The sequence below is a fragment of the Candidatus Chordibacter forsetii genome (assembly GCF_964187505.1).
Lineage (GTDB): Bacteria > Verrucomicrobiota > Verrucomicrobiia > Opitutales > Seribacteraceae > Chordibacter > Chordibacter forsetii.
The window spans coordinates 1-57,671 of sequence record NZ_CAXLML010000179.1 but is presented as its reverse complement, the minus strand read 5'-3'; the positions used below and the strand labels follow the sequence as shown (position 1 = coordinate 57,671).

At 39.2% G+C, this 57,671-nt stretch carries 32 protein-coding genes, 1 tRNA gene and 1 pseudogene (1 of these 34 running past the window's edge); 18 read left to right on the top strand and 16 right to left on the bottom strand.

From position 1 onward, the window contains the following. A protein-coding gene (locus ACKPQ4_RS07800) for an SLC13 family permease (protein WP_407680625.1) crosses the window boundary here: on the bottom strand, positions 1 to 1,273 show its 5' portion. The gene continues 581 nt to the left of window position 1, outside the view; 1,273 of the gene's 1,854 nt are visible here — the first part of the coding sequence; its start codon is at positions 1,271 to 1,273; the stop codon falls past the left edge of the window. Between the two features lie 101 nt (positions 1,274 to 1,374). On the opposite strand from ACKPQ4_RS07800, the gene hemB reads away from it, so the two are divergent. After that, a complete protein-coding gene (gene hemB, locus ACKPQ4_RS07795) occupies positions 1,375 to 2,358 on the top strand; it encodes a porphobilinogen synthase (protein ID WP_407680624.1) in 984 nt (327 codons plus the stop codon). 22 nt (positions 2,359 to 2,380) lie between these two features. On the opposite strand, the gene ACKPQ4_RS07790 is transcribed toward hemB, so the two are convergent. Beyond that, a complete protein-coding gene (locus ACKPQ4_RS07790) occupies positions 2,381 to 3,124 on the bottom strand; it encodes a hypothetical protein (protein ID WP_407680623.1) in 744 nt (247 codons plus the stop codon). Positions 3,125 to 3,247: 123 nt separating this feature from the next. On the opposite strand from ACKPQ4_RS07790, the gene ACKPQ4_RS07785 reads away from it, so the two are divergent. Both ACKPQ4_RS07785 and ACKPQ4_RS07780 read left to right on the top strand, forming a co-directional pair. Next, the gene (locus ACKPQ4_RS07785) at positions 3,248 to 4,300 is read left to right on the top strand and encodes a quinone-dependent dihydroorotate dehydrogenase (RefSeq protein WP_407680622.1); all 1,053 of its coding nucleotides are present in this window, start codon (positions 3,248 to 3,250) and stop codon (positions 4,298 to 4,300) included. 34 nt (positions 4,301 to 4,334) lie between these two features. Beyond that, positions 4,335 to 5,306 carry a toxin-antitoxin system YwqK family antitoxin gene (locus tag ACKPQ4_RS07780; protein ID WP_407680621.1) on the top strand — a complete coding sequence of 324 codons (972 nt, stop codon included), beginning with the start codon at positions 4,335 to 4,337 and terminating at the stop codon, positions 5,304 to 5,306. Here the strand turns inward: ACKPQ4_RS07780 and ACKPQ4_RS07775 are convergent. The 6 genes from ACKPQ4_RS07775 to ACKPQ4_RS07750 form a co-directional block, all read right to left on the bottom strand. Continuing rightward, positions 5,307 to 5,391 (bottom strand) — tRNA-Leu (locus tag ACKPQ4_RS07775). Between the two features lie 76 nt (positions 5,392 to 5,467). After that, on the bottom strand, positions 5,468 to 5,890 hold the full coding sequence (locus ACKPQ4_RS07770; protein WP_407680620.1) for a tRNA (adenosine(37)-N6)-threonylcarbamoyltransferase complex ATPase subunit type 1 TsaE: 423 nt from the start codon (positions 5,888 to 5,890) through the stop codon (positions 5,468 to 5,470). Then, positions 5,887 to 6,459, bottom strand: a complete 573-nt coding sequence (locus ACKPQ4_RS07765) for a CPBP family intramembrane glutamic endopeptidase (RefSeq protein WP_407680619.1) — start codon at positions 6,457 to 6,459, stop codon at positions 5,887 to 5,889. The genes ACKPQ4_RS07770 and ACKPQ4_RS07765 overlap by 4 nt, the downstream gene beginning before the upstream one ends. A gap of 48 nt (positions 6,460 to 6,507) precedes the next feature. Further along, positions 6,508 to 7,809 (bottom strand): dihydroorotase, encoded by a 1,302-nt coding sequence (locus ACKPQ4_RS07760; RefSeq protein WP_407680618.1) that lies wholly within the window; start codon positions 7,807 to 7,809, stop codon positions 6,508 to 6,510. Further along, complete coding sequence (locus ACKPQ4_RS07755) at positions 7,806 to 8,747, bottom strand: aspartate carbamoyltransferase catalytic subunit (protein ID WP_407680617.1); 942 nt, start codon at positions 8,745 to 8,747, stop codon at positions 7,806 to 7,808. The genes ACKPQ4_RS07760 and ACKPQ4_RS07755 overlap by 4 nt, the downstream gene beginning before the upstream one ends. Then, positions 8,738 to 9,763 (bottom strand): haloacid dehalogenase-like hydrolase, encoded by a 1,026-nt coding sequence (locus ACKPQ4_RS07750; RefSeq protein WP_407680616.1) that lies wholly within the window; start codon positions 9,761 to 9,763, stop codon positions 8,738 to 8,740. The genes ACKPQ4_RS07755 and ACKPQ4_RS07750 overlap by 10 nt, the downstream gene beginning before the upstream one ends. A gap of 43 nt (positions 9,764 to 9,806) precedes the next feature. On the opposite strand from ACKPQ4_RS07750, the gene prfA reads away from it, so the two are divergent. Then, positions 9,807 to 10,886 (top strand): peptide chain release factor 1, encoded by a 1,080-nt coding sequence (gene prfA, locus ACKPQ4_RS07745; protein ID WP_407680615.1) that lies wholly within the window; start codon positions 9,807 to 9,809, stop codon positions 10,884 to 10,886. Then, complete coding sequence (gene prmC / locus ACKPQ4_RS07740) at positions 10,873 to 11,733, top strand: peptide chain release factor N(5)-glutamine methyltransferase (RefSeq protein ID WP_407680614.1); 861 nt, start codon at positions 10,873 to 10,875, stop codon at positions 11,731 to 11,733. Before prfA ends, prmC begins: the two co-directional genes overlap by 14 nt. A gap of 11 nt (positions 11,734 to 11,744) precedes the next feature. Here the strand turns inward: prmC and ACKPQ4_RS07735 are convergent, their stop codons facing one another. Further along, entirely contained in the window at positions 11,745 to 13,856 is a 2,112-nt protein-coding gene (locus tag ACKPQ4_RS07735) for a carboxy terminal-processing peptidase (RefSeq protein ID WP_407680613.1), read from the bottom strand. 170 nt (positions 13,857 to 14,026) lie between these two features. After that, a complete protein-coding gene (locus tag ACKPQ4_RS07730; RefSeq protein ID WP_407680612.1) occupies positions 14,027 to 14,953 on the bottom strand; it encodes a rhomboid family intramembrane serine protease in 927 nt (308 codons plus the stop codon). On the opposite strand from ACKPQ4_RS07730, the gene ACKPQ4_RS07725 reads away from it, so the two are divergent. Together ACKPQ4_RS07725 and ACKPQ4_RS07720 are read left to right on the top strand one after the other, a co-directional pair. Continuing rightward, on the top strand, positions 14,952 to 16,430 hold the full coding sequence (locus ACKPQ4_RS07725; RefSeq protein WP_407680611.1) for a ComEC/Rec2 family competence protein: 1,479 nt from the start codon (positions 14,952 to 14,954) through the stop codon (positions 16,428 to 16,430). The genes ACKPQ4_RS07730 and ACKPQ4_RS07725 overlap by 2 nt on opposite strands. A gap of 81 nt (positions 16,431 to 16,511) precedes the next feature. Beyond that, positions 16,512 to 17,642, top strand: coding sequence for a KamA family radical SAM protein (locus tag ACKPQ4_RS07720; protein WP_407680610.1), 1,131 nt, complete (start codon positions 16,512 to 16,514; stop codon positions 17,640 to 17,642). A gap of 15 nt (positions 17,643 to 17,657) precedes the next feature. Here ACKPQ4_RS07720 and dnaN read toward each other — a convergent pair whose 3' ends face one another. Then, the gene (gene dnaN, locus ACKPQ4_RS07715) at positions 17,658 to 18,797 is read right to left on the bottom strand and encodes a DNA polymerase III subunit beta (RefSeq protein WP_407680609.1); all 1,140 of its coding nucleotides are present in this window, start codon (positions 18,795 to 18,797) and stop codon (positions 17,658 to 17,660) included. A gap of 241 nt (positions 18,798 to 19,038) precedes the next feature. Further along, entirely contained in the window at positions 19,039 to 19,392 is a 354-nt protein-coding gene (locus tag ACKPQ4_RS07710) for a cytotoxic translational repressor of toxin-antitoxin stability system (RefSeq protein WP_407680608.1), read from the bottom strand. Positions 19,393 to 19,509: 117 nt separating this feature from the next. Between ACKPQ4_RS07710 and ACKPQ4_RS07705 the strand changes: the two genes are divergently transcribed. Genes ACKPQ4_RS07705 through ACKPQ4_RS07690 form a run of 4 tightly spaced genes read left to right on the top strand, consistent with a single transcriptional unit; the run spans position 19,510 to position 24,217 of the window. Next, positions 19,510 to 20,487 carry a KpsF/GutQ family sugar-phosphate isomerase gene (locus ACKPQ4_RS07705; RefSeq protein WP_407680607.1) on the top strand — a complete coding sequence of 326 codons (978 nt, stop codon included), beginning with the start codon at positions 19,510 to 19,512 and terminating at the stop codon, positions 20,485 to 20,487. 6 nt (positions 20,488 to 20,493) lie between these two features. Next, entirely contained in the window at positions 20,494 to 20,787 is a 294-nt protein-coding gene (locus ACKPQ4_RS07700; RefSeq protein ID WP_407680606.1) for a septum formation initiator family protein, read from the top strand. Positions 20,788 to 20,796: 9 nt separating this feature from the next. Next, entirely contained in the window at positions 20,797 to 22,224 is a 1,428-nt protein-coding gene (locus ACKPQ4_RS07695) for a UTP--glucose-1-phosphate uridylyltransferase (protein WP_407680605.1), read from the top strand. Positions 22,225 to 22,246: 22 nt separating this feature from the next. Then, positions 22,247 to 24,217, top strand: coding sequence for a phospho-sugar mutase (locus ACKPQ4_RS07690; RefSeq protein WP_407680604.1), 1,971 nt, complete (start codon positions 22,247 to 22,249; stop codon positions 24,215 to 24,217). 16 nt (positions 24,218 to 24,233) lie between these two features. Here the strand turns inward: ACKPQ4_RS07690 and ACKPQ4_RS07685 are convergent, their stop codons facing one another. The 4 genes from ACKPQ4_RS07685 to ACKPQ4_RS07670 are packed head-to-tail and all read right to left on the bottom strand — an operon-like array spanning position 24,234 to position 28,182. After that, positions 24,234 to 25,520 carry a dihydrolipoamide acetyltransferase family protein gene (locus ACKPQ4_RS07685; RefSeq protein ID WP_407680603.1) on the bottom strand — a complete coding sequence of 429 codons (1,287 nt, stop codon included), beginning with the start codon at positions 25,518 to 25,520 and terminating at the stop codon, positions 24,234 to 24,236. Positions 25,521 to 25,526: 6 nt separating this feature from the next. After that, positions 25,527 to 26,504, bottom strand: a complete 978-nt coding sequence (locus tag ACKPQ4_RS07680; RefSeq protein ID WP_407680602.1) for an alpha-ketoacid dehydrogenase subunit beta — start codon at positions 26,502 to 26,504, stop codon at positions 25,527 to 25,529. 17 nt (positions 26,505 to 26,521) lie between these two features. Continuing rightward, positions 26,522 to 27,661, bottom strand: coding sequence for a pyruvate dehydrogenase (acetyl-transferring) E1 component subunit alpha (pdhA, locus tag ACKPQ4_RS07675; RefSeq protein ID WP_407680601.1), 1,140 nt, complete (start codon positions 27,659 to 27,661; stop codon positions 26,522 to 26,524). A gap of 14 nt (positions 27,662 to 27,675) precedes the next feature. Then, entirely contained in the window at positions 27,676 to 28,182 is a 507-nt protein-coding gene (locus ACKPQ4_RS07670) for an NUDIX hydrolase (RefSeq protein ID WP_407680600.1), read from the bottom strand. A 70-nt stretch (positions 28,183 to 28,252) separates the two neighbouring features. Between ACKPQ4_RS07670 and ACKPQ4_RS07665 the strand changes: the two genes are divergently transcribed. From ACKPQ4_RS07665 to ACKPQ4_RS07635, 7 genes and pseudogenes are all read left to right on the top strand, one after another. Then, on the top strand, positions 28,253 to 28,915 hold the full coding sequence (locus ACKPQ4_RS07665) for a hypothetical protein (protein WP_407680599.1): 663 nt from the start codon (positions 28,253 to 28,255) through the stop codon (positions 28,913 to 28,915). A gap of 45 nt (positions 28,916 to 28,960) precedes the next feature. After that, on the top strand, positions 28,961 to 30,709 hold the full coding sequence (gene pilM, locus ACKPQ4_RS07660; RefSeq protein WP_407680598.1) for a pilus assembly protein PilM: 1,749 nt from the start codon (positions 28,961 to 28,963) through the stop codon (positions 30,707 to 30,709). Next, the gene (locus tag ACKPQ4_RS07655; RefSeq protein WP_407680597.1) at positions 30,710 to 31,729 is read left to right on the top strand and encodes a hypothetical protein; all 1,020 of its coding nucleotides are present in this window, start codon (positions 30,710 to 30,712) and stop codon (positions 31,727 to 31,729) included. Between the two features lie 6 nt (positions 31,730 to 31,735). Next, positions 31,736 to 32,998, top strand: coding sequence for a hypothetical protein (locus ACKPQ4_RS07650; RefSeq protein WP_407680596.1), 1,263 nt, complete (start codon positions 31,736 to 31,738; stop codon positions 32,996 to 32,998). 211 nt (positions 32,999 to 33,209) lie between these two features. Beyond that, on the top strand, positions 33,210 to 36,611 hold the full coding sequence (locus tag ACKPQ4_RS07645) for a hypothetical protein (protein ID WP_407680595.1): 3,402 nt from the start codon (positions 33,210 to 33,212) through the stop codon (positions 36,609 to 36,611). Between the two features lie 402 nt (positions 36,612 to 37,013). Continuing rightward, complete coding sequence (locus tag ACKPQ4_RS07640; protein ID WP_407680649.1) at positions 37,014 to 51,419, top strand: InlB B-repeat-containing protein; 14,406 nt, start codon at positions 37,014 to 37,016, stop codon at positions 51,417 to 51,419. Next, a pseudogene (locus ACKPQ4_RS07635) lies at positions 51,416 to 57,671 on the top strand (hypothetical protein); the annotation flags it as partial. The gene ACKPQ4_RS07640 and the pseudogene ACKPQ4_RS07635, both read left to right, overlap by 4 nt.

Here is a 57,671-nt window from a genome sequence, read left to right as displayed (position 1 = left end):
TAGCCGCCAAAACTGTAATAGAGAAGATTGTCTTTGTAGTTTTCTTATCAATGTTAATAGGCGGTTTGTCTAACAAGACCGCTTCGCCAGATTCTCTGAGTTCTTCAACCCCAGAGTCTGTTCCGAGCAATAATAGTGTATCACCCACCCTTAATTTAAGGGCATTTAAACTAAGGTGAAGGTTTTTTCCTTTTCGGTGTAATGCAACTACTGATAAGTTGAAACGACCGCGAAAGTTTGCCTCTAATAGTGAACATGACAACAAACTCGACGAAGGTTTAATCATAGCCTCAACCATAATTGCCTCAGAGGTATTGATTGGTTCCATACCGAAGAATGATTGATCAAAGAATTTGAATCCTTCAACTTCCCGAACTTCGATTAATCCCTGGGGCTTGCAAGACAGAATAAGCCTATCTCCTGAATGAAGTACTGTTTCATCTATCGGAGTTGTAAGGCTTTTTCCTCCCCTAACAGTATCTATTAAACGGACTCCCTCGATCATCGAAATCGGTGAGTTTTTAATTGTTTTGCCTATCAGTGGAGAGTCATGGATCAAAATTGCTTCTGTTAAAAACTCTTTTCTTTCTATTTCTGAAAGAATTTTGCTTAATGCCTCGCGTTCGGGTAGCAACCTCCTTCCAAAAACAATCAAAAATGCAAGACCGAATAACATCAATGGAAGCCCAATTTTCGAAAGCTCGAACATATTCATAGGGCTCATATCCGGATAATGACGGGAGTTAGCCATAAAACCGCTTGCTAGGATATTTGTACTTGTTCCAATAAGAGTACAGCATCCCCCAAAAATCGATGCATAAGATAAAGGAATTAACAATTTTGAAGAAGGCACCCCAAGAGAACCGGAAAGACCAATCGCTACGGGTAAAAGAATAACAACGACCGGAGTGTTATTGATAAAAGCAGAAAAGAAAGCTACGGAGAAAAGGAGAATGAGCAGAAAAGGCCGGTAACCCAGACGGGTAAGTTGCTGTAAATTAGTCGTGAGTCTTTCAATGACACCTTGCCTACTGAGTGCCCCGCTGACCATGAACATAGCAATAATAGCCAAAGGTGCTTCACTTGAAAAAACCATAATCAATTCCTGACTCGTGGGCCAATTTTCAAAACCAAATGAGGTAAGCAGCAAAATTATCCCATACAAACACACGGCTGTTACCTCTATCCTAACTTTTTCCATGGCAAACGAGGTAACCGCACAAAGCAAAAGTAAAATAGCGAATATTATTTCGATTTGAAAATAAGTTTCCACGGCGATCACCTTAAGGATTAGTGATTAAGTTTGCGAAAATAATAATTTTTTAAATCATTAGTAACAGTCTTCGTGCTGTCGAACTTTTCCTGATTCATAAAATGACCTATCAGTTTTTACATCGTCCACGCCGTTTGCGGTCTAATCCAATTATAAGATCCTTAGTTGAAGAAAATTACCTCAAGACATCGGATTTTGTTTTGCCCGTTTTTATTAGCGAGGAAGAGAAACCTTCGGAGGTGCTAAGTATGCCAGGCGTCTTTCGCTGGCCAATCTCTAATCTTTGCGAACAAATAAAGGATTGGCATCAAAAAGGTTTAAAAGCTTTTGCTCTATTTCCTAAAATATCTCCTGAATTGAAGAACGAAGGGGGAAACGAAATTCTGAACCCCAACAGCTTGGTTTGTCGTGCTGCCGCTGCCATTAAACAACTTAATTTGGATGTTGTGCTCATTGCAGACCTAGCACTTGACCCCTACACCACTCACGGACAAGACGGCATCGTTGATTCAAAAGGGGAAGTTGATAATGATTCAACAGTGGAAATTCTTGCAAAGGCCTCTATTGTTTATGCTAATGCTGGTATTGATTGGGTTGCCCCATCAGACATGATGGATGGTCGCATCAAAATAATTCGAGAAGCACTGGAAAGAAATTCTTTCCATAATACCGGTATAATTTCTTACTCTGCAAAGTTTTCTTCTTCTTATTATGGCCCCTTTAGGTCAGCTATTGGTTCATCCATGGATTCAGTTATTATTGATAAAAGTACCTACCAACTAAATCCTGCCAATTTGCTTGAGGCACAGAGAGAGTTGGCTCTAGATGCCGAAGAGGGAGCTGACATATTGATGGTCAAACCGGCAGAGCCTTTTCTTGATGTAATCAAGCAAGCTAGATCTCAATCAAATTTACCTATCGCTGCGTACCAAGTCTCCGGGGAATACTCGAGAATTATGGCCGCAAATCAATTGGGTTGGCTTGACTGGAAAAGTTGTGCCTTGGAATCACTTGTTGGAATAAAGCGGGCAGGGGCCAACATCATATTCAGTTATTTTGCTGATCGGCTAGCCAAGGACCTGTAAAGGATAAACTATCTTTTAAATTTTAGGGCTTTTTTTCGTCATCAGGTGCACCCCCCTCGTAAGGAGTAGCCTCTTTCTCTCTGTTTTCGTCCTCATCCCATTTCAAATCTTCATCGGGTAGAAGCTTTTCCTCTTTGTCAGATACTTCCACAAGGTGAGTATCGAGATCAGAATAATCCTCCTCACCTTTCTTGTCTGCATCTTTTTCATCATCGAGATCAGAATCAATTTCAAATCCATCAGGAACAAATTCTAAAATAGAAACTAGTTCGTCGCTAAAGTGACTTCGACGCCCTTCTAAAAAGTCATTGTTTTGTTTTTCAGAAAGAACTTCTTCCATTTCTTCAATAGTATATGGTTCAGCGAATTCAATAAGATCATTTAGCATGGCAACACGAACTTGGGTCACATGGTTCATAAAGTCTGCATAAGGGCCTTTTTCTTCATCTAAAACATCAGGCAAAGCAAACAACATGTCTTCAGCTTTTAATAAAGAGTCTCTAACTCTTTCCAATTTAACTTTCTTACCAGGAACTTCTTCTGAAATTTCAAAAGTAAAAAAAGCTTCATCAACCATTTGAGATTGTAAACCAAATTCAGTCATAGAATCTAAAAGTTCATTCATATGGATGAATTGCTTTGGATCAATGATTCCAAGGTTTTCAATGTCCCAATTTTCCTCATCGCTTATAGAATCTACCCACCATTTGTTGTCTTCATCACAACGAACTATACACCAATCAAGGCTCGGACTTGTTTTTTTCATTCGATTGCCTTAAGAGGAGTTCAAATTATATGTCAACCAATACTGACTTTTTTTTTAATTCTTTTGAAATTTTTTAAAGCAATTTCTTGCTTAATTTACTCAAATTTCTTCTGATTTATCATCATGATCTATAAAAACTTACTAAGGCCAATTCTATTTTCGTTTGAAGCTGAACGGGCTCACGAAATTGGCAGTGCTTCCCTTAGGGTTTTAAGTAAGTTTCCTCCAATTCTTACTTTACTAAGAAATTTGACTCAAGGTACACAAAAACCCGTTGAGGCTTTTGGTCTGCAGTTTCCCAATGCCATAGGACAAGCGGCTGGACTTGATAAAGATGGAATGTTTCCAAATGCATCAGAGGCCTTGGGTTTTGGCCACATCGAAGTTGGAACCGTTACTCCTTTGCCTCAGCCAGGAAACGAAAAACCTAGGCTTTTTCGACTTCCGAATGATTCAGCTTTGATAAATCGGATGGGGTTTAACAACTTTGGTGCGGAAGCTCTTCATCATAAAATTTCTAAATCCTTTCCAAAAAGCAATCGGCATGTTCCACTCGGGATAAACTTAGGAAAAGGCAAACATACTGCCATTGACGATGCTCTTGTTGACTATTGCAAAGGATTTGATGTCCTTGCCGCTGACGCAGACTACATTACCATCAACATTAGCTCTCCTAACACCCCAAATTTGAGAAAGCTTCAAGAATCTGAATACCTTGAACCATTGTTGGCTGGAATAAAGAATCATAGATCAGAATGGTCTAAATTTAATAATTTACCCTCACCACCATGTTTACTAAAAATTTCTCCTGATGAATCCTACAAGTCCCTTGAGACAATTGTCGCTAAAGCGGTTGAAAATAGTTTTGATGGACTAATTGCATGTAACACCTCAATCACTCCACCAGCATCAATGTTATCTCAGTCTCTTCCACAAGGGGGGATTAGTGGGAAGCCAATAGAAAAAAAGTCAAACGATATGATTAAATTCATTAGCAAACTTACTGACAATAAATTTCCCGTAATCGGTTCTGGAGGAATATACGATTACGATAGTGCCCAAAGAAAGCTCGATGCTGGTGCCGTTCTTTTACAAATTTATACCTCTTTTATTTACGAAGGCCCAACTTGGCCATCTCGCCTTGCAAAGCGAATGCCTCTTGCAAAAGGTTGGTAATAAAAAGTAACTTTAAACATCTGGGGCTTTTTTAGTGAAAACATTCTTTTTAATTACCTTTAGTGCTATAGCAGCAACTTTTAGCTTATCATACTTCATTATGTTTGAAGGCAATCCAATGCAGCTTAAGAATTGGTGGCAAGAATTGACCAGAGATAGTGTAAGTCTCCCTTTTGCTCCTTATAAAACGAGAATTATTACAAAACCCTCCATTATTACAAAAGATGCTAACCAGGTAATATTAGAGGACCAGCACCTTTTTTGGAAAGGGTCTGGTGCAGCATTCAAACCAATACTTCAAGAAGATGGTACAGTTAAGAGATTTGTTGTTACATCAAAAGGCCAAAATTATTCTGACTTGGTTTATGCCAAAGTAAGTGGAGCAGGTGCCGATCTTTTTAAACTTGGCAAACCAATCATATCCAAAGGCAGCATCGTTTCTCTTCCCTTGAAGAAAACATCCTTCTGGCATACGGAGCCTGTTGTATACGCTGAAGGCGATAAATACCCGTTTAGCGGAGTTGTGATAAATAAATTCCCAAGTGGGCAAATTATTGAACAAGCCCCTTATTTATCCGGAATGTTACACGGATCCCTCAAGAAATGGAATGAATATGGGATACCGATGTGCTCAGAAGATTACCTTAAAGGTAAAAAACAAGGAACACACATTTATTGGTTTGACCAAGCAAACGATCCAGATGATTACCGACCGACAAAAACAAAAAACGGTGAAATTATTCCTAACCTCTGGATCAAAACCCGGGAAGAAGCAAAAGATAAATTCAAAGAGAATTTTGGCAGCCATGAAGCGAACGAATGGATTATATTTAAGTACCGAAGTCTAGGCGGGGATTTTCCTGTTAGGTTACTAGAACATTGGCAGGACAATGTACGCCATGGTCTGTTTGAAGGATTTGATAAATTCGGAAACAAAACATTTAAAGACGAATATAAAAGGGGCCTTCGTATAAAACATAGAATTTTTGATAAAACAAAAGGCTAGTGGTGCTCAAGGGGGGACTCGAACCCCCACGCCTTACGGCACTAGATCCTTAGTCTAGCGCGTCTACCAATTCCGCCACCTGAGCAATTTACCAAGCATTAAAGAAACTATTAGATAATGCAAGATTGGAGTTAGGCAGATCTTTAGAATGAAATAATGATTTAAAGTTTAGAGACTTGGATAACTCGGTTTTGATCATTGTTAACCATTATATTAATCGATAAATGAACAGCTTCCCGAATAAGTTGTATTGGGCGGACCCACTCCATCATTAAAAGAAACGGAGGATGTAAGAGAGGTAATACCTCCTCGTCGAAAAAATCGTAGCTAAAAGTATTTCTGTAGAAATCAGAATGTATAACAGAACGACTTCCCTGCTTGAAATTAACAAGGCCATAACTAGAACTACAAAGATCAAACACATTAAAAAAATTTCCAAAAGCGTTACATAAAGATGTTTTTCCAGCACCCATATTTCCATTTAAGAAAATGATAAGTTTTTCATTTTCCGAATACTTACTAAAGATATCCCTTACAATAATTGAGTAATCGTCCGTATAATTTATGAATGTAGAACTGTTCATTGCATTGTAATTGTACACAGCATAAAAAAATTAAATAGTACATGAACAATAATGCACAAGATTACAGATTTTGTGATTTGAAAAATAGTTCCAAGAAGAATACCTAAAGCTAACAGGGTGGGGAAGGATAATATATTTAAATGAATTATTGAAAAATATAATGAAGTAGAAAAAATTGACCAAAGAGACCCAATTCGCTTATACAATTCCTCAAGAAGTACCTTTCTGAAATATAATTCTTCGATTACTGGTGAGAATACTAAAATTGAAAAAACTTGAGAATAAGAAATATGGTCTTTTTCAATAATAGAAGTTACAATTTTCTGTTGAGAAAAGTCATTCAAGAGATAAAAGCTCAAAGCATTTATTAATATTATTACTGGTATAAATAATAGAATTAAAAATAAAATATTGTATACTCTATTTATTTTAATTTCAAATTTAAACTTTGTCTTTAAGATAAAGTAAAAAAATAAACAAAATAATAAAGGTCTAAGCTGTGGAACTATAAATAATAAGCCACCTAAATATTTTCCATAACTTATCCAAGCAAACTCATTATTCCTCATTTTACTTACTTTATAAAATGAACTTGAAAATAGAATTAATTAATGAAATTAATCAATCAGGATGGAATCTTCACACCAAGCAATTTTTCCACTGCTAACCGTTAGAATTGCTTTCCCAATAAATTTATGCCCCCCCAGGGGAGAGTTGCTTGAAAGGCTCATTCCGGTATCTGTATTGTAAGTCCATTTTTTTTCAGGGTTGATTACAACAAAATCTGCAATGTTTCCTTCTTTGAATGATGGCGGGGGTAATCCAAGAATTTGATGAGGGTTAGTCGACATTTTTTCGGCTATTTTAGGAAATGGATCATTTTCCCCAAGTGCCTCTACTACAGTCATTAATGCCGTTTCTAGTCCAATGGCACCACTAGGTGCTAAATCAAATTCGACTTGCTTCAAATGTTCCGCATATGGTTCGTGGCTAGAGTTGCAGGAATCAATCGTCCCATCTTTTAGTCCTCCAATTAAAGCCAATCGGTCGATTTCTTCTCTCAATGGTGGGGTTGTTTTTGCTTGTGTCTTATACTCACTGATTGCCTCTTCAGTTAAAAGTAAGTGGTGTGCTGATACATCCGTAGAAATCTTTACACCTAACCTTTTTGCTTCTTTTACTAAGTTCACTGATCCAAAAGATGAAATTGAGCTTATGTGAATTGGCACCTTTAAATGACGAGATAGGGTTATAGCTCGTTGCACAGCCAACTCTTCAGCCATTCGGGGGTTGCCGGTAAGTCCCATTTTTAGACTCAAAGAACTTTCATGAGCCTGACCATCTTCACTCAAAGAAGGATCTTGTGGATACTCTATGATTTTCAGCCCAAACATCTTTGCGTATTTCAAAGCATTTGTAAAAATTTGGTTATCTCTAACGGAGTGGGGACAATCAGTTACTGCAACCACACCTGCCTCCTTAAGTGATCCTAGAGGTGCCAGTGCTTTTCCATTCGAGCCAATTGTTAGACAGCCGGTTAAATGAACTTTTATTTTGGAGGCTTGTTTGATTCGGTCCTGAATATAACGAATTGTACCCGGGTTATCTGAGTGGGGGGTAGTATTTGGCATTGCCAAAATAGAAGAAAATCCGCCTTTTGCGGCCGCTTGTGTAAGCGATTGAACGGTTTCACTTTGTGTATCGCCTGGAACCCGATTGTGTACTCTTAAATCCAGTAAGCCGGGTAATATAATATGTTCTTTTATATTAAAAGTTTGTTCTGCCGGTTTTCCAGCTGGAATGGATGAATAAATAATGCCCTCTCTTACAAACAAGTCTTTTACTCGATCAATTCCCGAACAAGGATCCACCAACCTTCCACCAATTAAGTCGAAGTTACAAAGAGCTTTTCCCTTCATCTTCGAATTTCCCCACAGTTAATGCATAACTGTAAAATTGCCATTCGTACCGCAATACCGTTACTTACCTGCTCTAATATTACAGCCCGATTTGAGTCTGCTAATTCAGATTCGATTTCAACGCCCCTGTTCAAGGGGCCTGGATGAAGTATGATCGCATTGTTTTTCATTTGATTAAATGTACTGCGCCCCAAGCCGAAAACATTTGCATACTCTGATAATGAGGGAAAGTGTGAGGCTTGTTGCCTTTCATGTTGAATTCTTAATAGCATCACAGCATCTGCGCCTTGAAGAGCTTCATTTGGGTCATGTGTTACTCTTGCCCCAAGTTTCTCGAATTCCTTGGGAACTAAGGTTGACGGACCTGCAAGTGTAACTTCTGCACCTAATTTAAGAAGTCCCCATAAATTAGACCTAGCAACTCTACTAAAAAGAATATCACCCAAAATAGTAATTTTTTTACCATTAAGGTTTCCTAACTTTTCACGCATAGTGTAAATATCTAGTAATGCCTGACTTGGGTGCTCGTGGGCTCCATCACCTGCATTAATAATGGGGACATTGACTATTTTAGATAGAAAAAGAGGTGAGCCTGGCGACGAATGCCTGAGTACTATAGCATCCGCACCCAATGCCTGTACATTCATCGCAGTATCTTTTAACGTTTCTCCCTTTGTTAAACTACTTGCTTCTCCAGCAATTGAAATTACATCAGCGCCCAGAGATTTTGCCGCTATTTCAAAAGCCACCCGAGTTCGCGTACTCGGCTCCATAAATAAATTGATAATTCGTTTTCCTCGTAGTGATTCCGTAATCGATCCATCAATAGTTTTTTGTGCTTTTATTGATTGTGCTTCATCCAATAAAAATAATATTTCATCCGAGCTTAAGTCTTCAATTCCTAAAAGGGAATTCTTGGACCATTCTTTTATTGCCATAATGTCTCCTGCTTCCACTCATTTGAATCCTGAATATTTTCAGTTTTTGGCATATGTTTGGGTGCAGCTGTAATATTTTGCCTCAAACTTTCTTCACGCTTGATACGCATGGAGGATAATATTTCGCGGATTTTCTGTTTCATCCAAATCGAGGTGGCTGAACGGAACGAATAATCGGCAGGACCATTATTATGCACTCTCCCACTCTCAACAAGGTCACAAGTTTGAGCAAATTCACTTTCATCATTTGGGTCATAAACCGCGTAAGTCTTTCCTCCCATTTGTTTAACAACCGCAAAGACAGGGACATCACTAGGTCCATCTGCTACATAGATGAGCTGTTCGAACGGTATCCTACGCAACTCATGTGGAATGGAAGAATTTACATCTATTGATGAGCTTTTGTTGCAACCTTTATTAATCTCAAAAATAAACCTCGTCTTGATTGTATTGTCTACTGCGAGACCAATTTGAGAAATTTCAGGATCAATAGGCAGAGATAAATCAGTTTGGCTTAAAAAATTTGGTGGAAGTGCGGATTCGATAAATTCAGATGCAAAAATACCTTGAACATGTGAAGCAATCTTACTACCAAGAATCATTTGAGACAAGCCCGTGCTAATCACATAATGCTCAAGTTTGAAATCGTAATCTTTATATTCATTTTCTGTTGGTATTAAGGCTAATTCATCAAAAAATTGTGGTAGACCAGGATAAAATTCAAGTTCATTACCAAGTTCGTAGAGTTTTTGATTTGTCAAACCTCTCATGGGGCCATTCTTAACATAACTTAAGAGATGATTTAAGTAAATGGTTTCAGCAGATACGGAAAGACCACGATTTGCATAAATTTGTGGAAGCTTATTTACTTCTGACCAAAATATTTTTTCGTTTACCCCAAATTGGTTAAAAAGAGGGGTTTGCATGTACCCAGGGATCAAAGTCTTATCAAAATCCCAAACACAGGCCAATGTATTTTGACTGTGTATTTGGCCCTTTTTAGCAGCTTTACTCAATTTAATCGTTTTCCTCCATGGGATACACTATAAATGAATTTAAATGGAAGTGCTACCAAATATAGATCCTTTTAGGGAACGTTACAATGAAGTTGAATTACAGCTGTCTGAACCTGATGTTTTTAAAGATGCCTTCCGAGCAAGTTCGCTAAATCGCGAGCTCACTAGGTTAAGAAAAATCATCGAGCTTCATGATTCTAGTGCTAACTGTAAGCAAGAAATTGAATCAACAAAAGAGTTAATAGATGATCCAGAATTGGGTTCTTCAGCACTCGAAGAGATTGATCTTCTAAACAAAAAGTTGGAGGAATTGGAGAGTAATTTGATATTGGCAATGCTTCCAGAAGAAGCTGATACAGGAAAGAATACAATCGTTGAGATTCGTGCTGGTGCTGGTGGTGATGAGGCATCTTTATTTGCAGCCGATCTGTTTAGAATGTACTGTAGGTATGGTGAGAATAAAACTTGGGGCTTTGAATGTCTTAGCCAAAGTACTTCTGAAAGTGGAGGCTTTAAAGAAGTGGTCTTTATTTTCAAGGGAGAAGATGCATGGTCACGAATGCGTTTTGAGAGTGGCGTTCATCGCGTGCAACGGATTCCTGTTACAGAAGCGGGCGGTAGAATTCACACTTCTACTGCTACAGTTGCTGTACTACCCGAAGCACAAGAAGTTGAAATTTCCATTGATGCACAGGATTTGGAAATAAGCGTTTGCAGGGCTTCTGGTCCGGGCGGGCAAGGAGTTAATACCACTGACTCTGCTGTACAACTCTTTCACAAACCAAGTGGTATTTCTGTGTATTGTGCAGACGAACGATCTCAGCTTAAAAATAAAAATAAAGCTATGACTGTTCTTCGCTCTCGGCTATTAAAAGCCAAACAGGCTGAGGAAAATGCTAAATATGCAAATGATCGAAAAGCTCAAGTAGGCTCCGGAGACCGCAGTGAACGTATTAGGACCTATAATTTCCCTCAAAGCAGATTGACCGACCACAGAATCAACTACAGTTCTCATGCATTAAATGATTCTATGATGGGAGATTTAGACCACTTGATCGATGCACTGACTGCCCATGACCAAACAGTGAAACTGGAGTCTCTCTTAAAAAATGGATGCAAGTGAGCACTTAACTATTGAAGATGTTCTTTGCAAATCTTCAGATTACCTAGCTCGTCACCAAGTAACTAATTTTAAAACAGATGCAGAGTGGTTAATCGCGCACTCACTTGGTTGGCAAAGGATGCAACTTTATTTGAAATTTAATGAGGTACTTTCTGCTAATTCATTAAATTCTATAAAAAAATTAATTATGCGAAGGGGTAAACGGGAGCCATTACAGCATATTTTAGGTTCGGTACAATTTGCGGGGCTAACATTAAAATGTGACTCAAGGGCTCTTGTACCCCGACATGAAACTGAATTTTTAGTAGATGAACTTTTCAAACGTCTTGGACCTGATTTTGTTGGCAATATCGCGGATCTAGGAAGCGGTAGTGGAGCTATTATTTTAGGCCTTTGTTCGCTTATGCCTAAGGCTCATGGGATTGGGTTGGAAAAATCAGAAGCCGCGCTGTCACTCGCAAGGGAAAACCTAGGTTTATGCAATTTAAGTCAACAGGTCTCATTTAAACAACACGATTGGCAAACTAACTCGAAACCCCAAGAAACTTTTGACATTATTGTTAGTAACCCCCCCTACCTATCTAAAGAAGATTGGGACAAAACTCAGCCTGAAGTTAAAAGCTACGATCCCAAAGAGGCATTAATTGCGGAAAAACAGGGCTTTGGTGATATCGAAAAGATAATTGAATATTCTCACAAAAGATTAAATGACCAAGGTTTTTTAGCTTTAGAATTTGGTATGAATCAGGCTGATACTGTCACTAGTCTCCTTAAGGATTTATTTAAAGTAGAAATTTTATCAGACCAATTTTTAGTGCGCAGGTTTGCAATTGCCCATAAAATTTAAGTCAATTTACACTAAATATTTTTAGAAGTTGAGCTTTGAGATTGGGTAACTTGGGCTACAGAAATATAATTTACCCAATCTTTTAAGATTCTGAGTCCTTCATGTAAGCGGATGTCGAGATTCTTAGGAATTTCAAATTTTTCTGTGTCAGGAGAGGTGGCGTTTTCATCGGCCATTATTCCTCGAACTAACAATGATTTTTCCTTTTGGTCTTTAACAACTTGAAGTTCGAGTTCTTTGGAAGGAAAAGAAAGTTTAGACAAGGACTTATATTCCTTATTAAGAATATCTGTCTTATTAAGATCAAATAAATTTGTTTCTAATCTGTTAACTAAATTTAAAGACACACTTTTCTGATCTCTCTTTTTTCGGAACCAGCCAATATTTTTCTCCAAGTAGACGAACTCTTTTGTTGATAATTGTCTCTCCTTACTTAAAGAAAGAAGAGCTTTTACGGTTTGGTCAGAGTATTTAAACTCTCCTTGCGGTCGCCTAAAATTAACTTCTGGAATTTTATCCCAAGCAAGTGCGTTGTCCAAGTCTGACTCCCCGATGGGTAAGTATTTGTTAATTGAATGAAGAGAAATATCACTTGAAACACCCGTCAATTGAGTACTCTCCCCCGAGGGTAAGTAATATTTTTGGATAGTTATTTTTGCAGCACTTTTTTTCCCTTGCTGAGCGGAAAAAGCAAAGGGCATATTCATGGGTAACAAAGATTGGACTGTTCCTTTACCGTGAGTCGATTGATCGCCTACAATTAAAGCTCTTCGATGATTCTTTAAAGCTCCAGCAACTATCTCAGAAGCTGATGCACTGTACCGAGAAACCAAAACAATCATCGGCCCGTCCCAAATTAATTTGGGATTAAAATCAAATTTTTTCCTTATTTTACCATCAGAACTCTTTACCTGTACAACAGGACCTCGAGAAATAAAAAGTCCAGCAAGGTTTACTGCTTCGCTTAAATACCCACCTCCATTTCTACGTAAATCTAAGACGAGCCCTTGCATTTCATCTTCTTTCAATAAATTGATTAGTTCTTCAACATCATCAGTTGCCTTATGACCATCTCCGCTTGATCCATAAAAAGAAGGAAGTTCCACAACTCCCAATGTAAGATCATCTCCTTTATTGTTTATTTTATGAATAGATGCACTTGCTAAGTTTGCTGTAAGTTTAATTTTATCTCTTATTATTTTAACAGTCTTGGTAGTCGTTGGACTCTCGATGGGACGGACCTTCAATGAAACTAATGTATCCTTAGGACCTTTTATGAGTTCAACGATTTTAGATAAACGCATATCAACAACATCAACAAATTCTCCTTCTGCTTGGGCAACTTTCAGGATGATATCTTCTGGCTCAAGTTGTCGGGATGCTTCTGCAGGCCCGCCAGGAAGTAACTCTTTTATAGTACAGTAGCCGTCTGCGTCTGTTAAAACAGCACCTATCCCCACAAATTCGTTATGCATAGCCTGATCAAACTTTTCTTTTTCTTTTATATTGAGGAAAGAGGTGTGTGGATCAAACATCTGTGTGAGTGTAGTAAGGTAGAGTTCCTGAACGTCAGTGGCCTCAAATTCCAAAATGTTTTTGACCCACCTCTTATACTTTTTCTGGAGGTTTCCTAAAATTTTATCTTCCCTTTTGGTGAGTAATTCCAAAGTGGTATTAAAACTCTCATTATCGTCAATTTGTGAGAAAATTTCATTAATGTATTCATGAGTAAGCAGTCCTTCCCAAATACCATTCAATTGATGAGAACTTGAAGTCCAAGAAAGATCACTACGATCAAGAGTAAAAGTCTCATTACTTTCAAGGTCAGGAGCTTCACTCAAACTCGCAATTACAGAATTTAGCCTGCTAACTGCTAACTTTCGGTATTCTTCATACATTTCAAAGGCTGGAAAAAGATTTCCTTGTTTTAAGTAAGTTAAGATGGTGGGCTGATATCTTTTCTTAAATCTTATTAAATCTTGTTCTGTAAAAAAAAGCTTTTGTTTATCTAGGTTGGTTACAAATCTTTCTAAAAACAAAGCCGTGTCCAATTCGCTAATTGATAATTTTTTGAAATGAGCTTTTTCAAGTGCACCCAGTAACCATTTTGTTTCATCAGACATTAAGGCACTCGGAACTAGTGGTTCATAAATCCCTTCTTGGTTATCTTGCTCAAGATTACCTGACTGCAAGGATTCTTGTGCAAGGCCTTGTGTAAGTGATACCAATCCAATGAACGAAAGAAATATGTATAACAAAGGTGGATTGAGGCGACTCATAGAAGGTTGGTTTATTATTTACCTAACAGCTTTTTAGCTTTTTCCAAAGTTTCTTTTTCTGAATCAGTCAAGGAACCAAATCCCTTTTCATTTATTTTATCTAATATTCGATCCGTTTCTTCCTTAATGGAGGGACTCTCACCAAAATTGACTCGAAACTTTTTTGTCTTCTTAAATATTTGATGATTATGTCCTGATTGTGATGACCCTAATCCTGATCTTTTAAATGTGAAACGAAATGGAAAAACCAACTTTCCCTGTACGATGAAATAGGTAACAGCACCACAAGCCATACCTCCAAGATGAGCAGAATGAGCAATCATTCCGTCACCGAAAATTTCTGAATTAACAAAACCATAGATTTCTAAACCGAAAGTTCCTAATAAAACCCATTTGGGTTTTAACCTTACAGGTAAAATGAAAAAAAGTAACAGAGTGATTGGACGGTTTGGTTGTAACAAACAAAAAGTGCAAAGACATGCTAAAACAATAGCAGATGAACCGACCAAATATTGGTACCCAGAACTATTGAAAGAAACCCATGCAATCGCACCAATAAGAACGGAAGAAAGAACTAAATATTTAAATTTCCTATTACCTATGAATTCCTCTACAGGCCTTCCAATAAAGTGAATACCCAATAAATTTAAAATCAAATGCAAGGGACCGTCATGAACTGATGCATGGGTTATAAATGTCCATAAGTAGCCCTTGCTTAAATTAGTGTAACCAAACCCTATTAAATCATTAATTAATTGAGCTCCAAAGAATAGGCTTAATACAGCTTGTAATACGAAACAAGAAATGAGATAAATGATAAGTTGGTCACAAAAAGATCGTTTAAATAACTCACGGGGAGACTGCATGTAGGTTCTATCGTAGAGCATATAATGACTATCTAAACTTAAATTTTGTATAAGCCAAGGACGAACAACGGCCATGAAAACTAAAGTTACAAGTGAGTTTTTATTAGTTATAATGTTAATTTATGCTGTTTTACTGATACTAATAAAACATCATGGTATAACATATATATTGATCTTAAATACAATAACTTTTATTATTTGGTCAAAATGCTTGAATAAAGAAAATACTCATTTAAGAAAGAAGAGTATAATATTTGGATTTATAATTATTGTTCTTAATTTTACTTTTATTAATATTAGAAATAAAGAAATTATTGATTATAATCAAAGTAATTTTAAAAAAGAGTATATATTAAATGTTACATTTGATTACTTTTCTAATAGCAATTACAGATGTGATTTTTTAACAGGTAAAATAAATAAATCAATTCCAAGTAATCATTTACTTAAAGGTAAGAATATTTATATTATAAAAGATTTTAAATATAAAAGAATTAAAAGACTAAAACCAATTTCGATTATTGTAAATATTGATGAATATTATCTGAGTGAAGATGAAATTATGGTTAAAGGATTTAGGGTAATAAATGATATAGATAGTCCTTTTCAAAAACTAAGTTACAAAAATCAGAAAAAATTAAAAAATACGCTTCAAACAAACGCTGGTAGCTTTGGGTGGGCAATGTTAAGTGGATCCAAGGAGTTCTTGAGTTCAGATCTCCTTAAAAAGGCAGGGATTACTGGAACTATGCATTTATTTGCTGTCAGTGGTCTTCATGTAGGGTTCTTTTACCTACTTTTAACTTTATTAACCAAACCTTTTTCAAATTTTCTCATCACCGTTGTAAGCATAAAGCTTATTTGCTGCTTTACATATCTATTTTTTATTAATTTTCCAGAATCTGGAATTCGTGCATTTTTAATGATTACCGTCTATGAAATATCAAAAGTCGCAATAGGTCGCCAAAAGGGTATAACTGTGTTTTGTATCTCTTGTTTGTTAATACTGATATCATTTCCTAGTGTTATATATTCTTTAAGTTGTCAATTATCATTTACAGTTGTACTATTTATATTATTCCTCATTCGAGATTACTCTATACAAAATAAAATACTTAAAAAAATAACTTTATATCCTATTATAACACTAGCTGCAAGTACTGGATCAGCTTTATTGGTTTTTGATTATTTTAATTATTTTTCATATATGTCATTGATTGCAAATTTACTAATTATACCATTTGTATCAATATATTATACTTTGAATATTTTTCATTTTTTTATTCTATTAATATTTAATTGTAATTTTTTTCAAACTTTTCATGAAATGTCTTTTCTTTTGATTTATCAAATTATTGATTATTGCAGTTTCCTAAATACTTTTTTTCCTAATCAAACCGAAAGTCATTCTGGTATAAACAATGTTTTCCATATTGTACTATTTATTGTTTTATTATTATCTTTTATGTTTAAATTTAATTGGAGAATACGTTTTTTCTTAGTTTCTTCTTATTATGCCTGTTTTGCGTTGTTCATTCTCTTAAGGTCATAGATTTAACAAATTTCAATAATCCCTTTATATTAACTTTGTTGCCCCTTTTTTAATTAAGAATAAACTTATAGTTTAAAAATTATGCACCCTAATGACATCTTGGATTCTTGGCATTGCGGCCAAGGTCACTGGAATACTGTTTCTAGTGGTGATTGGAATGACTGGAGGTGGCAAATGCAAAACCGCTTATCTAAAAAGGGCCAAATGGAAGAATTTATATCCATTAGCGATGATGAATCAGCTGGCCTGAGTATTGCGAAAGATAAACTCATGGTTTCCGTAACGCCCCATTTCTTTAATTTGATTGATCCAGTTGATTTGAACTGTCCAATACGTAAACAAGTTATTCCAAACAAATCTGAGGGTGTTACTGAGTCTTGGGAAGATACCGACCCTGTCGGCGAAGAAAGTTCTATGGTCACACCTGGTTTAGTTCATCGCTACCCTGATAGGGTTCTATTTTTGGTAACTGACCGGTGTGGGTCTTATTGTAGGTATTGTACTCGTAGCAGGCTTGTATCTAATGCTCAAGGGTATGGGTTTCACCCTAACTTTGAAAATTGTTTAGAATATATTAGGTCTAATACTTCAATTCGTGATGTTTTGCTTAGCGGAGGCGACCCGCTTCTTCTTTCAGATCAAAAAATTTCTTATCTTTTATCAGAACTAGCTTCAATTTCTCATGTAGAATTTGTAAGAATTGGTTCTCGTTTACCTATATTTCTACCCCAGCGGATAACACCTTCATTATTAAAATCTTTAAGGTCTCACCCAAATTTATGGATGAGTATTCATGTTAATCACCCGAAAGAGTGTACCAAGGAACTAAAAGATGCCTGCCATCAACTCGCATCAAATGGCATACCTCTCGGTAATCAATCAGTCTTACTTAAGGGGGTAAATGATGATGCAAAAACTATGAAAAGTTTAATTCATAGATTATTAATAATGAAGGTTAAGCCTTATTATTTATATCAATGTGATCTTGTACCTGGTAGTTCGCATCTAAGAACTTCAGTTACTAAAGGCATAGAAATAATTCGGGAACTTCGCGGTTCAACTACGGGCTATGCAATTCCACAATTTGTTATTGATGCACCTGGTGGAGGTGGAAAAATTCCGATCAATCCAAATTATGTTGAAAAATCCGATAATGGATTATGGATTTTAAAAAACTTTGAAGGAAAAACTTTTGAATATCCTTCCGACTAGTGTGTTTTTTAAAGCTTAATCAGTTCGAATTGGCATAACCACACAAAGGAAATCATTTCCTTCTGAGTTATCAGGTTTAACCTTAAAAACTCCCGGACTCATATCATCTCTAAATTCAAAGATTACTTTATCACTTGCTATTGATTTAAGAGGATCCAAAAGAAATTTTGGGTTAAAAGAAACAACAGAGTCAGGCCCACTGTACTCTATACTCATAGATTCACTAGCATCTCCAAGTGTACTTTGACCAAAAATTTCCATTTCATTTGGTTTCACCCGTAAAGTAACTTTCTCATCTGAAACTAATGCCGCTCGATTTACGCATTCAAGCATTAATTCTCTTTCAATAATTGCTTGGTTAAAATCATCCTTTGGAATCACTTGATTAAAGTTTGGATACTTTCCTTCCACCACTTTAGAAACCAAATAAATTGAATCATGAAAACCATTGGTTTCTTTATTTCCCTGAGAAACATCCATTTTTAGTGAAACTTGACGGTCTGTAAAATTTAATTCTATGTTCTTCGCAACTCCTGGTAATCTTTCGAGCTCAGCTACAGTTAATGAAGGCAAGATAAATTCTCCTTTATTTTCTGCCTTCCTTTTTTCTTGTTTACTCGTTACCGCCAATCTCCTTCCATCTGTTGCAACAAGGGAAATATCAGTTTCATTGATCTGAAAAAATACTCCTTTAAGCATGTAACGCTCTTCGTTTACTGACTGAGCATAAGAAACACTTTTCAGCATAGATGTTAACTCATCTTTTGCTAAGGTAAAATTTTTACTGTTTTCAAGTTCAGGAAGAGGGGGGAATTCCTTACTATCCATTCCAATAATATTGAATATTGATCCTCTGGTAGAGATAGTTGCTTTCGGAGTTCCGGTAGAAGTAACATTTACCTCCATGTCTGCAAGTTCTCTAATAATTCTTCCCAGTTCTTTGACCGGTAAAGTAACTGAACCAACCTCTTCAATGGTTGCGACAATTGAACACTTCATACCAAGATCTAGGTTGGTTGTGGATAGTGAAACTGAGTCCTCTTTGGCCTCGATTAATACATTCTGGAGTATAGGCATGGTTTTTCGTGAACCTACCACACTGGAAACTAGTTGAAGACCTGCACTGAAGTGATCTCGATTTATTTTGAACTTCATTGGAATTGTTTTGAAGATTAATGAGGTTTTAAACAATCTTTAATTATTAAAGATAGATTTAAAAGATAAAAACCTATTTATATTATAGTACCTGAATAAGTTTAACAATTACACAAAAATTTATTCATCAAGGCTTTAAGTGATATTTTTATGTGCATAGTTTGACCAATAAGAAAGAAAAAATTCGTTTATGTGGACAAAAATAGATTAATCAACAATTGAAAAACAAGTTATGTGGTTTTTATTTCTTTCTTATTGATTCTAAATAATCCCAAAAACTTTGATGATTTTCTACAACTGATTCATCTGAAGATGGTAGATTACAACGGACCATAAAATCCTGAAAAGAATTTTTTTCCAAAATGAATTGGCAGTGAAGAGCAGGTCCATTCTGTTCAAAGTAAATTCTTAAATCATCAATTCTTATTCTGTGGTAAGTCATACCTTTGCGGCTAAACCTGCTTACATTCTCATTCTTATTTGTTAAGATATCTGTAGAAAGAGAACTTAATTTTTCAACTAAAACAAGTTGTTCGTTTTGTGATAACCCGGACATAGCATCCAGGCTTTGTGTGGAAAAAGTAACTTGTCTCATTGTATTGTTTTGATCTTTCGGAAGAGGCTGAGCAATTTCAACTGTAAAAATGGATTAGGTTGAACGGATTTAATCCTTCTCGAAACTCAGTCTCATGATATACAAGTAAATAAAATTATGCAAAATTCCGAACAAGAACTGGAAGAAGCTAAGACTGTTCTACGAAAAGAAGCCATCGCTATACAGGAAATAGCGAATCGTCTGCATTCTGATGCGTTTTGCAAATCAATTGATATACTTTTTGAAACCCACGGGAAAATTGTTATTACGGGTATTGGGAAATCGGGACATGTGGGTAAAAAAATGGCGGCAATGCTTTGTAGTACAGGCTCACCAACCGCATACCTCCACCCATCTGAAGCAGTGCATGGAGATTTGGGAATTCATCAAGAAGGCGACCCAGTTATTTATTTGTCAAATAGTGGTACAACCCCAGAGTTGATATATTTAGAGCCCGTATTTAGAGCACGAGGAGCAAAAATAATTGGTATTCTTGGTCAAATAAATAGTCCTCTTGCAGACAAAGTGGATGTTTTACTTGATGCATCCGTTTGTGAGGAGGCGGACCCCCTAGGCATTGTACCAACATCAAGCTTTATAGCAGCGTCAGCACTTGGAGATGCATTGGGAGCTGCTCTTATGAAAAGAAGAAATTTTGATAAAAACGAATATGCAAAAACGCATCCGGCTGGGCAACTAGGTAGAAATTTGATTCTTCGTGTTAAAGATGTTTTTCACAAATTAGACAAAGTGGCTTTAATTACAAAAGAGACTCGAATTAAAGAAGTAGTTATTGAAATGTCCAAACACCCTTTAGGGGCTGCATGTGTTTTGGAAAATGAAAAATTAGTCGGTATTGTAACAGATGGCGATTTAAGAAGGGCACTTCAGAATACTGAAGATTTAATTAATAAGAAGGTTGGTAAAATTATGACGGAGCAACCGCAAGCAATCTCTCCAGGTGAAACTCTTGGATATGCCCTAAGTGCTATGGAAAAAAGAAACCCTTCGCCAATATCAATACTTCCTGTGGTCGATCCAATAGACCTAAAATTGTTGGGTCTAATTCGTTTACATGATATTCTTGGAAATTAAATTCTGATGATCAAGAAAAAGCTTTTTCCCCTTACTTTATTTCTTCTTTTGCTAACATGCTTGGCATATCTTGCATTTCAATTAAACCGTACATTTCAAGAGTATAGACACTGGAAGACCCGTGAGTCTGTTTTAGAAAAAGAACTAGAAGTTCTAAAAGAAGAGGCACGTGGACACCAAGAGTTTTTGGATCGATTGCGGAGAAATCCTGATTTTCAGGATGAGGTTGCAAAAAAAGAATTAGGTTATGGAAAACCCGACGAATGGCTGTATCGATTTCCTTCAGAAAACAAAAATTAATTTAATAAGTTGAGTTCAAATTTAATAGACGAAAAGAAAATAAAAGATTCGTTCGCTTTAATCGGACAAGAACAAATCTTTAGGTTTTGGGATGATTTAAATAAAACTGAAAGAAGCATTTTATTAGATCAACTGATAAAAATTGACCCCCTTGAATGCAAGGGTGCTTGGGAAGAAATTAATTTCTCAACCCCTCCTGCCCTCAACCCTCAACCCCCTAATGCAATAAATTCTACTGACCCCTTGGATTCAGCGTTGGTTTCAATGCATGAAAGCGGGGAAGAAATGCTAGCTAAAGGAAAGGTTGCCGCATTTACAGTCGCGGGCGGGCAGGGCACACGCCTTGGATATAATGGACCTAAGGGTACTTTTCCGTGTACTCCCATAAAAAAGTATTCACTGTTTCAACATTTCGCAGAGAGCTTATCTTTTTTTACTAAACGGTTTGGTAAATGCCCTAGGTGGTTTATCATGACGAGCCATGAAAACCATGCTCAAACAAAACAGTATTTTGAAAGAAACCAATTTTTTGGGTTAGATAAAAACAGAATAACTTTTTTTCAACAAGGCATGATGCCCGCATTCAGTATGGATGGAAAAATGTTGCTTCAAGAAAAGAACCAATTGGTTATGAGCCCAAACGGGCACGGTGGAAGTTTGAAGGCTCTTGTCGAATCCGGTTCCATTGCGCTTATGGAGGAAGAAGAGATAGATTGTATCAGTTATTTTCAAGTAGATAATCCGATGGTATATTGTATGGATCCAACTTTTATTGGCCTTCATAAGGCTGGTGGATCAGAGATGTCCTCAAAGGCTGTGAAGAAGTTAAGTCCCAAGGAAAGGGTAGGTACTTTTGTACAAATTGGAGAAACCCTTCAAGTAATGGAGTACAGTGATATCCCTCCCCAAATATCTAGCGAAAAACTAAAGAATGGTAGTTTGCGGTTCGGTCTTGGAAGCATTGCGATACATTTACTTGAGCGTAATTTTGTTAACAGAGTTGCGGGTTCAAAAAAAATCAAAAGACAGGGACTCAAATATCATGGAGCCCACAAAAAAGTTTGCTGTTTAGATAATAAGGGCTCACGAGTTGACCCTCAAAAACCAAATGCTATAAAAGCAGAAACTTTTGTTTTTGATGCCCTGCCGTTGGCACATAATCCTTTACTTATGGAGATAAATCGAAAGGAGGAGTTTGGCCCTATTAAAAATCCGACAGGATCAGATTCTCGTGCTTCATCCGAAAAATTACAAATTTCTCGAAATCAACGATGGTTAAAAGTCCTTGGAGAGGTTGGGAAATTAAACAAGGTCGAAATTTCACCACTTTTTGCACCAACTCTACCTTTTTTTTTAGAACAAACATCTAAATTTCCTATAGACCCAAAAAAGCTTTCAAAAGACTCAGCCCTAATCGAATTACAGAATACTAAATAATTTAATATATAATTACCTTACAATGATAAAAGAAAAATTAGAGACCGCGGTAAAAGACGGAAATCTATTGGCAACAACTGAACAAAATATAAACGAATTTTTGAGTTTAGATCCTTGCCCAGAATGGGTATCCCTTGGATTGGAAGAGCTAATTAATAGCAATAATTGGGAAGAGCTTAATGATCGTTTTCATCAAAATTTGGCTTTTGGTACTGGAGGAATGAGAGGGCGTACGATCGGAAAAACTATAACCTCCACAGAAAGGGGTTCCAGTAAAGACGGAGAAACACCTGCTTATGCTTGCGTGGGAAGCAATACCTTAAATGAATTTACCTTACTCCGTGCAACGAAAGCACTCTACAACTATTTAAACAAATGGATGCAACAACGAGGAATTCTCGAACAACCACGTTTAGTAGTCGCTTATGATGTCCGTCATTTTTCTCCAAAATTTTCAGAAATTGTATCTAAAGCATGGGTTAAAATGGGTGGTTATGCTATGGTGTTTGACGGTCCAAGGTCCACCCCTCAATTAAGTTTTACTGTTCGTCATCGTTATGCTCATGCCGGAGTGGTAATTACTGCAAGCCACAACCCTTTTCACGATAATGGCTTTAAAGCATACTTTGGTGATGGTGCTCAATTGGTGCCTCCTCATGACCATGGAGTTGTCGAGGAATACAACCGGATAAATTTATCTGAAGTTTCGAATTGGTTACAAGAAGATGGACTTACAGGTGTAGAAGTAGCAGTCTTACCAACACAAGACGATATGGCTTACAAGGGAGCACTGGAAGATGCTGTCTTAAATCCCGACTTACTCAAAACCAACGCGCCTAAAATTGTCTTTACTCCAATTCATGGTACCGGTGCCATATCGTCTGTACCCGCTTTATGGGATCATGGTGTGCAAGTTGCTTTGGTCGATGAGCAAAGTAAAGAGGATGCAAATTTTTCCACTGTTCAATCACCTAACCCTGAAAACTCGGAAGCTCTTTTACTTGGAATAAAAGTAGCTAAAAAGACAAAATCACCTTATGTCTTTGGGAGTGACCCAGACTGTGATCGTATCGGAGTTGCTGTAGAAGAAAGTAAAGGAAGTTTTACTTTCCTAACCGGAAACCAAGTCGCTTGTATACTTGCTGAGTATCGACTACTGGCTCTTAAACATCAGCAAATCTTACGCGATGATAATGGAGAAGGTTTTGCACTCATTAAAACTTTTGTTACCTCTCCCTTGGTAACTAAGATTGCAACAGGCTTTGGTGTTCGCTGTATAAACACACCGACTGGGTTCAAGTGGATGGCTCAAAAAATGCTAAAATATGAGGAGCAAGCTCAAACTAGAATACAGGAGGAGGAGGGGATAGGATTGGATTTTGATAGTACTGAACTGTTTACTCGAATGGATATTCTATCAAGGTATTCTACCTGTACTGTGTTGGCTGCAGAAGAAAGCTATGGTTATTTGCCCTTGGATCTAGTTCGTGACAAAGATGGCAATGCATCTTCTTTGGCAATAGCTGAAGCCTTTGCATACATGGACTCAACGGGAACCAACCCTTTAAAATTTCTCGATACCATCTACCAAAAATATGGTTATCATCAGGAAAAAACAGAAAATATTTATTTTGAAGGAGCGGAAGGAAGTGCAACGATTTCTAAATTGGTAGAAAGTTATCGTAAAAATCCTTTAAAAAAGGTGGAAAGCTTTAAGGTTTCAAAAAACAAGGATTTTTCAGAGGAAGGTTTTATTGATGAAGACGAAGAGCTTTTGCCAAAACAAAATTTTATCCAAATTTCTCTCGATAACGATTTTACTATTGCGATTCGACCAAGTGGTACTGAGCCCAAGATAAAATATTACCTGTTTGGCTGTGCTGAGCCAAGGTCAACTGATTTAGAGGCTACTAAAAAGTCTGTATCGGAAAGCCTTGAAACAATCGGGGCATGGTTGGTAGAAGACGCACACCAAAGAGTCGGAAAAAAATAAATTTGTAGTTAATTTATTAAACCAATAGTGAGGCAGGGTTTTCCAAAAGCCCTGCAAGGGTTTGAAGAAAACGAGCCCCTACCGCTCCATCAACCAAACGATGGTCACAACTGAGCCCAAGCTTCATAGTCTCTCCACTGCGTATAGAACCATCTTTCCCTACAACTGCCTTAGGTACACTGGCTCCAACCGAAAGAATGGCAGCGTTGGGTGGGTTGATTATGCCACTAAAGAAATCAATTCCAAACATACCAAGATTGGTCACAGTAAAGGTAGACCCACTCATTTCATCAGGAGTAAGCTTTTTATTACGAGACTTATGAATCAAGGATTTTGCTTCTCTAGATATATTTTTTAAATTAAGAGAATCAGCTTTACGGATTACGGGAGTAACTAACCCGTCGTCTACAGCAACACCGAAGGCTAAATGGACATCTCCATGAAAGATAATTTCATTTTCTCCCCAAGATGTATTAATTTCAGGAACCAAAGGAATAGCAGATGCACATGCTAAAAGAATTAAATCATTTATACTAACTTTCTCTGTGGCAGTTTCATTAGCAACCGACTCTAACCTTCGATTTATCGATTGTCTGGCAAGACCTAGAGGTTCAGAATTAATTTCTTTTTGGAGATAGAAATGTGGAATTGTGGTCTTTGATTCGAGTAGTCGCTTTGCGATTACTGAACGCATTTTACTAATCGGAATTTTCTTAGACTGAAGAAGATTAGGGCTCAAAGAGGTAGACGTTTCTTGGCTAGAAGGTAAAACAGAAGGAAAATCGCCACCTAAATCCTTTTTGGTAATCCGACCATGTGGTCCGGACCCTTTTATTTTTAGAAGGTCTATATTCTTTTCTTTGGCAATTTTTTTGGCGAGCGGAGAAGCCAAGATACGACCTGTGGGTTCCTTGGTTGCATTAAAATCTGTTGAAAGAGATGGAGTGGTTTTCTCTTCCTCAGGAGTTTTTTCAGCGGATAATTCAGGCTTGTTGAGTTTATCTGTCTCAGTTTTTGCTATGCTAGGCTCGGTGGGCGAGTCTTCAAAAACCGGTAATTGCTCACCTTGTTCTCCAACGACAGCTAATGGTTTACCAATTTCAACCTCGTCCCCCTCTTTAGCTAAAAGCTGCAAAAGTACACCATCGTCAAAATTTTCAAGCTCCATGGTTGCCTTGTCAGTTTCAACTTCAGCTAAAATGTCTCCATTGGAAACCTCATCACCGACTTGTTTATGCCACTTGACAACTGTTCCCACAGTCATGGTGTCACTGAGCTTAGGCATTTCTATTATCGTACTCATTTAGCTTTAAAGGAGTTCCATTGCTTTTGCCAAAACACGGTCGTGATTTGGAATTTGAAAGTTTTCTAATGCCTTACTGTATGCTTGAGGTACATCGATAGCTGATATTCTTTTGACAGGGGCGTCCAGGTGATCAAAAGCGTGTTCTTGGATTAGGAATGCGATTTGGGCATCAACTCCGCAGAATGGCTTATTTTCTTCAACCAATAAGACACGATTGGTTTTTCTAACTGTTTCAAGTATGGCTTCCAGGTCGAGAGGTCTGATAGATCTTAAATCTAACACCTCCACGGAAACACCGTGTTTTTCCTGTAAAGTTTCGGCAACTTGTAAGGCAACCTGAACAGATCTACCATGAGCAATAATAGAGAGATCATTTCCTTCACAGGCAACACGGGCTTTTCCAAGAGGAATGATAAAATTTTCATCTTCGGGGACTTCACCTTTGAGGTTATAGAGAATGGTGTTTTCCATTACGCAAACGGGGTCATTGTCCCGTATGGCAGCTTTCATCATTCCTTTAGCATCTGCGGGTGTTGAAGGACAAATAACCTTTAAACCCGGAGTGTTGGCGGCAAAATTCTCTGGAGTATGCGAATGAGTCGCCCCGACATTAGTGCCACCGTTTGCTGGGCCTCGGAATACGATGGGTACATTAACCAAGCCACCTGACATGTAACGAACACTGGCCGCGTTATTAAAAATCTGATCAAAAGCAACATAAGAAAAGCTCCAAAACATAAACTCGACAACCGGCCTCATGCCCATCATAGCTGCCCCAACAGCTAAGCCTGAAAAGGCTGCCTCGCTAATTGGAGTATCAATGATCCTTTCGGAGCCGAACTTTTCAAGCAACCCCTCAGAAACTTTGTAGGAGCCCTTGAATTGAGCCACCTCTTCGCCCATTAGAACGACATTGGAATCCCTAGAAATTTCTTCAGAAAGAGCTTGGTTTAATGCTTCTCGATAAGTGATCTCGGCCATTTTTTGTATAAAATTGGTTATCTAGAGGACTCGAAAAATATGGTGCCAGAAGAACTTTTCTGTTCAGGGTTATCAGTTTCCCAATAAACATCATCCATTAGTTCAGAAACATCAGGAAACGGGCTGGCTAATGCAAATTCGGCAGAAGCTTCAGCTTCATCTTTGGCAGCCTTATCCAAAGCCTGAATTTTATCATCTGTCAAAACGCCTTCTTTTAGGAGTGTGTCGCGGAACAAATTTATAGGATCTTTATTTTGTTTATATTCTTCGATCTCTTCTTTACTCCTGTAGGTCTGGTCAGGATCGGCGACCGAATGGCCACGATATCTGTAGGTCACAATTTCCAAAACGGAAGGCCGAGAGTTTTCTCTGGCCCTGGAAAGTGCCTTGTGTATGGCAGATCTAACCTCATACAAATCGTGACCTTGATGAACTGACCAATCTATATCAAAAGCTTCACCTCTACGGGCAAGTGGTTCGCCAGCAGAGTGCCTGGATTCCGAGGTGCCCATGGAATATCCATTATTTTCGATTACATAAATGACCGGCAGGTTCCAAAGTGAAGCCAAATTAAGGGATTCATAAAATGATCCTTGGTTGGTAGCCCCGTCCCCCATAAAACACAAGCAGGCACCTTTTGTTCCCTTGGTTTTTAGTGCGTATGCCATTCCAAGTCCAAGGGGGGTTTGTCCCCCAACAATTCCGTGACCGCCCCAAAAGTTTTTATCAGGAGCGAAAAAATGCATGGACCCACCTTTTCCTTTAGAACATCCTGTTTTTTTACCGTATAGCTCGGCCATACATTCATCCATTTCCATGCCTACAGCTATGGCATGTCCGTGATCCCGATAGGCAGTGATAACATGATCATCCTGTGACATTACGGAAACACTGCCTACAGCAACTGCCTCTTGACCAATATAAAGATGAAGAAATCCTCCAATGTGGCCTTGTTGGTATGCACGAAGAGAACGTTCTTCGAATCGACGAATTCGGAGCATTTGGGAAAAGAACCTTATTTTTTCTTCTGCCTCAAGAGAATGATTAATGGAGGCCTTAGAAAAGTCGTTTTCGTTGGGTAAGGGCACGGCAGTAGGGGAAGGCTCGGTTGAGCCATCTCCTTTCTGTATGTCTGCGTCGTGGTATATACTTTCCATAAAATAGGATAAAATTAACGACCTTCCTTTATGTACTGAGTGGGGTTGGCTTCAATCTCTAAATTAGGAATGCCTTTGGAGCAATCTGTACGAACACCCCAAAAACCTTCGTCCTTACGATCGTAAAAAGGCCATACAAGCTTGTGGTCAGAGGGGGGAATGGAAAGACTTTCAATTTCCTTCCGACTAAAAAAATTAAAATATCCTTCATCTATTTCGTTAGGTAAATCTTCTAAAATAGGCAAACAATCGAATAAAAACATTAACCAGTGGCCATTACCTTCATAGGACTTTTCAGATACATATCCAAATAAGTTCAAGTCTTGATCGCACAAATTTAACCGAGTTTCTTCATAAGCTTCTCTTTTTGCACATTCATAAGGAGATTCTCCTGTCGTCATTTCCAATTTTCCACCAGGGGGACTCCAAGTGCCTATGTTGGGAGGCTTTTTTCTTTTAATCAGCAAGATACGATCAGCGGGATCTCTTATAAACAATAGGCAGGAAATCTTAAAGAACATAGAGAAAAGTCTTGTTTACAGGATAGTTGTAATGAATGGTATAGTCCTAACGAAAACCCAAGCGAACCCAATGAAAATATTTTCACTTACCCTCTTCATTGCCTTCATACATTGCCAACTATTTTGTCAAGTAGACGGGCAAGAGATCGACAAAGTTATTAAGCTAGACGGAAAAATTAGTGTTTCTCAAGATTCTGAACGGTGGCTTAAGATTTCCGTTCCTTTTCTCATTAATGAACATCCCGACCTCTTGAATATGCAAGGTAAGAGGCCTGAAACAATAGAAGAGATGTTCAATCCTTTATTTTTGAATAATCTTAAAATTAGAATATGGATTAGTTTTCTTAATGAATTTAAAAGAAAAGAATTTAGGGGAGATAGAAAAGATGTTCGATATTTTGATTATTACAGCGCAGAAATTGAGTGTCTGAGCATAGAGATTGATAGAAAAACTAAAAAAGCAGAATTCCTTTTTCCAGCAACGATAGCTAAAAAATGTGAATTAGGAAATTACCCAAAGTTAACCGGATATGTATTGGAGTTTTCCCGAAATGGAGAAACATTTGAAGTGTCAGATCAAACTAGTTTTTTAAATTACGATAAAGATGAATATTTAGAGAAGTATCGAATGGAGGCACTTAATAAATCATCATCGAATGAAGGAATACTTATTCCCGGTTATACAATTAATGACATATACCTTAAGGATTTAGGACCCGTTTTGAGGAAATAACCTTAAAGATAAACCCCCCTCTCATTTATTCTGCCTCAAAGTAAGATGGCAAAAATAGAAGAAACAATATTTAATTTAGGTAGTTCGCATTTGTCTGCCTGGAAAGTTCTAAGAAAGGATGATAAACTCTTCCTTGACACTTTTAGTTATACTGATTTTCCACCAACAAACGGAGATGAAGATGCCTGGATATCTGAGGTGGAGGTTGCTCTCGCAGATTTGTGTCGAGAAAAAAGCTTAAAGGGAGAGGCTAGTTTCATACTCCCTGGAAATGTTCTGCTATCTAAAACATTAAGAGTTCCGAAGGTAGAATTGGATAAGCAAAAGAAAGTTGTCGCATTCGAACTTTCTCAAAAAATGCCTTTTCCTTTAGAAAATTTATTATGGGATTTCATGGTTATTGATGACGATGGAATTGAACAAGAGATTCTAAGTTTTGCAATTAAACCAGAAGTGGTTGAAAAATTGATACAAGTAATATTCCGTTGTGGTATAATACCAAAATTATTCACGCCAGGATCTGCCCTTGATTATCACGCGATACAAGAAGCTGATGGAAATGAACAATTAGAAGACAGTTTGTTTATAAATTTTGGAAGTAAAACAACAAACCTTACATTTATAAGTAGTTCTGGATTTCTTTTAAGAAGTTTAAGCTTTGGTGGTAGCCAATTAACAGAAGCTTTGGCTTCTGCATTTGGAATAACTTACTCAAAAGCAGAAGATTTAAAATTGAAAGATTCAACGGGAGAAAAGGCATATAATGACGAAGATCCTTCATTTACAACCCTGCAGGTAACAAATGAAAACTTTCTAAATAAATATATGCAGGAAATCTCCCGATCAATTGTAACCTACAAACGATTAAAGAAAGGTAAATTACCGACAAATTTAATTATTACTGGCCGTACAATTAAAAGCAAAAGGATTGTGGAGACTTTAAGCGAGACACAGCAACTTGGAATTAAATATTTCGATCCATATTCCCAACTTGAAATATCTCCAAATATTGAAAAATCATTTTGTAACGAATTACCTTACATAGGAAGCGAATTATTAGGACTCACAAAGCAATTGTTAAATCAAAATGATCGACCTGTTCTTAACCTTATGCCAAAGGGTAAGGCGCAACAGCTAGAATCAAAGAAAAAATTACCATGGATGATTGCTCTGGCGTTTGTAGTATCATTAATGCCATTACCTTGGTACCTAAATTTAGTGAATCAAGAAGTAACCTTAATTCAAGAAATTGAAAGTGTAGAAGACGAAATTAAGCACTCTAATGATGAATTAACAGTGTCGAAATCAAGAAATAAAACGCTTAATTTATTACAAGAAATTAATCGTAGAGCGAGTGTGAGGTTTAGCAAACTTTTCAAATTAAGTAAGCAAACCACAAATATACAGCAATTCATAAACGATTTACAATCCGTATTTGATAGAAATGTAAATGACAACGCATGGATCGATGAATTAAAATTTAATACGATTAAATCATCCGTAACGAACACATCTCGAAATGAAGGCGTGCAACCAGCAGATATTAATGTGGTAAATATTGTCGGAAGATACCTAGTGAAATTAACTGTCGAAAATCTGGATTTAACTTTTGAGGACCGCAAAGATAAGCTGCTTGAAAATAACGGAATCAGGCAAGAAAGTATTACCAATTCATTTTCTGAAATCAATGGTGTTAGAAAAATTCGAAAAAAAGTTTTCTCAATTGAAGGTAAAGGCGATTTGTACAATAGACAGTTTACACATTTTGAGATTGAACTAGAAATTGATCTGTAAATGAAGCAAGTCCTATATATATTTTCCTTACCAGCTTTGTTGTTATGTGGACTTATTGTTTTGAGTTTAAACAAAACAAGTGAATTGGATCTGTTATCTAAAAATTTGGATGGCTATCAAAAAGAGTTATTTCAAATAAGAACAGACCTTAAATTAGAAATGCTCTTTTCTACAGACCTAAGAATTGCTGAAAGTGAATGGGAGCATTGGACTAAATTAGGCAAAAAAAATATTTTATTTTGGAATGAATTCTTAAATTCAATTAACAATTTACATACTTCACATACAACAAAATCCTCTTCAGTTATAAGTACTGAGATTAATAAATTACTCTCTTACTTAAATCGCTCTTGTAAGGGAAAGAATGTAACTTTTGATATACCCAATCAATTTGAAAATTCATTTTCTGATGCACCTATCGAAAAAAAAGAATCTTTTGGATTTGGATTTACCTCTTATGATGGCTTTTGGCCAAGTTTTGACAAAAGGGAAGCCAATACTATCTATATTCAATCCAAAATAATTAAGGAAGTTGTTCAGTATTACTTATCTTCCTTTGACTCTGAAAGTACAAATTTAATTTCTGTTAAAAGAGAGTCAGCAGGAAGCACTGACAGTCTTCACATACTAGACGATATTTTCTACCCTAAATCTGAATCAACTACACTGAGAAGCAGTAAATTAATTAAATCTTTTCTTTTTGAAATATCTTTTTCAGGTAAAACTAAAAATTGCCGATCTTTCATCAACCAGCTCCTTCCTCCATTTAGTTTGAGAAATTTGCATGTCAGTAGAAAAACAAGTAATACTGATCAAATTGAAAGTAATTTTGTAGAAACAAATTCTAATAATACTGATTCAGGCATTTTACCGATAATTAGAGACATAACATCGATTTTCACAATGGAAATTGAGTATGTATACGATGCCTCTAACGATCTATCGGGTTGGTTAACTGAAGAATTACGTCATTTCGACAATCCAACTAAATGTTCAGAACTTCTTAGTCTTCTAAAATAATAATCAGTGAAAATTAAGCATTTAGAAAAATATATATTATTACTTTCTTTTGTTGTATTAATTGTATTATTTACTTTATTTACAAATGTATCAACTCAGTCATCCTCTGTTGTATCCTCGAATCAAATTTTTTCGCTAAAAACTAAAAATGGAAAAACCTATTTTTCTTTAAACCGAGAAACTTCACTTATTCCCGGGGATTTTATTTATTTAAGTCAGGATGAAGAAAGCGATTGGAGCCCATATGAAATTAAAAGTATTCTTTTATTGGCCCGTCAGGAAATACAACTTTCCACCTCTTCTGGGGTTGTACATGGCACCACTCGCCAAGATGTTATTTTAGAAAAAAACTGGAAAAAATCACACGGTATTATTGCCCTTCGTGATGGCAAAAAAGTCTTCAATATTCAATATAACGATATATCAAGGATTACAGGCACCCTTTGGCTTTCAACTGATATTGACTCCAAAACAATTAAGAATAATCAAACTCAAGTATCTTTTTACCAACGAACTTTACCTGATGAGCCCATTATTACGGAAATTGACAAATTAAAATGGACTAATCCTGTAAGCGATGAAAATTCTACACCTTATGATTTATTTACTCCTCCAATCATTTATATTCATAATGGAGATTTAACAACAAGACTCCCTGAGAAAGAGATAAAAACTGAGAAACTTGAGCCTTTTGGACTTACTCTTACTAAAGTTTCAAAATCTGAATACCCTTTAATTCTTAAAAGTTGGGTTGGAGAAACTCCTTATTTTGAAGACCTCACGGCCAACGGCTCTTCAAATCTTGGCAAAGTGGTTCGTAATCGGGTTGAACTTGGCAAAGCTTACAAGCGAGATTTGTCGCGCAAACCCGGGCAACCCTCCCTTATACAATGTGACGATAATGACTCACAGAAAATGTTCATTGTTCAACATTTCGTTGTCCAGCAATATCGAAACCCTCAAACTGGGGGGCTTAGACCCGTAGGGCGTGCGATGATTAAAGATTTTCAACTTGGAGGAAGCGCTTTTGAAATCAATACTTTAATGACTAAAGTTTTCGCTGGTAATTATACTTTTCATTTCCTCGCTAATTTACCCAATCTTTCTCCGCAAGAATTTTCTTTTGAAAGTTCATCTGTTGATTCTACTTTTGACTACGGGGGGAGGGTTTACAGAATTTCTTCAGCAAATTATGAAGATAGCTCCCTGGTGGTAACAAAAGAAGACCCAAGACAAGCTGAAATATTTACCAAAACTTTTTCATTTTAAAAGGTATCTAAACTGCGTCTTTTATAGATTGACCCGACGAGTTTTCTGTATGGAATAATTTATTACTATATTGCTCTACCTAAAGACCTTTGACTGCCCTGTAATGCTTTTTGGATTTCTAAGATTATTCTATCAAATTTTGCCTTTGCCGGCAGTGTTTTTATTTTTCTCTGTTTGTATTCCATATCTACTAGGAGCACAAAGCTTGCCCATGATTGAGTTGCCGGAGCAAGCACCGCCTCCTTTGTTACAAAAAAGCCTCACACCTATCAAGGCGAGTGATCTTGGACCTAATACAAACTTGGTTATTCTCTTAGATCAAATTCGAACTTTAACTCAAGACGGACGACTCGTAGAGGCTCAAAAAATTGCCAGTGCGGCACTAGCAAACATTTCTGAAATAGAACAAAATGAGTTTTATCTGCGCCAGATCAAATCTGAAGAAACAAAACTTTATTTTAAACTAGCAAACTCATCGATGCTACAAAAGGAATACTCACAAGCTAGTAAATATATTGAAAAATATCGGGCTAATGTCGCCGAAGAGCTTGCAAGCAGAAAGCTTCGTAGAGAAATTAAAACAGAGTTAAGTCAATCTCAAGATGTAAGTTTAGTAGGTCGTTTGGTGGAAGAATTGGATCAGGCCAAAAAAGACCTTGTTCAAATACGTGCCAAAACCGGACTGCCCAAGAATGATGCTCAACCTGATCTAGATCGGCTAGTGGAGGAAGAAAAAGCCCAAATGCGAAGATCTCTGCTTGGTGCAGAAAATCTTTTACGTAAAGCGAGGTTTGATTCTTCGCAGGGTAGGTATGAGCTTGCCGATGAACAATTAGATGAGGCACTAGGACTACTCAGTCCCAGTGCGGGTACAATTGCTCTAATCAGTGACCTTTACAAAGCGAAGCAGCAGGTTATCTGGTATAAAGTCGGAGAGGCTATGCTTAAGGGGAAAGTTGCTGAAGTACAGGAGCTTACTCTTATCTATCGTGAAACCGAGGAATCGCGCAGAAAAGTAGAAACCAACACTTTGGGTGTATCTGCAGAAATTGATTTTGATGCTGAGATTCGTAAGGCGAATCAAAAAAACAAAGAACAAGCCAAATTTGCCGAGGAAATGCTAGATGAATCTAAGGATTTAATCCAAAAAAAAGAATACGATCGAGCTGAAAAGATATTGCTTAAAATATCGAATTTTTTGGAACCAAGTACTTTGACTTGGCCCCTCATTTTGGAAGCATCGCTTATCAAAAATCGCATTAACCTATCTAAGGCCAACGACGCACGTGAAGATAAAGACTGGGACAAGGCTCAAAAACTTCTTGATGAGTTCCGAACGGGTTTTTATTCAGATCGTAATATTCAGGGAGACACTTTGACTTACGGTAGGCCTGGCTTAAAGGCAACGGATGGCGACGATGCCGTTAGCGATGAGTTGGGCCTTGCTGACAAGGAACAAGACAAAATTAATGTAGATAAGAGCGATCCGTTCCAACGAGATATCACTGAGTTTACTCCAGATTGGAAAGAAAACCAGGAACAATTACGTGAACTTCTTATGAGAGCAAAGGTTCAATTTATTAACGGAGATCTGACTGGTGCCACTGAAACCTATCGTGCAATTGAAACTCGATACAGTGACAATTTTGAAGCTAAGGAAATGCTCAAAAGAATTTCCCAGATGCGTCAACAGGAGAGCTACTTGGGATATATTAAAACTCGCCAAGAAATGTTAGAGGAAATCGAACGCGAGTGGGAACGCCCCAAAGTTTTTGATCGTCAAATTGAAAAAACACAGGAAGTGGAAGAGGGGCCGAGTAATATAGAGGCCAAACTCAAACTAATCGAAATTCCAGGTGCAGATTTTTTCAACTCTCCTTTATCTGAGGCGATGACTGAATTACAAAGACAAGCGAGGCTTTTTGATTTAACCGAGCCCGACCCTGCCAAAAAAGGGTTGAATATTATACCTCTTATCGGCGAGGAAGAAGAGCCAACTGTTAATATCAAGCTTAACTCCATGCCTTTAGGTAAAATGATTGAATTTATTACTGAAATGGTGGGATGGACCTTTGATGTTAGATCCGATGCGGTGGTCATTCAAAAGACAGGTGGTTCATTTAAAGGACGTCCACTGGAAACTGAATTTTATCAAATGGCACCGGGCACTCTGCAGCGTTTAACCGGAAGTAGCGGTGGCGGACAAGCGGATGCAGATCCTTTCGCAGATCCTGGAGCCGGAGCTGGTGGTGGAGGAGATGATGGTATTCAAATCCGTGCCTTTTTAGAAAATACTGGCATCCCCTTTATCGATGCGAAGGGTCATAAATTTGCCTTTGATGGATTCCAAATGATTATAACGCATGAAAGGCGTTTTTTGGATTTGATCGAGCGTATCCTTTCTAAACTGGATGAAGAATCCAGTAAGCAGGTGGAAATTGAAGCCAAGTTTTTGGAAGTTCAGGAAGGTGCCCTGGATGAGATTAGCTTTGATTGGCAATATTCTTGGGGAAATGCTAGTCCAGTTTATGGCCCCGAAGGTTTACCCCAAGTCGACTCTAGGGGTAGATATTCCAGAAGTTACGAAAGAGTTGTTTCAGGCAACACTCGAACTTTAGCAACTGCTCATTCGCCAACCGGCACTTCCAGAGACACCGTTATAAGCATGCCTGATAATCCCGACGCTAGCATGAATCTTTCGAATCCGTTACCTAATTTTCCTGGTAAGATTCCTATTGGAGCAGGGGTATCACCTCTTACAAACTTTACTAGCAGCCAGGAGGGAACAATTGGGGGCGATGGAATGATCATTGGAAGTAGCCAAGCTTCGCTCATGATCAGTGCATTGAAACGTAAACAAGGAACTGACTTGTTAAGTGCTCCCCGCGTTACAGTTATGGACGGACAGTCCGCAACCATTACCGTGGCTCAGGAATTTATTTACCCAATCGATTATGAGTTACCAGAACCCCCACAACCACCCGGGGGAGACGCCGGTGGGAACGGGGGAATTACCCTGGTGTCTGCCAAACCAGTTTTTGATGTTGTTAACCCGCCCGATGAACAACCTGGTTTTAGGGAGGTTGGAGTCGTTTTAAATGTTACCCCTACTATCGAAAAGTATAACTCCATTAATTTAAGATTAACCCCAAAAGTCACAGAGTTTGATGGTTTTATTGAATATGGTGGCAACAACGCAGTCATAGGTTCTGCTGGCGGTGGCGGTTCTCCTCCATTAATCATTCAGCCTTCAGGTGCTCTTATGCCTATATTTTCGGTACGAAAAGTGGATACTCAGGTCAGTATATTTGATGGTGCAACGGTAATTATTGGTGGATTGACTCGCGAAGAAGTTAAAACCGTAAATGATAAAATTCCCGTGCTGGGTAACTTGCCTTTGATTGGAAAACTTTTCCAATCAAACGCCGAGAGTTATCAAAAAAGAAACCTGCTTATTTTTGTTAGTGCGAGTATTGTTTCAAAGGGGGGATCTCCTGTTCGTGAAGTCATTCAAAACATTGGTCCTCAATCTATTTTTAAAGATCCAGTCATCCTAACCCCCACTGGTACTATTCGTAGAACCTTCAAGGATGATGATTTGGTGGAAAATTGAGTTCTTGATAAACTAGTATAGATTCTGTGCTGTAATTAAAATTTATTATAAATATTATAATTTTATTAAATAAATTGCACAAATTATCCAATATTGATAGATTAGAATATGTCTTTTAATCCCAAGAAAATACGAGAGTGTTTTCAGAGCTTAACGACCTTTTCGAACTGGGCTTTTTTGGGTCTACTTATTACGGTTTCCGGTTACTTTTTATTTAAGCAAACCGAAAAAAGAATAGTCCAACAACCTGTTTCCGCATCTAGTAAGGTTACAAGGGGTCCCGTTTCTTTTGAGCAAAAATTAGAGTCTTCTAGTACTATACCGAGTGTTCCAAATCTAAGAAAAGCACCCGTAGTTCAGGCTGGTAAGGCAAATTTCGAGAAAGAAATTTGGTGTTCAGTGATGGAATATAAAGACTTATCTGCAGATCCGATATTTGATGATTTTTTAAAATGGTTGTCCGATTACAAAGACCTTCACTGCCGGCAACCAGGAAATTGCCAAGAACATGATCCCAGAATCCTTTCGAATCACCTGATTCGAGGAGAGCGCCTCGCACGCGCACGCGCACGCACGCTTACGGAAGTAGTCAGAGGAGATCCTAAAAGAGCCCTGCAGTTGGCTGTTTCTAAGGAGATTATTGCGTCCCTACCTTCAACAATATCTTCCCACATGGAAAAGTGGGAAAGTGACTTTGCAGATATTACAAGCATGCACCATTGTTTTGACTCTGAACAGCCCGGAGGTTGGATTAAAACGGTAGCGACCCTTTCGGGGGGGCAAAATTTACGAGCCTGGACATTTGGGAAAAGAAAAAGGTTGCTCACCCAAAAAGGCTTGGCGGTTTGGGGTATTTCTTTGGGCAATGATTTTGCAATGTCCGAAAATGCATTCAGGGTGATGGAAATTGGAAATGAAGGAGGAAAGCTTTTCTTTGCACAGGGAGATGTAGCTTACAAGACTGCTCAACAAAGAGAGTTTCTTGTTAAGCATTTACGACCAAGCACTCGAAGGGTGGGTGGAATTAAGCATCTAAAATATCCTTTAGTTATGGGTTCGGGAAGTACAATAGACAAAATATTGGCCCAAAAATATGAAATTAATTCAACAAAAGTAACCTTCCAACAAGCGGTGGATGCCGCGATAGAGAGAAATGCCAGTCTTTTAAAAATTGATAATGCAAATGAGAACGCATTAATCACCACACTCTTAAAAGAAGCCTATGAGGAAGAGACTCTCTTTGAAGGCTTAGACGAAACCAATAATTCAAAAACTTATGTCTGGTTGGGTGCTACTGATAATGAAGATATTAATGGAACCAGATTTAATACTGATACAAATACTAGCGTACAAGATGTTGATATAAACGCCACTGAGGGAGATTGGAAGTGGCTACAAGGTAATGGAGAATCAATTACTTATCACAACTGGAAGTGGGGCTCAAATCCTGCAGACGCTCCAGATAATGCTACAAAAGACTTTGCAGCAATGGACTGGAACGCCACTGGTGCAACTTGGTTGGATATAAACGAGACTGCCCGTTTACCCTTCATTATTGAGCGAGATTTTGAAATCGGTACCCAGGAAGTGGATCTTATGGGGATTCGAAAAGTATTGGTTATACCGGCTAGGTTTATTGATGAAACAACAGCGTACGGTTCCGCGCTGGGGGGATCGAATAACCCTCTGACCAATGAGCTGGGGGAGAGTATACTAGAAGAATTACAAACTGATTCTTATGAACCCATTACCAAAGAGAAAATTGAATCTGCAATGACAGAGGTCAGTGAATTTTTCTCACGCAATACGGATGAACAGTTAGAAATTGTACCAGTAATAAGCAGTACCGTAACGCTGGATCTACTTAGGTATTCCCCAGTATTTAATTTTTCTGGAGTAAACCCCTATGATTCCGAGGGAACTTTATCTGGCGTCATCGAAATTACTGAGGGAGATACCCGAATAACCTTAAGCCAAGACGGCTTGGATTTTCCTATTGCAATCAATCTCCAGGCTTTGAGTAAGGCTGCAGCTCTTAGTGATGAATGGAATCATGAGGGTAGTGCCTTTATTGGAGTTGCATCTGTAACAATTGATAATGGTACTTTGGGTACAAACTTTTCAGAACCTCCCAGTGTTGAAATTATTGGTGGAGAAGACTTACTCGCCAATGGCAGTCCTCATCCAAGGTTCCGACAAGCCAAGTTAGAGGCAGTTATTGATGAATCGGGAGATATTTTAGGATTTAATGTGCTTGAACCAGGCGCGTTCTACGCCAACGCCCAAGATGCAAACATAACCATCAACGGAACGGACTTCACCAGCCAATTAACTATAAATATTCAGGGCCTATTAGTTTCCTATGTAATATTAACAAATTATTCGGGTGATGCTCCTGGTGTGGGTTTTGTTGGGGGGCCTGGGGCTCATGTTCGACTGGGTGGGGGGGAAGTACCAACAAGTGTAATTGCACACGAGATGGGACATAACCTAGGACTGCTACATGCGAATAGGTACTTTACCCGTAGCGAGCGACCCTTAAGTGATGACGCCGATCAAATCGAATACGGAAACTCTTTTTCCGTAATGGGCACACAAGATAATATTGCAACGAGTGGGGATTTAACCATAGCCGCAAAAGTTGGCCTGACTAATACCATGAGTAATGGTGGGTATACTGTGGGAACAAGCATCGGAGATGATGTGGCCGAGATTGATGCGGCTTCACTAGGCGGCAACGCGCTTGATGACTTCAAGGAGAGTAATGTGGAAACCAATAATACATTCCGTATTTATCGGAGTAATTTTGGCCGTCCCCCAGCGGGCCTCCGGGTCGGTACTTTTTTTATAGATCTTCCTGCCGATGCAGATGGAAATTATACCCTAGACAAAAATGCGTTTCCTTTTGCGATAAATATTGTTGGAACTGGTGAAGATGTGAACGGGTCCCTAAATTATGATTCCATATCTGACATTTGGACACTCAATATAACCAAAGCGGGTAGGGGTTTTGTGGAAGAGCCAAGTGTTCAAATTATGGATGAGAATGGATCGATGATCTTAATACTAAACCCTTCTAACATTCTAGAACTAAGGGGGACGGATAACCTTACACAAGCAACTTTATTAGACCCTACCACTCGATGGATTCGAGGAATACGGGCCCAAACGCCGTCAACGGCAAGTATTAAACCACATAGTATGTTAACTGGCGAAGAGCTCTTGGACTATTATCTATCTTATCGCACAGATATTTCTACAGACGGTCTGGTAATTAATGTGGCAACTCATAGTGACGATGGCCCGATCGAACCATTTTTATTGGATACCACTCCGCAAACACCCTTTAATTATAATGATGGTGCTTTATTATTGGGAAAGACCTATTCCGATTACAATGCAGACTTGCATTTTACACCTATTCGAACCGGCGGCCATGAGCTCATTCCCTATATTGAAGTGGTGGTGAATGCTGGATCTGTGGCTCGTAATGAGGCGGAGGTGCCTGACTTTAATCTTTCCGCTACCTCTACCTCTCCATTACCGGGAGAGTATGTACAGTTTTCAGTTATGATAGATGGCAATGCTTCCAACTTTGCTTATTCATGGTTTTTAAATGAACAGTCCCTTAGTTCATCCACCTACCTCAACAGCTCATCTATTTATTTAAATTTTAACGAGCTGGGAACCCAAGTCTTGCGGGTTGTGGTTTCAGATATGAAAGGAGGTATTGCCTCTAGAAATTTGATTCTTAAAGTAGGAGATGGAAATACCATTAACCAATCCATGGTTACTGGCACCGTCCGATCTCGCCAAAACCCCGTCCAGGGTGCTCGGGTTGTATTGTCTGAATCACCGATTATTGAACATAAAGTTTCTTGGGCTGGAAATCTTTACGACAGTTTTTTCCCAGCTTCAGGTGGTAGTCCTGGACAGTTTATGATTAATGGGGAGGTTGCTCCTGAATTAAATTTTCATCGTGGTGAAATCCACCGTTTCACTTTTGACTCTACCATGGATGGAGTTGATATGTCTTTTCTGCAAGGCATCGAAAATCGACCGCCTGAAATTATTTTAAACATGCTTTTGGACGCCCGAATGGATCTTACAAAGGGCAGTGGATATGTCCGTAATCCAAAAGTTTATTACACATTCGGGTCTACTTTTTCGAATTATCGAACCAACGATGTTGGAACTTACCTAGATATGTTGGAATATTTACAGGATCATCAAAATATGACCAAATCGCTACCTTCTACCGAATTGAATGCAACGGCAGACGGGAATGCAACGGTTCTTGATCTGCTCGAGTACTTGGAGGCTAATTCAAGTTTAGTAAGTTTTGATGATTTCAATAATACAACCCACACAAATCTTATATCCAGGCCATACGCTAAGGCATTGGTACAGGAAACGAGTATAAATTATGCCCGTGTTGGGCCAAGAGAAATTAATGAATTTGGAGACTTTTTAGCATACGGAGGTCGAGGATATGACCGAAATAACACCCCAGTAATTGAAGTTCGCCGGGCAAGTATTTGGGAGGACTACTCAAATTCGGATGCAAATATTACTGCTTATGTTGATGGTGTGGGCACAATATCTCCAGTGATCGCCACCTCTTTTTTAGGTAACACTTGGAAAAGTCGGCCAGGCGATTCTATATCTCCAAGTCTAGTAGTGTGGGGGAGTGGTGCCACAGATAATAGTGATCCTTATGCTGAAGTAAATGCCACGGTTACGAATTGGATGAGCGGAAGTGAACAAATGCGAACCATATCGATTTCGAATCAAGGAAAAGGATTCGAGCCCAACAGCACCATGGCTGTCTTGCACTATCCTCATGAACCATTTGCCTATTGGTCGTTTGATCGACATGAAAGTTTATTTGAAGATGTGAGCGAAGCGAGGCACCAACCCTCCCCGGGGTGGAACCTCGAACCAGACTCCCAGAACCTTGCACATTATTGGAAGCTGGATGAAAACCTGAGTGGTGGTTCACCAAACGAGCTTAATGCAAGTGCTAGGTTGCTGGCTTCGCAAATTTTGGATGAAAATGATTTTAATAACTGGGGACTAATGGGAAATTCGTTGGAGATTAATTCAACTAATTTATTATCTGCAGTCAGGGTATTAGATGAGAATTTTACTTTGTCCATGTGGATAAATCCCCAAGGCGATTTTCAAGTGGATCTTTCAGGTTCTGATTCAATTCAATTTTCCAATTCTGATTCAAGTTATGAATTAAACGGTAATGATGACACTAATTTAACGGCTCAAGGTGAAAATAATTGGACACACATTGGAATTATTTGTAACCAAGGAACCGCTAGCTTGTTTGTGGATGGTAGGGCAGCTAACCTCCCCGTCTCTGTTAGTCCTATTGATTTAAACATCACTGCTGTTCAGTCGGTCTTAGTAGATGAGGTAAAGGTATATGGAGTTCCTCTAAGTAACTCGGAGATGAGGTATTTGTCGGGCCGAACTTATTTAGATATTTCTGGGAACAAATACCATGCAACTCCAATGGGAAGTGCAGATTTTTTACCTGTTAGTCCGGAAACTGTGGTCGCTGGGGATGATAAGGTTCCGGAATTTACGCCTTATCCAAATTCTCCTAATGGCACGGGGAGACTGGGAGACTCCTTTGCCGGCGAACTAAATGGTCTGTCTTTAAATTTTGATGGAGCTGAAGATCACCTGGATTTGTCTACTCATGCATTAGAATTTGGATTAGCGGAAGGAACTTTTTCTTTGTGGGTAAAGACATCCTCATCTAAATCACCCAATCCTTTATTTTGGAGTTCAAGCCCTCCTGTTATTGATGTTTTTACAGATGTTGAAACCAATCAAACTGAAATCACTATAACGCCGGGTAGTTTCTTTGCTCTAGAGTTGTCCAATGGTTTGCCGAGGCTTGCAGGTTTGGGTGCAAATAATCCGGGTAATCGAGTAAATGATGGCGAATGGCATCATATTGCAGCCTCGTTCCCCGGTAGCCAGATTTGGATAGACGGAGAAAATATTCAGGTCAGTCCTTATGATTTGGCGGACTCACTTTATGACGGTTTTGATAATCTCTTTGCTTTCTCAGCTGACGCCAAGACGCTTAATATTGGAAAAGCGATGGATCGAACCGTTCGAGATACTGAAATATTTTTTAACGGTCGGATTGACGATTTTATTGTGTACAACAAAATTTTAACCAATGAGGAAGTTCAATACCTGTTTGAATTACGCCGCGGGCGTGAACAAGTCCCAAGGTTAGAGGCCGTGGTAGATGCAGTTGGTACGGTAAAAATAAATGAAACAGGTGCTGGATATCGTGAGAATCCAGAATTTGTGTTTTGGTATGGTTCGGAAGAAAACAAAACGGACTTACCAAGTTTTCCGAATCTGACTGGCTTGGAGGGGAATTTCACAGAATCGAATGGTACACATGGTCAGCTGGCTTATGTCGTGGACGAAGATGCGGTTTACAATTTCCACCAAGGCACAAATTCAACCAAACGCAGTGGCTACATCTGGCGAGACGGTTCTGACAATGGATGGCGAAGATTAATCGATGCAGAGGGTATAGGAGAATTTGAGAGTGCTTCGGTTGGAGAGATTGTATGGGTTAAAAAAATGGATACGGTAACCACACTACCCATGCCAGATGGTCGTATGGTAGATCGATTATATGTGGACTACATTACCATGAACCAAAATAGGTCCACACGTCTTGAATTAAACGCCTCTTTTCCTTGGCCTCATCCATATCATCAACCTCAAGGGCTTTTTGGGTTTGATGAAGCAATTGTTTTTTCGGTATCTGATCCAACACTGCACAATCCATTGGCTATTGAAAGCCCAACTGCTGAAGCCTTCGCTTTTTATTTTCTTGATCCTGATATTAACGAAACGGTTAGTATTGTAGATGGAGGACATGGTATTACCAGCATACCTTTTGATCAGGTACGAATAAATGGATCGGGATATCAACCGGCTACAGCAAATCAAAAAGAAGAGGAACATTTGGGGCATGCAGATATTGATACTTGGTTTGGTCACCCCACACTAAAAAATACACCTTTGAGTGAATATTTTGGTGTGTACGATTGGAACGGTAGTGAGGATGTAAATATTTCGCTGATTGATTTCAACCGTACCTTTTCATCTGTTTCTGTAAATAATCCTGGGTATGGTTACAGCATGCCAGTCGAACTTAAAGTAATTGGTGGGTTTCCTCAGCAAACCAATGCAATTTTGAATTTGCAGGAATACAACCAATCAGTGCCTTATTTAATTAGTGAAGCCATTTTGGAGGTTAATGAGATAAACCCTGAAACTGGTGAAATCATTGACGTCAGCATAATCTCCGGTGGTTCAGGCTATGTAAATTATCAAAATACAGACCCTGATGAATATCCCTTTACTATATATCCTATGGTCACTGTTTCGGGTGGAGGAGGTCGAGGTGCAATAATCCAAGCAGTCGATAACGACGATGATGGGGTAATAGAAGATACATTGATTCTAGATGGTGGAATTGGATATTTTAATTGGAAACCTGACAACCGACCAACAGCAAAGCATTCAGATTTTACCATGTCTACGGATGAAAAAAATGCCACATTGGAGGTGCGTCTTGGTGGATATTTACAAGAAATACCTCGTTGTACCATGTGTGCACAAGGTGCACCAGGCGGTCACGATAAGGCCGGCACCAGTGCTCAATTCTCTCACCTTGAGCCATGGATAGAAATTTGGGATCGAGGCAGAAAGGAAGAAGATATTGATGCTGCAGGCGAAAGAGCACACGGAGCACCCAAGGTAATTAACGGAAAGATTAATAAAGTGGTAGTTACCAAAAGTGGTAGGGGATATATCGATCCGATCGCAATTGTTCGTGATGTTGCCCCTAAGCAAATAGGATACCATGACTCAGCGGATTCTTTTCATAGAAAGTGGAAATGTATGTTTCTTCGAATGACTGAGGATGGAAGAAAGGTAGAGTGCGGGCATGTGCATGTGGGCATGTACCCTCCTGAGGAATGCCCAGGAGAGACGGATGCACAATTTCCTTACCAAGATGAAAATGGAACCTTAATTACACCAACCGGCGATCAAATAACTGGTTGGCGGATGCGACACGATGCCAACCATAAAGATTGTAGTTTAACGGAAAATCCTGCTCATCTCGATACTTTATTCTTAGCAAGAAAATGTTGGGGAACAAAAGTCAGTTATCAATTACATGACAACGCTTATTATCGAAACCCTTACAGTGACTGGTTGCCCATGGATGCGAATTTATCCGTTATTTGCGAAAATGGTAAAATTTTAGAAATTGTCGTAGAAGACAATGGATCAAATTATTATGCCTCACAAATCTATGTTGAAGGTTCGGGAACTGGAGTAGATGCTTTTCCCGTTTTTGACGAGTATGGCTTAAATACCTCGGTCATTTTAGACGATCCCAAGTTAAAGAATTTGGAACTGGATAAAATTTACAGGCCGAAAGGAGCAGGCCAAGGATTTCAAGAAAGATCTTGGGCATGGGACGAAACGGGAAACTCTTTATTTACTGTTACACGAGACGGAGACCCAGAAACATTCCCCAATGATCCTTTATCTGGTGATCCACAAGAAAGGGTAAGAGTCGTGGTAAGACACTCAGAAGATACTCCAAACTTGAATTCAATCTGGCATTTGGGAACGCCCATTTTGGCGGATCATCAGGGAGATCGTATATTTTCAGTAGAGGTAACGGAACCGGGGCTCTACTCAGCAACGAGAGACCTGTCTGGAGTCAGCATTGAATTCAACGGATCAGTGGCATTGGACCAAGATTTTAATGGAACGAGCGACTTTATTGCGGCTGTAGTCACTGGGCTTTCAACAAGTAGAATGACTAGATTAGTATTGGATGATAATGCCAGCTACGAGGATAATTCTTCGGGTACTGTAATTGAGCGAGGATTGTTTGATGAGCGTCCAAGCGCCCAGTTTCTTGATGGTCGTAATCTGTCGAACCTTACCAACTTTGGCTACGAGTTAGAAACATCTAGTGACTACATTCGTCTAAATGATGTTGTGGATTATGACCCGGACCCGAAGAAATCCTTTATCGAACTTTATATAGACGATCGTTTTCCCGCTCAGCTATTCTATGGTAATGGTGTAACTACGACTACCTCTCAAACGGTTCCTGCTTTCGGTAATCGGATTTTGATCTCTGATCCAGTCCCTGGATCAAGCTGGGCAATCAATGAACCTCTAACAAAAAGACAGTATTCTTACACCGACCAAAACGGACAGTATGCATTTGGAAATTTAGATCCGGGAATGTACAATGTATCAGTTTTCTTGGAGGATATTAAGCTTCAGGAAAGTTCTTTTCGTCCCCAAGCAGATCCTTACCGTATTTCGCAGGTTTTATATGTTCCTGGTTTCCCGGAATTAACCTTAGAAACCGATAATTTGGGCCGGGGAATTAGTTCTTTGGTTTGGACATTGGAATCAAGAAACCTAGCAAGACCATCAGCTCAGTTAAATGCTGAAGATGAATTCCTTCAGGAATTTTATAATAAAAGGCTGGAGGGTATTGGCCGTGGGTTTGATCCAGCAGGAGACCCTCCTGAACTTATCTTTATTCCCGACCCAGATAATTTGTCGACAAGTAAACCAAACTTAACCGTTGCTATAAATGTGGATGGCTCTTTAACGCTGCAAATTGTTGATGACGATAACACAACAGTCTTTTTTCCCGGTGATCGCTTTACTATTATTTATAACAATTCAATCTCCGGAGTAGATTTCTTTGAGAGTTATTATTTTTCGGAATCTAACAGTACTATAAATTACGGGTCTGGAGGATCGCAAGCATTGGGTGCTCCCAACCTTTTTCTTTTTCCTGATGACGGGGGAGGTTTAAACCCCCTTGAAGTTCCTTTATCGACAAACTTTCGTGGTGATCAGCCTTTTAATTTAAACGCACTAGTTTATGATGCCAATGGATCTATTATAACTCCAACTCCACAAATTGATTGGAATATAACCTTAGACTTTAATGCATCTGACGGAAACAACAGTCGAGTTGCACAACTTGAAGACTCCTTGAGTAATCGAGACCTTAATGCTTCTGGCGAACAAGTGAGACTTTTTCTATACTCCACACTGCGAAAAGGAGTGGGAAGTATAAATGGCTTTAATATTTTGGCAGGAGGAGAAAATTACGCAGTGGGCGATCGGTTGCGTTTTTCTGAAGGATATGGATTTGACGCAAATATAACTGACATAAATTCAACCAATGGTGCAATCACTGGCATTCAACTGAACTATCGTGGATTTGGTATTTCAGAATCCGCAGTGTTATCGATTTGGGATGCAAACTACAGCAGTTTATCTGCAGGTATTGGAGCAGTGATAAAACCAGTTTTTCCAAGTGGCGTATTGGTTTTGGATGTGAATACAACTTTAGCAAACGGAACTACACTTAGTAAGCAATTGAGGGTTCGTCCGTCCAATAGTAATTTTTTAAATAGTCGAGAAAAATGGCTTAACCAATACCTCGATTCGTTCATGGAACAAGATGCCTTATGGTGGCTCGAAGATCCCGATAATTTGGGTTATACCCATCAGGATGAAATAAATGCGGGGACAGACCCACTTGCTTTAGATACCGACCTAGATGGCAGGAACGATGTTGAAGAGAGTAGGGTTAATCCATCTGGTTTTACTTCAAACCCATTAATATATGATACCGACGCAGATGGTTGGAGTGACGACAAGGAAAACACGGAAAGAACGAACCCAAGGTCAAAAGATACAGATGGAGACGGACTTTTAGATCCTGAGGATTTAGATCCTTTAAATTCATCAGGGGATGGAATTATTTCAGGAAGGATATTCAAAAAAAGTGTATACGGGGACAAGCAACTCTTCTTTAGGTATGCTGCACCTGCAAATATTAATAGTACACAATGGAAATCATCTTGGACGGGAGAACCAGCAAGCTTTTATCTATCGGGCCTAACAGACGGTACTTACACCATCCAAGCTTTTGTCAACTGGGATGGCTCAGCAGATAATAATTACACATATGGCGAACCTATTGCAGAACATAATGTTACCTTAGCAAACGGGGTTAATGTCTATGGAGTTAGTTTGATTCCGATAGATCCAGATCCAATCCTTTACTTCAAAAATCCACCATCTTCTTTTCCTAATAACGGAATTACTGTAGTAAATGATAAGCTTACCGATATCAATGATACACAATTTAGGCATTTAGAACAAAATATAACTGTTGAGTCCAATGCATCAAATGCCCAAAATTTGAGTGAATTTGAGTGGGGCATCATAGGCTCTGACCCTTCCTATGGAATGGTGGATAACAACCTTAGTTCAATCAGAGGAGTATGGTTTGAAATTTTAGAACAGGATTCAAACTTTACCAGCTATTTAAATTCGCCATACGGAAATTCTACTGCCCGATTCGACCTAAGTTCCATACCAGTGGGAAAATATTCTCTTACCTACACCGCAAGAGATAAATTTTACAATTATGCAGAGGAAACATTAACGCAAAATATCGAGATCAGGGATGCACAAGCCCCTTATTTATCTTTGCTTTTTCAAGGTGGCGGGGTAACTACGCTTCCTGATTCATTGCCCGAGGCGGATGGCTTGCTTAACTCGAACAGCAGTGCTGTACTCGAATGGAATGTTACCGAGCAATTGAGGTTAAGCGACCAATTTGCAGATGATGCTGAAGTGTTGATCCAATTGTTTGATCTCAAAAATCATTTTGAAAATGATTTTGAAAATGATAATCAGCAGGACTGGAATGTAACAGTAAGCTTTTCGACTTCTTATGATTATAACTACACAAATGTAAGTGATATAGAGGCACTTTCGTTAACCTATGGTATTCCAGTTATTCATGATGAGTATTTTGAGTTAAATACGACTAACCTTGGAACCTATAAACTGGAATTTATCGTTTCTGATCAGGCGGGTAATGAATTGGATTTTACTTTGTATATTGTTGTTAAGCCGGGAGTGGTTGCAGAAATCACCGCAGTGGATGGCTACCTGAGTAACGCGACAGTTATTTTTGATGCCGATGGGGATGGAATATCTGACCTAAATCGTAAATTTTACACTAATGAGTATGGAAAGGCCCAAATCATTCTTAGCCAAAGGGAACTGGAGGCATTTGACTTAAATAGCAATGGAAAGCTGGATTCAGATGAGGGCAAATTTATTGTTATTGGAGGAATTGATACCAGTACCGGAACCAAGTTCTCAGGTAAATTAGTTGCCGATGCCAACGCATCCGTTGTCTCTCCACTTACCACAATGATTTCGAAAATGATGGATCTTGGAGCAAGCAAGCAAGAAGCCTTGACCGCACTCTCCTTGGCCCTGGAACTTGATTCATCGATCGACCTTACCAATTACGATCCTATACAAAGAGCATTTGAGGGAGATGAGCGGGCCGCCAGTGTGATGATGGCAAATTTACGTATGGCCAACCTGGTAAATCAAGCTGAAGGCTTACTGCTTGCCTTATCGGAGGACTATCAAGGGTATGAAGTTGGTTCCAATCTTCTAGAAGAAATTGCCAAAGGTCTACCAACGCAGGCAACCTCTGGCTCGTTAGACCTTGAAAGTGCATTGGTCGATGCCTTGCCTATTGCCCTTGCATCCGTGGGGACCGCAGGCGAACTTTCCCTAGAGGATCAGTTGGCTATGTTTCAATTGATGGCGGATTTGGATCAATCCATATCAAATTCCAGTGAAGGCGAAGATTTTTCATCCCTAATGCTTCGCCAAAAAGAGATCATTCTTGATTTGGAAAATTTATTTGATGGTATAGACGAGGAAGGATTAGACCTTAGAAGCCATCAGTTGCTGATTAATTATGAAACCGGCGGAACTGCAGGAGGTTCGGGCATTTATCCTTATGGATCCAAAGTCACCATCTTTGCAAATGCTGAAGAAGGGTATGCTTTCAATGGATGGACTGGAGATGGTGCTTCCGAAGCCAATGCTTCTTCTACTTTTGTAGTTATGACCAGGGATCATAATCTTACTGCCCAATTCACGCTTCAAACTTATGAAGTATCTGTCCTGGTTCCATCTGGAGGGACTGTTACGGGGGCTGGGTCTTATCAGCATGGGGAAACTGCAAATTTGATTGCCACTGCTAATACAGGTAGTGAATTTATCGGATGGTCGAGTAATGGAATCGACCTAGGCTCAACGGCAAATTATTCCGCACTGGTTGATCAAGATTTGTTTTTGGTTGCACGATTTACTCAGGCTACACCCTTGCTAGAGCTTTTGCCTGAGACTGGGGGCAGGGTAGTGGGAGAGGGAAGTTACGCTCTTGGTGAAACGGTTCACATTCAAGCTTTCGCAGACGAAGGGTATGTATTTTCAGGTTGGAGCGGGGCGGGTGCGTATGATGCGAATTCCTCTTCCACCTTTGTGGAGATGAACGAAAATCGTTCTTTGACTGCCACATTTGTACTACAACCTGCGGAGACATATTCGCTAGAATTGGAGTCCAGTCCTTCACAGGGAGGAAGAACCAGTGGGACGGGTGCCTATTCTTATGGAGAAACCATCAATATTTCGGCGGTGTCTTTACCGGGTTATGTTTTCGAGGAATGGATTGGCCAAGGAATGGTTAATCCGAATGAGCCCAATACCTTAGTCGTTCTTTCAGGCAATTTTTACTTATTCGCTAAGTTTAAGCCCTTGGAATATCAAATAACTGTTCAATCCACAACAGGGGGTGTGGCTTTAGGAGGGGGTAAATATCCATTCTCTTCTTCTGTTAATTTAACGGCTGTACCTGCTATTGGGCATCGTTTTGTAGGTTGGAAGGGTACAGGTATAACTGACCCTTCGGATCAGAACTTGGTGGTCAAGGTAGAAGAAAATCGAACATATGATGCGGTATTTGAACCTATGTCTCACAACCTAAAGATTATCACTTCATCGGGTGGATTGGTTATTGGTGGGGGCAATTTTTCTCATGGATCCACCGTTCAAGTTGAAGCAATCCCAGCTACAGGCTATCGTTTTGATGGCTGGTTGGGAGAAGCCATCATCAATAAAGAAGTGATAACCACGACCCTTTTATTGACAGAGGATACGATAATAGAAGCAAGTTTTGTCCTGGCCGAAAATTATTTTACTCCCCGAGCAGAAAACTTTGTCCTGGAAATTGACCGAACTGATTTTCAACCTTTGGAAACCATTTATACAATTGCTGGTGAAGATGGGGATGGGGATGCGATTACTTACCAACTTATTTCCGGGAATCTCGACAAAGATGAGGATGGTATTCCTCTTTTTGAACTGCAAACCAACGGCTCCTTATTGATGCTTGATCCTGATGAGATTTTCTTGTCTGCAGGAGCAACTATTCCCTTGAAAATTTTGCTGCAGGATACAGGAGGAAAAAGCTCGGAGATTCAGGCAACAGTTCATATTCAAAATTCGTTTGTATTTAATAGCACCTCATTAGGAAGCGGTTGGTATGAATCTGACTGGTTTGGTGTCTTCCTAAGTAAAGACAATACCTGGGTTTATCATCGTCGACTGGGCTGGCTTTATGTCCAATCAATTGACTTAGAATCTTACTGGATTTGGGATCCTGTTTTGGAAGATTGGTTATGGACGGATGAAACTTTCTTTCCCTGGACTTATTCCAACTCTTATTCCAGTTGGTATTATTTTAACTTAGAATCAGAAAAAGTTAGATTTTTTGATCATAATCTACAAAAGTGGAAACTTCGCCCATGATTCAACCCACGGCTCTATTGAACAAAATTTTACAAGCAACTACTTTCCTTGTTTTGTTGACGGTTGGGTTGCAGGCACAAACCGATCCTAATTTCGTCGACTTGGGTATCCGTTTCATCACCACACCCCCAGCTGAAGTAAAAATTAATCAGGTATTTTCTGTACAGGCAGAGGTTTATTTGGATTCAAATACAACCACAGTACCCGCTGGTGAAACTGTAACCGCTGAGGTTACCTTGGTGGATCCGGACGGATTCATCATACAATCAGTCCCTCAGACTTGGAGTGGTTTTAACGAGGATACCGCCGGTACAATTGCTAACGAGTCAGGCCAACTTCTTCTTCAGGTTCCTTGGTCGCAAGCTAGCAAGTGGTCTGAAACAGCTTTATGGAAAATTGTATTACGATTAACCGCCAGCTCGGTAGAATCCGATCTTGGGGATAATTTAGCTGAACACAGCTTTTCTATACAACTTCCAGACCTAGGTGTTTCCATTAGCAATGTAACCTCAACTGATCCCTTGACTGGTGCAGAAACGACTAACTTTGTACCCAATACCAACTATACGGTCTCCGGAACCGTTACCAATACTGGAGAGGTAATGACTCAACCATCTGTTCGCACCGCAGTTGTTGCTCAACTCAGAAGGCTCGTCCCTCTCACAGAAGGTCAGTACGGACTAGGTACTGTGATGGATGAACAGTCGATAGTTTTTCCAAGTGCGGACGATCCCTTGCTGTATCTTCCCCCTAATGCAAGTAGCGAATTTATGATAGGAAATTTGTTTCTGCCCGCCGATGCCACCGGTTCATTTGTTGTAACTCTAGAGGTAAACCCTGCAGATACTGTAGGTGGTAGAATCATGATGGAGCAATCCTACACCAATAACTTCCGGGTTTTCCCGTCTGTTCCAGTAGATGAAAATAGCGATGGAGAAATAGACTTTTATCAGGGAAATATCATTGAAGTTGGTTCAGGGGATGAGAATGCCACTAGTTTCCCTCAATTGGAATTTGTTCCCAACAGTTATAACGGGGAAAAAGGTACTTTTCGTGGGCTTGATCCAGCCTTTATATCTTTCGCAATACGAAACAACGGAACTCGCCCAGTAGCTGCAGGAGATGAAATTTCTGCATCGGTATTATTGTCAAAAGATCTTCAAGTGGATGATAGCGATTTTATACTGCGTGAGTTTGATTTGGGGGGGAACGGAATAGGCCTGGGAATGCTCGCTGGCGAAACCATCAATTTAACCTGGTTTCAACAATTGCCCGATAATTTTGAGGGCGATTACTACTTGATTGTGGAAATGAATAACCGAGGAACCCCAAGAATAGCAAATGTAGATACAACCCCTATCTTTTCTCTTTCCAGTCAAGGGAAAGGCACAACAGGTTTAGTACCAACAGATACCACAACTTCCACACTAGCTTCAGAGCGTCCAAGTTCTGGCAAGGATGGCAGGTATGTTGTTTATGAAAAGTCTGTACCTGACGCGAACGGGGAAAATTTCCAACAGATATTTTTACTCGATACGCAAGCTCCCGCAGCAATGCCCCTGCTTATTAGTAAATCCTTTAACGATCCCAGCAGTCAATCTTCAGGAAATGGGAGCAGTCTCAGGCCGCAAATAAGTTTGGATGGCACAACCGTGGTTTTTCATTCCAGGGCAAGTGATTTGGTCCCGGGAGATACAAATGGCAAAGAAGATATTTTTCTTTATCGAGTAGCTTCGAATACACTCCTTAGAGCCGTAAATGATCAAGACCAACAATTTAATGGTAGAAGTTTGTACCCAGCAGTAAACGGAGATGGCTCAAAAGTAGTTTTTGAATCTGATGCCACCAATGCAGTTTCTCAAAACCTTAATCTTCAAAACCAAATTTTTCTATGGACCCTTGACCCATCAGGTGGTGGCACGATTACTGCCCTGACTAATGGAAATGGAAATTCTTACAACCCATCGATTGATGAATCTGGGAACCGTATCGTATTTGATTCTTTTGCGACCAACTTGTTAGATGGCAGTCTTCATACCAGTGGGTCGACCTTTTTATCTTCCGGAGATGTTAATTCTCTTCGCGATATTTACTTTTTGGATTTAACAGCTAATAAAATTTATTTGGCTAGTTTGAACTTTGATCAAGAACAATCGCTAGGAGGTGCTTCCATGCTACCTAAAATTTCGGGTGATGGGCAAAGAATGGTGTTTCAGTCTAAGGCTCAAAATTTTGTTTCCGGTGCTGGTATTGCAACGGTTGTAGTTACCGAGGGCGGTGCTGGGTATTTTGGAACTCCGAGCATCGAGTTAGTAGACGAAGGCTTTAATAGTAATGGAGCACCAGGATCAGGAGCAGTTTTAACTTTCAAACCAGATGGAATTAACGCGTTAAACGAACTAAAAGACGATGCAATTTTAGTAATAAATACTGGCTCTGGATATATTAAACCAAATATTCAAATTATTCCAGACCCTGCATTTCCATTGCCAACTTACGAGGCAAAAGTCACTGCCTATTTATCAAATCCAGAAGGTGATGTTTATTATGTCAATGTTGCTGACTTAAATGGAACGACTGAGGGAAATTCAAATATTCCAAGTTATTCCAGTCGAGTTAGTCAATCCGTGGAAAATCAGACTGGGGGTAATTTTGGCAGTCGTGAACCGAGTATAAATTACGATGGTTCGAAGATCGTTTATTCCACAAAATCCTCTAATTTACTTCCCGAATCCATCAACCGGGATGATGGTAAAACTTTCTACAACTCAACCTTTGAATTACCTACGGCCAGTGCGGTCTTGGTAGGTTCCATTGCAGAAATAGAAATAGAAAATTCCGGATCGGGATACAGTGGAGGGTTTTTAAATATTGAAGACCTTTCAGGTACAGGTTTTGGGGCAGAAGCAAGTTACGAAGTGGATCAGCGAGGGCGAATCGTTTCAATACAAATAATTAATTCTGGAGAAAACTACAGGCTGGAAAGTACTCAGATTAGTGTTGCGGAACCACTTGGGGGTTCTGGGTTTCTTGCTGGACAAGCTCGTTTTTTCCCCACCCAGGGATTGGGAGAAACCCGTTCGGGTGGTGGTAGAATTTACAAAGTTGAAATGAATAGCTATGGCCTTGGATATAAAATCGGGGAGGACGAAAATGCATCCTTTTCTGATCTCGTACAATTTGAGGGAGATGGAGCAGACCTTAACGGAGATGGTTTTCCCGATGGTCGTCTTAATCCTGACCGTGTACACAACTTTGGTGGAAGTCTTTACTTGGAGCAAAAGTTTCAGGTTGAGATACTTTCAGGCAGTTCCGGTTTGGTTGGTGCGGATATTCTCAATACTACACTAACTATTTCGGATAAAAATAACACGCTTGAGCCTCTAATTGTAGAGTTTGAAGAAGGAGCAGGCTCTTCCGGACGCCCAACCATATCCATTACGCTTGGATCGACCACCAAATCAGATATCCGCAACGGATTGATTCAACTCATAGACACACACATGGACATTGCTACCTCTGGAGTAGTGTCTCGAGGACCGTTGATAGAAAATAATCAATCCAACGGAAGTACCTTTACTTTTTCAGCTCTCTCAGGCCGTTTTACCACCAACAATCCATCAGCAATAAAAGTAATTGAGGAATCCAATATGCTGATTATGGGCTCTGGCTACACAACTGTTACTCCCGTAATTAATCAGGTGCCTAGTATTTACGGATTTTCTGAGATACGAAACGACCCGAGTTATTCAATTAATCAAGAAGCAGGAAGAATGACTCTTCTTGCCCAAAGGGATGAAGAATCAGACGATATTTACTTATTTGATCTTTCCTCAAACACTAATACCAGGGTTAGTAAAAGTTCATTTGGTACTCCTGCTGGATACCTTACCAACAACTTAGCACCTAGCCCACCTAGTAATCGGTTTCCTTTTATTAGCGGGAATGGAAGGTTTGTATTCTTTAGCTCTGATAGTTCTGGTATTGAAGGATTATCTTTTCAGCATAGCAACCAGTTACCTACCGATAACAGTCCGACTAGAAGTTTATTTGTTAGGGACTTAAAGACCTCATTAATAGCCGATAGTGCTGCCACTTTGACTATGCTCTTTCCTTCGAGTGACCTTAATCACAGCTTTGCTCCAGAAAGTAATGTACCTGTCATTGCTGACCTGAACTTTTCTGGTAGCTATTCTGGGGTTGGTATGATTCTCAACCAATCGTTCATTGGGAATATGACTGAATTTGGTGGGGGAGGCGTTAGTAATTCCTTTCAGTCCGGTAGATTTTCGGCATCTATTCCTGATTTAACAAGCGGGGAATACTCTTTGCAATTGGTTGCCTATGGTATGGATAACGAGATTTTGGCTACAAGTTCCATCCGAAGATTCACCATTTCCAGTTACAGTGGATCTTTGCCCCCAACAGTAAGCTTGGCGGATCCATCGGCATTTAATGCAGTTACCTCCACATCGATTATTCCCTTGAGTGCCAGTGGGGAAGACCCGGATGGCGCATTGGTCGATATCCAATATTTTGTGGATGGTGTCGCCTATGGTAGCCCATTGTTGAGAAAAGCAGGAATAACCGAATTGTCTCAAAACTATGCTACTCAGCTTGACTTGTTTTCGATTACCCAGGCGACTGGAGAAGACCAAGGAATACGAAGCATTTTTGTAATTGGTCGAGATAACAGCGGAAACTATGTCACTTCTGATATTCATAGCATTTCCTTTACGAGCGGTAGCCAGGCTCCCGAAATTAATATACCTTCCGGCTATCTTGATTTTGAATTAAACCAGACCGATTTTAATGCGACCTTAGTGGGTGGTGCCATAACGGGCATCGTTTTAGAAAAACCAGTTGGCCAGGACATACTCTCTGCGGTTGCCAGTATAGATAGCACCGAGATCACATCGGATAGTGGGGCTCAAATTACTCCAGTTATTGATAGTGACCCAGACTCGGAAGATTTTGGGAAAATAACAGGGTTTACTATAGATCTAGACTCTGGTGGAACCGGATACCAGGAAGCAGATTTACACATCAAAGTAATCCCAGTAATCCGAGCTATTAACGAGGGGGTCCCCGCACAAGCAGGTGTTACCTATGCTTATGAATTCAACGCTACAACTTTAGAAAATGTATTTTGGTATTCAGATATTGCATTGCGCCAAAATATCGACGGATCCCTTAGGGTAGGTAGTGGCTATGTAGTATCCCCTCGTATGATTACCCCTCCATTCGAATACATCGTTTGGGAGGGTAAGAGTTATGAGAGATTGGCCTTAAGTCCATCCACGACCAATACCAGTTCAGTAGAACCTTTCAACATAGGCCCTTGGTATTCTCTGCTCGATGGGGTGGAGATTATAGGTGGATTTACCCAATCTCCTGTAATCATTGAGGTCAACGCCACACAAACTGCGGAAGCGATAGAGTATGTCAGCTTGGTTATTGATGGGCAAACCAGCGAAGATCTCACTAAAACAACCCCGCCATACAGTTTTAGTTGGGTTCCTGATGCCGTTAAAAACTATTCAATTTCTGCGATCGTTCGGGATGTTGCGGGTAATGTAAACTCCACCCCCTTGCATTTCATTTCTGTGGAAAATTACGAGGGCGGGGGGATCAGTATGTCCTTGCTTGGAGAGTCCAACTTTAGTGTGGAGTCCAATGGCCAGCTCCCCTTGGTTGTTCAGGCTAGCTCTGCATCCGGAGAGGGCTCCAATAGTGGAATCGCTCAGGTGGACTTTTATATCGATAACAAAAAAGTGGGCTCTGCAAAAAACAGTACAGGAAATTTATTTCAAACGATTATAGACTTGGAACCCCTTAAGCTTAGGCAGGGAGAACATGAAATCACCGTGGTTGCCCGCGATAAGGTTGGAAATTATGCAGGTACATTTTCCAGTAAATTAACAAATTTAAAGGATCGTATGAACCGGATTCTCAATATCCTTCCCCCTCTGCCCAAAAATCCTCCGGTCATCGAGCTCGTCAGTCCACAACAAGAAATTACCATAACCAAGGGATCGAGTATCCGCTTGTCCGCATTTGCCAGTGATCCGGACGGTGGACTTAAGGGAACCCAATTTATAGCGGGTCAAAACACATTGCCTGTTTGGAATGGCAAACTCGACTTTAATGGCTCTCTTCCAGCGGACGGTTCTCTGCTCACCCTAGAAGATGGTACAGGTAATGCACCCGTCACTGTTGAATTCGATCGCGATGGCTTGGTATCTGGAGGAA

Coding starts and splice junctions, on each gene's coding strand:
- hemB (WP_407680624.1), top strand. CDS start 1,375: ATGACCTATCAGTTTTTACATCGTCCACGCCGTTTGCGGTCTAATCCA.
- ACKPQ4_RS07790 (WP_407680623.1), bottom strand. CDS start 3,124: ATGAAAAAAACAAGTCCGAGCCTTGATTGGTGTATAGTTCGTTGTGAT.
- ACKPQ4_RS07785 (WP_407680622.1), top strand. CDS start 3,248: ATGATCTATAAAAACTTACTAAGGCCAATTCTATTTTCGTTTGAAGCT.
- ACKPQ4_RS07770 (WP_407680620.1), bottom strand. CDS start 5,890: ATGAACAGTTCTACATTCATAAATTATACGGACGATTACTCAATTATT.
- ACKPQ4_RS07765 (WP_407680619.1), bottom strand. CDS start 6,459: ATGAGGAATAATGAGTTTGCTTGGATAAGTTATGGAAAATATTTAGGT.
- ACKPQ4_RS07760 (WP_407680618.1), bottom strand. CDS start 7,809: ATGAAGGGAAAAGCTCTTTGTAACTTCGACTTAATTGGTGGAAGGTTG.
- ACKPQ4_RS07755 (WP_407680617.1), bottom strand. CDS start 8,747: ATGGCAATAAAAGAATGGTCCAAGAATTCCCTTTTAGGAATTGAAGAC.
- prfA (WP_407680615.1), top strand. CDS start 9,807: ATGGAAGTGCTACCAAATATAGATCCTTTTAGGGAACGTTACAATGAA.
- prmC (WP_407680614.1), top strand. CDS start 10,873: ATGGATGCAAGTGAGCACTTAACTATTGAAGATGTTCTTTGCAAATCT.
- ACKPQ4_RS07735 (WP_407680613.1), bottom strand. CDS start 13,856: ATGTCTGATGAAACAAAATGGTTACTGGGTGCACTTGAAAAAGCTCAT.
- ACKPQ4_RS07725 (WP_407680611.1), top strand. CDS start 14,952: ATGAAAACTAAAGTTACAAGTGAGTTTTTATTAGTTATAATGTTAATT.
- ACKPQ4_RS07730 (WP_407680612.1), bottom strand. CDS start 14,953: ATGGCCGTTGTTCGTCCTTGGCTTATACAAAATTTAAGTTTAGATAGT.
- ACKPQ4_RS07720 (WP_407680610.1), top strand. CDS start 16,512: ATGCACCCTAATGACATCTTGGATTCTTGGCATTGCGGCCAAGGTCAC.
- dnaN (WP_407680609.1), bottom strand. CDS start 18,797: ATGAAGTTCAAAATAAATCGAGATCACTTCAGTGCAGGTCTTCAACTA.
- ACKPQ4_RS07710 (WP_407680608.1), bottom strand. CDS start 19,392: ATGAGACAAGTTACTTTTTCCACACAAAGCCTGGATGCTATGTCCGGG.
- ACKPQ4_RS07705 (WP_407680607.1), top strand. CDS start 19,510: ATGCAAAATTCCGAACAAGAACTGGAAGAAGCTAAGACTGTTCTACGA.
- ACKPQ4_RS07700 (WP_407680606.1), top strand. CDS start 20,494: ATGATCAAGAAAAAGCTTTTTCCCCTTACTTTATTTCTTCTTTTGCTA.
- ACKPQ4_RS07690 (WP_407680604.1), top strand. CDS start 22,247: ATGATAAAAGAAAAATTAGAGACCGCGGTAAAAGACGGAAATCTATTG.
- ACKPQ4_RS07685 (WP_407680603.1), bottom strand. CDS start 25,520: ATGAGTACGATAATAGAAATGCCTAAGCTCAGTGACACCATGACTGTG.
- ACKPQ4_RS07680 (WP_407680602.1), bottom strand. CDS start 26,504: ATGGCCGAGATCACTTATCGAGAAGCATTAAACCAAGCTCTTTCTGAA.
- pdhA (WP_407680601.1), bottom strand. CDS start 27,661: ATGGAAAGTATATACCACGACGCAGACATACAGAAAGGAGATGGCTCA.
- ACKPQ4_RS07670 (WP_407680600.1), bottom strand. CDS start 28,182: ATGTTCTTTAAGATTTCCTGCCTATTGTTTATAAGAGATCCCGCTGAT.
- ACKPQ4_RS07665 (WP_407680599.1), top strand. CDS start 28,253: ATGAAAATATTTTCACTTACCCTCTTCATTGCCTTCATACATTGCCAA.
- pilM (WP_407680598.1), top strand. CDS start 28,961: ATGGCAAAAATAGAAGAAACAATATTTAATTTAGGTAGTTCGCATTTG.
- ACKPQ4_RS07655 (WP_407680597.1), top strand. CDS start 30,710: ATGAAGCAAGTCCTATATATATTTTCCTTACCAGCTTTGTTGTTATGT.
- ACKPQ4_RS07645 (WP_407680595.1), top strand. CDS start 33,210: ATGATTGAGTTGCCGGAGCAAGCACCGCCTCCTTTGTTACAAAAAAGC.
- ACKPQ4_RS07640 (WP_407680649.1), top strand. CDS start 37,014: ATGGAATATAAAGACTTATCTGCAGATCCGATATTTGATGATTTTTTA.